General features: G+C 71.3%; 55 protein-coding genes, 2 tRNA genes, 1 rRNA gene and 1 other RNA gene (1 of these 59 cut by a window edge). 26 read left to right on the top strand and 33 right to left on the bottom strand.

The window, feature by feature from the left end; translation table 11 throughout:
- A protein-coding gene (locus AB0B57_RS26800; protein WP_357075403.1) for an aspartate kinase crosses the window boundary here: on the bottom strand, nt 1-448 show its beginning. It extends 818 nt beyond the left edge of the window; only the first 448 of its 1,266 coding nucleotides appear in the window; its start codon is at nt 446-448; the stop codon falls past the left edge of the window.
- Nucleotides 449-706: 258 nt separating this feature from the next.
- Between AB0B57_RS26800 and AB0B57_RS26795 the strand changes: the two genes are divergently transcribed.
- Nucleotides 707-1,495 (top strand): hypothetical protein, encoded by a 789-nt coding sequence (locus tag AB0B57_RS26795; protein WP_357075400.1) that lies wholly within the window; start codon nt 707-709, stop codon nt 1,493-1,495.
- 83 nt (nt 1,496-1,578) lie between these two features.
- Entirely contained in the window at nt 1,579-2,109 is a 531-nt protein-coding gene (locus AB0B57_RS26790) for a nitroreductase family protein (RefSeq protein ID WP_357075397.1), read from the top strand.
- A 12-nt stretch (nt 2,110-2,121) separates the two neighbouring features.
- Here AB0B57_RS26790 and AB0B57_RS26785 read toward each other — a convergent pair whose 3' ends face one another.
- Nucleotides 2,122-3,105 (bottom strand): ArsR family transcriptional regulator, encoded by a 984-nt coding sequence (locus AB0B57_RS26785; protein ID WP_357075394.1) that lies wholly within the window; start codon nt 3,103-3,105, stop codon nt 2,122-2,124.
- 78 nt (nt 3,106-3,183) lie between these two features.
- On the opposite strand from AB0B57_RS26785, the gene AB0B57_RS26780 reads away from it, so the two are divergent.
- Together AB0B57_RS26780 and leuA are read left to right on the top strand one after the other, a co-directional pair.
- On the top strand, nt 3,184-4,455 hold the full coding sequence (locus tag AB0B57_RS26780; protein ID WP_357075391.1) for an MFS transporter: 1,272 nt from the start codon (nt 3,184-3,186) through the stop codon (nt 4,453-4,455).
- A gap of 237 nt (nt 4,456-4,692) precedes the next feature.
- Complete coding sequence (gene leuA / locus AB0B57_RS26775; protein ID WP_357075388.1) at nt 4,693-6,444, top strand: 2-isopropylmalate synthase; 1,752 nt, start codon at nt 4,693-4,695, stop codon at nt 6,442-6,444.
- Nucleotides 6,445-6,475: 31 nt separating this feature from the next.
- On the opposite strand, the gene AB0B57_RS26770 is transcribed toward leuA, so the two are convergent.
- Nucleotides 6,476-7,975, bottom strand: a complete 1,500-nt coding sequence (locus tag AB0B57_RS26770; protein WP_357075385.1) for an MFS transporter — start codon at nt 7,973-7,975, stop codon at nt 6,476-6,478.
- A gap of 107 nt (nt 7,976-8,082) precedes the next feature.
- On the opposite strand from AB0B57_RS26770, the gene AB0B57_RS26765 reads away from it, so the two are divergent.
- Nucleotides 8,083-8,739 carry an HNH endonuclease family protein gene (locus tag AB0B57_RS26765; RefSeq protein ID WP_357075382.1) on the top strand — a complete coding sequence of 219 codons (657 nt, stop codon included), beginning with the start codon at nt 8,083-8,085 and terminating at the stop codon, nt 8,737-8,739.
- Entirely contained in the window at nt 8,715-9,104 is a 390-nt protein-coding gene (locus tag AB0B57_RS26760; protein WP_357075586.1) for a hypothetical protein, read from the top strand. Before AB0B57_RS26765 ends, AB0B57_RS26760 begins: the two co-directional genes overlap by 25 nt.
- A gap of 60 nt (nt 9,105-9,164) precedes the next feature.
- On the opposite strand, the gene AB0B57_RS26755 is transcribed toward AB0B57_RS26760, so the two are convergent.
- The 7 genes from AB0B57_RS26755 to AB0B57_RS26725 all read right to left on the bottom strand — a co-directional run bounded on the left by AB0B57_RS26755 (nt 9,165) and on the right by AB0B57_RS26725 (nt 16,271).
- Nucleotides 9,165-10,265, bottom strand: coding sequence for an oligopeptide/dipeptide ABC transporter ATP-binding protein (locus AB0B57_RS26755; protein ID WP_357075379.1), 1,101 nt, complete (start codon nt 10,263-10,265; stop codon nt 9,165-9,167).
- The gene (locus AB0B57_RS26750) at nt 10,262-11,248 is read right to left on the bottom strand and encodes an ABC transporter ATP-binding protein (protein ID WP_357075375.1); all 987 of its coding nucleotides are present in this window, start codon (nt 11,246-11,248) and stop codon (nt 10,262-10,264) included. Before AB0B57_RS26750 ends, AB0B57_RS26755 begins: the two co-directional genes overlap by 4 nt.
- A 55-nt stretch (nt 11,249-11,303) precedes the next feature.
- Nucleotides 11,304-12,263 carry an ABC transporter permease gene (locus tag AB0B57_RS26745; protein WP_357075583.1) on the bottom strand — a complete coding sequence of 320 codons (960 nt, stop codon included), beginning with the start codon at nt 12,261-12,263 and terminating at the stop codon, nt 11,304-11,306.
- Nucleotides 12,264-12,337: 74 nt separating this feature from the next.
- Complete coding sequence (locus AB0B57_RS26740; protein WP_357075372.1) at nt 12,338-13,345, bottom strand: ABC transporter permease; 1,008 nt, start codon at nt 13,343-13,345, stop codon at nt 12,338-12,340.
- A 97-nt stretch (nt 13,346-13,442) separates the two neighbouring features.
- Nucleotides 13,443-15,116, bottom strand: coding sequence for an ABC transporter substrate-binding protein (locus AB0B57_RS26735; protein WP_357075369.1), 1,674 nt, complete (start codon nt 15,114-15,116; stop codon nt 13,443-13,445).
- Between the two features lie 244 nt (nt 15,117-15,360).
- Entirely contained in the window at nt 15,361-15,954 is a 594-nt protein-coding gene (gene recR / locus AB0B57_RS26730) for a recombination mediator RecR (RefSeq protein ID WP_357075366.1), read from the bottom strand.
- A gap of 8 nt (nt 15,955-15,962) precedes the next feature.
- Nucleotides 15,963-16,271 carry a YbaB/EbfC family nucleoid-associated protein gene (locus AB0B57_RS26725; RefSeq protein ID WP_007466279.1) on the bottom strand — a complete coding sequence of 103 codons (309 nt, stop codon included), beginning with the start codon at nt 16,269-16,271 and terminating at the stop codon, nt 15,963-15,965.
- Nucleotides 16,272-16,472: 201 nt separating this feature from the next.
- Here AB0B57_RS26725 and AB0B57_RS26720 point away from each other — a divergent pair, with 201 nt between their 5' ends.
- Nucleotides 16,473-17,198 carry a DUF998 domain-containing protein gene (locus tag AB0B57_RS26720; protein ID WP_357075363.1) on the top strand — a complete coding sequence of 242 codons (726 nt, stop codon included), beginning with the start codon at nt 16,473-16,475 and terminating at the stop codon, nt 17,196-17,198.
- Nucleotides 17,199-17,260: 62 nt separating this feature from the next.
- Here the strand turns inward: AB0B57_RS26720 and AB0B57_RS26715 are convergent, their stop codons facing one another.
- Together AB0B57_RS26715 and ffs are read right to left on the bottom strand one after the other, a co-directional pair.
- Nucleotides 17,261-20,389: a DNA polymerase III subunit gamma and tau gene (locus AB0B57_RS26715; RefSeq protein ID WP_357075360.1), complete on the bottom strand. Its 3,129-nt coding sequence runs from the start codon at nt 20,387-20,389 to the stop codon at nt 17,261-17,263.
- Between the two features lie 223 nt (nt 20,390-20,612).
- Nucleotides 20,613-20,702: signal recognition particle sRNA small type (ffs, locus tag AB0B57_RS26710), an RNA gene on the bottom strand.
- An 82-nt stretch (nt 20,703-20,784) separates the two neighbouring features.
- Between ffs and AB0B57_RS26705 the strand changes: the two genes are divergently transcribed.
- Nucleotides 20,785-20,869, top strand: a tRNA-Ser gene (locus tag AB0B57_RS26705).
- A 122-nt stretch (nt 20,870-20,991) separates the two neighbouring features.
- Here the strand turns inward: AB0B57_RS26705 and AB0B57_RS26700 are convergent.
- Nucleotides 20,992-21,429: a YbaB/EbfC family nucleoid-associated protein gene (locus AB0B57_RS26700; protein WP_357075357.1), complete on the bottom strand. Its 438-nt coding sequence runs from the start codon at nt 21,427-21,429 to the stop codon at nt 20,992-20,994.
- Nucleotides 21,430-21,535: 106 nt separating this feature from the next.
- Between AB0B57_RS26700 and AB0B57_RS26695 the strand changes: the two genes are divergently transcribed.
- A complete protein-coding gene (locus tag AB0B57_RS26695) occupies nt 21,536-22,372 on the top strand; it encodes a class I SAM-dependent methyltransferase (protein WP_357075354.1) in 837 nt (278 codons plus the stop codon).
- Between the two features lie 87 nt (nt 22,373-22,459).
- On the opposite strand, the gene AB0B57_RS26690 is transcribed toward AB0B57_RS26695, so the two are convergent.
- A complete protein-coding gene (locus AB0B57_RS26690; RefSeq protein WP_357075351.1) occupies nt 22,460-22,702 on the bottom strand; it encodes a flavin reductase in 243 nt (80 codons plus the stop codon).
- A gap of 198 nt (nt 22,703-22,900) precedes the next feature.
- Between AB0B57_RS26690 and AB0B57_RS26685 the strand changes: the two genes are divergently transcribed.
- From AB0B57_RS26685 to AB0B57_RS26670, 4 genes are all read left to right on the top strand, one after another.
- Nucleotides 22,901-23,668, top strand: coding sequence for a helix-turn-helix transcriptional regulator (locus AB0B57_RS26685; protein ID WP_357075348.1), 768 nt, complete (start codon nt 22,901-22,903; stop codon nt 23,666-23,668).
- On the top strand, nt 23,659-23,850 hold the full coding sequence (locus AB0B57_RS26680; RefSeq protein ID WP_357075345.1) for a DUF397 domain-containing protein: 192 nt from the start codon (nt 23,659-23,661) through the stop codon (nt 23,848-23,850). The genes AB0B57_RS26685 and AB0B57_RS26680 overlap by 10 nt, the downstream gene beginning before the upstream one ends.
- 126 nt (nt 23,851-23,976) lie before the next feature.
- A complete protein-coding gene (locus tag AB0B57_RS26675) occupies nt 23,977-24,672 on the top strand; it encodes an alpha/beta hydrolase (protein WP_357075342.1) in 696 nt (231 codons plus the stop codon).
- A gap of 90 nt (nt 24,673-24,762) precedes the next feature.
- A complete protein-coding gene (locus tag AB0B57_RS26670; RefSeq protein ID WP_357075339.1) occupies nt 24,763-25,320 on the top strand; it encodes a hypothetical protein in 558 nt (185 codons plus the stop codon).
- On the opposite strand, the gene AB0B57_RS26665 is transcribed toward AB0B57_RS26670, so the two are convergent.
- Entirely contained in the window at nt 25,321-26,211 is an 891-nt protein-coding gene (locus tag AB0B57_RS26665; protein ID WP_357075336.1) for an SDR family NAD(P)-dependent oxidoreductase, read from the bottom strand.
- A gap of 90 nt (nt 26,212-26,301) precedes the next feature.
- Here AB0B57_RS26665 and AB0B57_RS26660 point away from each other — a divergent pair, with 90 nt between their 5' ends.
- Nucleotides 26,302-26,994: a TetR family transcriptional regulator gene (locus AB0B57_RS26660; protein WP_357075333.1), complete on the top strand. Its 693-nt coding sequence runs from the start codon at nt 26,302-26,304 to the stop codon at nt 26,992-26,994.
- Nucleotides 26,995-27,026: 32 nt separating this feature from the next.
- Nucleotides 27,027-27,521, top strand: a complete 495-nt coding sequence (locus AB0B57_RS26655) for a hypothetical protein (RefSeq protein ID WP_357075330.1) — start codon at nt 27,027-27,029, stop codon at nt 27,519-27,521.
- 13 nt (nt 27,522-27,534) lie between these two features.
- Here AB0B57_RS26655 and AB0B57_RS26650 read toward each other — a convergent pair whose 3' ends face one another.
- Together AB0B57_RS26650 and AB0B57_RS26645 are read right to left on the bottom strand one after the other, a co-directional pair.
- Nucleotides 27,535-29,079 (bottom strand): alpha/beta hydrolase, encoded by a 1,545-nt coding sequence (locus tag AB0B57_RS26650; RefSeq protein WP_357075327.1) that lies wholly within the window; start codon nt 29,077-29,079, stop codon nt 27,535-27,537.
- Between the two features lie 41 nt (nt 29,080-29,120).
- A complete protein-coding gene (locus AB0B57_RS26645) occupies nt 29,121-30,269 on the bottom strand; it encodes a serine hydrolase domain-containing protein (RefSeq protein WP_357075324.1) in 1,149 nt (382 codons plus the stop codon).
- A gap of 109 nt (nt 30,270-30,378) precedes the next feature.
- On the opposite strand from AB0B57_RS26645, the gene AB0B57_RS26640 reads away from it, so the two are divergent.
- Together AB0B57_RS26640 and AB0B57_RS26635 are read left to right on the top strand one after the other, a co-directional pair.
- Nucleotides 30,379-31,608 carry a sensor domain-containing protein gene (locus AB0B57_RS26640; RefSeq protein ID WP_357075321.1) on the top strand — a complete coding sequence of 410 codons (1,230 nt, stop codon included), beginning with the start codon at nt 30,379-30,381 and terminating at the stop codon, nt 31,606-31,608.
- Nucleotides 31,596-32,243, top strand: coding sequence for a response regulator transcription factor (locus AB0B57_RS26635; RefSeq protein WP_357075318.1), 648 nt, complete (start codon nt 31,596-31,598; stop codon nt 32,241-32,243). Before AB0B57_RS26640 ends, AB0B57_RS26635 begins: the two co-directional genes overlap by 13 nt.
- A gap of 137 nt (nt 32,244-32,380) precedes the next feature.
- Here AB0B57_RS26635 and AB0B57_RS26630 read toward each other — a convergent pair whose 3' ends face one another.
- Complete coding sequence (locus AB0B57_RS26630) at nt 32,381-34,018, bottom strand: carboxylesterase family protein (RefSeq protein WP_357075316.1); 1,638 nt, start codon at nt 34,016-34,018, stop codon at nt 32,381-32,383.
- 182 nt (nt 34,019-34,200) lie between these two features.
- Here AB0B57_RS26630 and AB0B57_RS26625 point away from each other — a divergent pair, with 182 nt between their 5' ends.
- Both AB0B57_RS26625 and AB0B57_RS26620 read left to right on the top strand, forming a co-directional pair.
- Nucleotides 34,201-35,136: a TetR/AcrR family transcriptional regulator C-terminal domain-containing protein gene (locus AB0B57_RS26625; RefSeq protein WP_357075313.1), complete on the top strand. Its 936-nt coding sequence runs from the start codon at nt 34,201-34,203 to the stop codon at nt 35,134-35,136.
- An 80-nt stretch (nt 35,137-35,216) separates the two neighbouring features.
- Nucleotides 35,217-36,398, top strand: a complete 1,182-nt coding sequence (locus AB0B57_RS26620) for an ice-binding family protein (protein WP_357075310.1) — start codon at nt 35,217-35,219, stop codon at nt 36,396-36,398.
- Nucleotides 36,399-36,487: 89 nt separating this feature from the next.
- Here the strand turns inward: AB0B57_RS26620 and AB0B57_RS26615 are convergent.
- Nucleotides 36,488-36,574: transfer RNA gene (locus tag AB0B57_RS26615), tRNA-Ser, on the bottom strand.
- A 75-nt stretch (nt 36,575-36,649) separates the two neighbouring features.
- Between AB0B57_RS26615 and deoD the strand changes: the two genes are divergently transcribed.
- A complete protein-coding gene (gene deoD, locus AB0B57_RS26610; RefSeq protein ID WP_030328147.1) occupies nt 36,650-37,357 on the top strand; it encodes a purine-nucleoside phosphorylase in 708 nt (235 codons plus the stop codon).
- 227 nt (nt 37,358-37,584) lie between these two features.
- On the opposite strand, the gene AB0B57_RS26605 is transcribed toward deoD, so the two are convergent.
- Genes AB0B57_RS26605 through AB0B57_RS26590 form a run of 4 tightly spaced genes read right to left on the bottom strand, consistent with a single transcriptional unit; the run spans nt 37,585 to nt 41,088 of the window.
- A complete protein-coding gene (locus AB0B57_RS26605) occupies nt 37,585-38,790 on the bottom strand; it encodes an ABC transporter permease (protein WP_357075307.1) in 1,206 nt (401 codons plus the stop codon).
- Nucleotides 38,790-39,485, bottom strand: coding sequence for an ABC transporter ATP-binding protein (locus AB0B57_RS26600; protein WP_357075304.1), 696 nt, complete (start codon nt 39,483-39,485; stop codon nt 38,790-38,792). Before AB0B57_RS26600 ends, AB0B57_RS26605 begins: the two co-directional genes overlap by 1 nt.
- Entirely contained in the window at nt 39,482-40,567 is a 1,086-nt protein-coding gene (locus tag AB0B57_RS26595) for a peptidoglycan-binding domain-containing protein (RefSeq protein ID WP_357075301.1), read from the bottom strand. Before AB0B57_RS26595 ends, AB0B57_RS26600 begins: the two co-directional genes overlap by 4 nt.
- Nucleotides 40,564-41,088, bottom strand: coding sequence for a hypothetical protein (locus AB0B57_RS26590; protein ID WP_357075298.1), 525 nt, complete (start codon nt 41,086-41,088; stop codon nt 40,564-40,566). Before AB0B57_RS26590 ends, AB0B57_RS26595 begins: the two co-directional genes overlap by 4 nt.
- Nucleotides 41,089-41,219: 131 nt before the next feature.
- Between AB0B57_RS26590 and AB0B57_RS26585 the strand changes: the two genes are divergently transcribed.
- The gene (locus AB0B57_RS26585; RefSeq protein ID WP_357075296.1) at nt 41,220-41,876 is read left to right on the top strand and encodes a response regulator transcription factor; all 657 of its coding nucleotides are present in this window, start codon (nt 41,220-41,222) and stop codon (nt 41,874-41,876) included.
- Entirely contained in the window at nt 41,873-43,030 is a 1,158-nt protein-coding gene (locus tag AB0B57_RS26580; protein ID WP_357075293.1) for a HAMP domain-containing sensor histidine kinase, read from the top strand. The genes AB0B57_RS26585 and AB0B57_RS26580 overlap by 4 nt, the downstream gene beginning before the upstream one ends.
- Before the next feature lie 9 nt (nt 43,031-43,039).
- Here AB0B57_RS26580 and AB0B57_RS26575 read toward each other — a convergent pair whose 3' ends face one another.
- The 4 genes from AB0B57_RS26575 to AB0B57_RS26560 all read right to left on the bottom strand — a co-directional run bounded on the left by AB0B57_RS26575 (nt 43,040) and on the right by AB0B57_RS26560 (nt 44,942).
- The gene (locus AB0B57_RS26575) at nt 43,040-43,486 is read right to left on the bottom strand and encodes a nucleoside deaminase (RefSeq protein ID WP_357075579.1); all 447 of its coding nucleotides are present in this window, start codon (nt 43,484-43,486) and stop codon (nt 43,040-43,042) included.
- Between the two features lie 145 nt (nt 43,487-43,631).
- Nucleotides 43,632-44,159 (bottom strand): tRNA adenosine deaminase-associated protein, encoded by a 528-nt coding sequence (locus AB0B57_RS26570; protein ID WP_357075290.1) that lies wholly within the window; start codon nt 44,157-44,159, stop codon nt 43,632-43,634.
- Nucleotides 44,160-44,276: 117 nt separating this feature from the next.
- Complete coding sequence (locus AB0B57_RS26565; RefSeq protein ID WP_357075287.1) at nt 44,277-44,444, bottom strand: hypothetical protein; 168 nt, start codon at nt 44,442-44,444, stop codon at nt 44,277-44,279.
- Nucleotides 44,445-44,555: 111 nt separating this feature from the next.
- Nucleotides 44,556-44,942, bottom strand: a complete 387-nt coding sequence (locus tag AB0B57_RS26560; protein WP_357075576.1) for a hypothetical protein — start codon at nt 44,940-44,942, stop codon at nt 44,556-44,558.
- Nucleotides 44,943-45,012: 70 nt separating this feature from the next.
- On the opposite strand from AB0B57_RS26560, the gene AB0B57_RS26555 reads away from it, so the two are divergent.
- Together AB0B57_RS26555 and AB0B57_RS26550 are read left to right on the top strand one after the other, a co-directional pair.
- The gene (locus AB0B57_RS26555) at nt 45,013-45,783 is read left to right on the top strand and encodes a peptidoglycan DD-metalloendopeptidase family protein (RefSeq protein ID WP_357075284.1); all 771 of its coding nucleotides are present in this window, start codon (nt 45,013-45,015) and stop codon (nt 45,781-45,783) included.
- Nucleotide 45,784: 1 nt separating this feature from the next.
- Nucleotides 45,785-46,858: a PHP domain-containing protein gene (locus tag AB0B57_RS26550; RefSeq protein WP_357075281.1), complete on the top strand. Its 1,074-nt coding sequence runs from the start codon at nt 45,785-45,787 to the stop codon at nt 46,856-46,858.
- A gap of 78 nt (nt 46,859-46,936) precedes the next feature.
- On the opposite strand, the gene AB0B57_RS26545 is transcribed toward AB0B57_RS26550, so the two are convergent.
- Entirely contained in the window at nt 46,937-47,932 is a 996-nt protein-coding gene (locus tag AB0B57_RS26545; RefSeq protein WP_357075278.1) for a DMT family transporter, read from the bottom strand.
- A gap of 131 nt (nt 47,933-48,063) precedes the next feature.
- On the opposite strand from AB0B57_RS26545, the gene AB0B57_RS26540 reads away from it, so the two are divergent.
- Nucleotides 48,064-49,734, top strand: coding sequence for a DUF885 domain-containing protein (locus tag AB0B57_RS26540; RefSeq protein ID WP_357075275.1), 1,671 nt, complete (start codon nt 48,064-48,066; stop codon nt 49,732-49,734).
- 59 nt (nt 49,735-49,793) lie between these two features.
- Here the strand turns inward: AB0B57_RS26540 and AB0B57_RS26535 are convergent, their stop codons facing one another.
- The 3 genes from AB0B57_RS26535 to nudC form a co-directional block, all read right to left on the bottom strand.
- On the bottom strand, nt 49,794-51,272 hold the full coding sequence (locus AB0B57_RS26535; RefSeq protein WP_357075272.1) for a DUF6114 domain-containing protein: 1,479 nt from the start codon (nt 51,270-51,272) through the stop codon (nt 49,794-49,796).
- Between the two features lie 77 nt (nt 51,273-51,349).
- The gene (locus tag AB0B57_RS26530; RefSeq protein ID WP_357075269.1) at nt 51,350-51,973 is read right to left on the bottom strand and encodes a DUF6230 family protein; all 624 of its coding nucleotides are present in this window, start codon (nt 51,971-51,973) and stop codon (nt 51,350-51,352) included.
- 327 nt (nt 51,974-52,300) lie between these two features.
- Complete coding sequence (gene nudC, locus AB0B57_RS26525; RefSeq protein WP_357075265.1) at nt 52,301-53,221, bottom strand: NAD(+) diphosphatase; 921 nt, start codon at nt 53,219-53,221, stop codon at nt 52,301-52,303.
- Nucleotides 53,222-53,427: 206 nt separating this feature from the next.
- Between nudC and AB0B57_RS26520 the strand changes: the two genes are divergently transcribed.
- On the top strand, nt 53,428-55,242 hold the full coding sequence (locus tag AB0B57_RS26520; protein ID WP_357075262.1) for a VanW family protein: 1,815 nt from the start codon (nt 53,428-53,430) through the stop codon (nt 55,240-55,242).
- An 8-nt stretch (nt 55,243-55,250) separates the two neighbouring features.
- Here AB0B57_RS26520 and AB0B57_RS26515 read toward each other — a convergent pair whose 3' ends face one another.
- Both AB0B57_RS26515 and rrf read right to left on the bottom strand, forming a co-directional pair.
- The gene (locus tag AB0B57_RS26515; RefSeq protein ID WP_357075259.1) at nt 55,251-55,502 is read right to left on the bottom strand and encodes a hypothetical protein; all 252 of its coding nucleotides are present in this window, start codon (nt 55,500-55,502) and stop codon (nt 55,251-55,253) included.
- A gap of 126 nt (nt 55,503-55,628) precedes the next feature.
- A 5S ribosomal RNA gene (rrf, locus tag AB0B57_RS26510) occupies nt 55,629-55,745 on the bottom strand.
- Between the last annotated feature and the right edge of the window lie 119 nt (nt 55,746-55,864).

The following is a 55,864-nucleotide window of genomic DNA, read 5'->3' as shown; positions in this document are numbered from 1 at the left end:
CCAGCGTGGTGACGTCCTTGGTGTCCTGCGAGACACCCTGGAAGCCGGCCACGATGACTACCGACCCCTCGTCGAGCGCGCCCTTGAGCCGCCCGGGGGTGACGTCGATGATCCGGGCGCGGCCGTGCACCGAGGTGGTGATCACGCCGGCCTGCGAGCCGGTGAACGAGCGGGCTTCGTACCCCAGGTTGTGGATGGCCATGGCGAGCAACGCCATGGAGATCCGCTCCCCGGCGGTGAGCAGCATGTCCAGCTCGCGGCCCGGCGGCAGCGGGCTGACCTGGTTGGCCAGGTCCAGCAGCTCGTCGGTGGTGTCCCCCATCGCGGAGACCACCACCACCACGTCGTCGCCGGCCTTGCGGGCGTCGACGATGCGCTCGGCCACCCGCTTGATCCGCTCGGCGTTGGCGACGGAGGACCCGCCGTACTTCTGCACCACGAGTGCCACGACTGTGCACTCCCTCCCAGCGACCCTGAGCGTGCCGACGCCGCCGGAACCGGGGCCGGCGGCGCGTGTCAGACCCCTTGAGGGTATCCGGCGGGTAACGACCCCGGGTCAGGTGATCCCACCATCCGGCCCGCGCGGGGCCGGCCGGGCCGGTCCCACCAGCTCCGGCGGTACGCCGAAACGGCCACGTCCGACACGCCGACACGAACCGGTACGCGCAGGTCGCACCCGACCGCCCGCACCCACCAGAATGGGCCGGTGCCCGTCCTCACCCGCTCGGCCGGCCGCGTGCTCGGGCCGCTCGTGTTCGCCCTGCCCGCCCTGCTGCTCGCCTGCACCGACGCGCAGCCGCCGACCCCGCCGCCCGCCGATCCGGGGCCGGTCGCGGTGGACGCCGCGCGCGACGAGCTGGCCACGCTTGCCGCAGCCGCCCAGGATCGCCACCTGGTGGCGCAGTACGTGTACGCCGAGACGGGCAAGCCGGCCCGCACCATCGCGTTCACCAGCGCGAACGACGGCAGTTGGCGGGTCGACGTGCCGGGCGGCGCGCTGGGTGGCACCGCCGACATCTCGATGGCCGCCACGAGCGACGGGCTGTTCCAGTGCGCCCTGCCCTCGGCCGGCCGACCGGAGCCGGCGAGCTGTGTACGCCTCGGTGAGCGCGACGACGCGATCCCGCGCCGGGCGGACCCCCGGATCCAGCACCTGCTCACCGACTGGCTGGACGTGCTCACCGACCGCCGCTCACCACTGGCGGTGGCGTCCGCCAACCCACCCGAGGGCCTCACCGGCACCTGCTACTCGGTGGACTCCACCTCGGCGTCGCTCAACGCCCCGCTGGACGTGGGCATCTACTGCTACGACCGGGACGGCACACCGACCGGTGTACGGACCGAGGCCGGGACGCTGAGACTTGCCGCACCGCCGGGTGCGGCACCGGCCACCGTGCAGTTGGCGGGGCCGGTGGTCGTCGACCGCGACCCGCTCGACATCGCGGCGCCCCCGAGCCCCGATCCGTCGGGCAGTCCTAGCGCGGGAACGCCCTGATCTTCATCCCGTTATGGGTGGTCTTGCCCACATTTGGCCGATGCGACCAAGGCGGCGAATCGCCCATCGGGAACACTTCACCCATGGCCGATCTCACGCCGCTGCTCGCCTTCCGCTGGAGCCCACGCGCCTTCGACCCGAGCGCCGAGTTGACCCCGGACGAGGCAGCCTCGCTGCTGGAGGCGGCACGCTGGGCGCCGTCGACCGACAACGAACAGCCCTGGCGGTTCGCCCTCGGCCACCGGGACGACGACACCTGGAAGCGGATCCTGATCAATCTTCCGGCCGGCGACCAGGGGTGGGCTCGACACGCCGCGACCCTGGTGGTCGGCGCGCACACCGGCGGCGACGCCGAACGGGCCGCGTACGACCTCGGTCAGGCGATGGCCCACCTGACCCTCCAGGCCACCGCGCTCGGCCTGCACGTGCGGCAACTGACCCGCTTCGACCAGACCGGCCTCGGCACCGAACTCGACCTGCCCGGGGGCGTGCGCCCGCTGGTGGTCGCCGCCGTCGGCCGCCTCGGCGACCCGTTCGCCCTGCCGGCCGATCTGCGCGCCAGGGAGACTGGCCTGCGGCACCGCCGCCCGGTCGCCGATCTGCTGCTGCGCTGACCGACAGCCGACTCACCCGCCGCTGGCCCGCAGCAGGACCCGCGCGGCGTCGGTGTTGCGGTAGAGGACGTGTCGGCCCTGTCGGGACCTGGTGACCAGGCCCGCGGCGTGCAGCGCGGCCAGGTGCTGGGAGACGTTTCCGGCGGACATCGCGGCGAGGCGGGCGAGGTCGGTGGTGGTCGTCGCCGTGTCGAGCAGGTGCAGCAGCGCGGCCCGGCCGGGGCCGATCACCCGGGCCAGCGGGTCGCCGGGCGGTGGCCCGGTCGCCTCCCAGAGCGTCCCGACCGCCCTCACCGGGTACACGCCGGCCGGCAGCGAGTCTTCCAGCAGGTTCCACAGCACCCGCCGGTCGGTGAACACGCCCGGATTCAGCGCCAACCCGCGACCACGGAGATCGAAGTCCCGTTCGAACGGGTCGTCGCTGACCACCCGGTCGCCGAGCCAGCGCAGGCTCGGGTGGAGCTGCTCGAACAGCCGGCCGGCGCCGCCCTCGGCGAGCTGCGCGGCCCGGTACGCCACGTCCGCGTCGAGCAACGCGCGCATCCGGGGCCAGTCCGGGGCGATCGCCTCGTCGTGCCAGACCCGCACCGCGTCGACGAGCTGCGGCAGCAACCCACCGGGGTCGGTGAGCAGCGCCCGCCCGAACGGACCCAGCGGCCCACGCGGAGTGGTCGCCAGCAGGTCCTGGACCACCACGGCCGGCGGCGTCGCGGCGATCTGGTCGAGCTGCTCGGCCAGCTGCGCGTTCGGCCGGGCCGCCGGGGTGAGGAAGTCGGGCAACCACCGACGGGGCAGGGTCAGCTCCACGAGCGGTCGGACCCGGGTGGCCACCTCCGGGCGACGCAGCGTCGCCCGGGCCCGGTCGATCCAGGGCAGGTGCACCGCGTAGCGGACCGGGTCGGCAAGCGCCCACATGCTCATGACCGTCTCGTTGGCCGGCGACACGGCGAGCCGCACTCCTGCCACGTCGGCCAGGCAGAACCGCAACTCGGACACGCGCACCCCCGGGAGCAGGATTCGGTTCAGCCTAAAAGAATCGACCGACCTCGTGGGGGCCCGGTTCACTCAGCGGCCATGGGGACCAGAGACACCATCCGCACCGCCGTCCGAAACGTCGTACCGCCGGCCGGGCTGACCCGCGCCCTGGCCGTACAGGCGATGATCAGCGCCGTCGGTAGTGGCCTGTTCCACGCCGGCAGCGCCGTCTTCTTCACCCGGGCGCTCGGGCTCAGCGCCGCACAGGTCGGGCTGGGGCTGTCCATCGCGGCGGGGGTGTCGCTGCTGGGGACCGTGCCGCTGGGCGGTCTCACCGACCGGTACGGACCGCAGCGGGTCTGGATGGTCGGGATGGTGCTGGACGCGGCGCTGTTCGCGAGCTACCCGCTGGTGGGCGGCTTCGCCAGCTTCCTCGCCGTGGTGGTGGCGCTGGCCGCCGTGGACGCCGCGACCGGCGTGGCCCGCCAGGTCTACTCGATCAACGCGCTGCCCCCGGCCGAACGGGTGACGGCGATGGCCTACCAGCGTTCGTCACTGAACGTCGGATTCGGGCTGGGCGCGGTGATCAGTGGCCTGGTGCTGGCGGTGGACACCATCGAGGCGTACCGGGGAATGGTCTGGTTCATCTCGGCGGTCTTCCTGGTCACGGCGCTCTTCGTGCGGCGACTGCCCCGGCTGCCGCAGGTGACCCGGCCGACGGAGCCGATGAGTCGACTCGCCGTGCTGCGCGACCGCCCGTTCCTGGCGGTGACCCTGCTGTCCGGGCTGCTCACCGCGCACCAGACGCTCTACCTGACGGTGCTGCCGCTGTGGATCCTCAGCCACACCGACGCCCCGAAGACGGTCATCGCCGGGCTGGTGCTGCTCAACACGGTCCTGATCGTGCTGCTCCAGGTGCGCGTCAGCCGGAGCGCCGACACCGCGCCGGGCGCGGCGCGGGCCTCCCGCCGGGGCGCCCTGCTGATCGCCCTGTTCTGTCTGGTCCTGCCGATCTCCGGGGTCACCCGGGGCCCGCTCACCGTGGTGGTGCTGGTGGCCGCCGCGACGTTGCTGATCCTGGCCGAGTTGATCGAGTCGGCGGGCTCCTGGGGGCTCACCGCCACCCTGCCGCCGGCCGCCCAGCGCGGCGCGTACGTGGGGGCGTTCCGGCTCGGCAAGCAGTTGCAGTACCTGGTCGCCCCGGCCGCGCTGACCGCGCTCGGGGTGAGCACCGGCGGGTGGGGCTGGTTACCGACAGCAGCGATCTTCGTGCTGATCGGAGTGGCTGTCGTACCCGTGGTGGCCTGGGCCGAGCGGACGCCGCGGCTGGGTGCCGAGGCCCCGGAGCCGACCAGGATCCGAGTCCCATAGTCCGGACCAGCCTTTCCACCCTCCGTTCCATCACGTAGGGTGACTTGGTCATGTGGCGGGCGCTTCTCCTCCTTAGCCGCCGCGACGAGGCCTGACCGGCCGGCACCTCGTCGCGGAGTCGCATCGCGCCGTCCAGCACATCCGATTTTCCTCTCGGCACCGCCGCGCATCGTCGCCCGGCAGCGCGCCGACACCTTCCGATCTGCTGACGCCACATGTTCCAGGGAGCACTCTGAGATGGCTCAACCTGCCACCGACGCCGAGACCGATCCGATCGCCCGGCAACGCCCGAGCCGGATGCCGTACCACCGCTACCAGCCGTACCGGGAGCAGTTCCGGGTCGAGCTGCCGGACCGCACCTGGCCCACCCGCACCGTCGACGCCGCCCCCCGCTGGTGCGCGGTGGATCTGCGCGACGGCAACCAGGCCCTGATCGACCCGATGTCGCCCGAGCGCAAGCGCCGGATGTTCCAGCTGCTCGTCCAGATGGGCTACAAGGAGATCGAGGTCGGCTTCCCGTCGGCCAGCCAGACCGACTTCGACTTCGTCCGGCAGCTCATCGAGCAGGACATGATCCCGGACGACGTGACCATCCAGGTGCTCACGCAGTGCCGGGAGCACCTGATCGAGCGGACGTTCGAGTCGCTGCGCGGTGCGAAGCGGGCCATCGTGCACTTCTACAACTCGACGTCCACCCTCCAGCGGCGGGTGGTCTTCGGGCTGGACCGCGACGGCATCGCCGACATCGCCACGACCGGCGCGCGGCTCTGCCAGAAGTACGCCGAGATCCACACCCCGGACACCGAGATCTTCTACGAGTACTCGCCGGAGTCGTACACGGGCACCGAGCTGGAGTACGCGCTGGAGGTCTGCTCCCGGGTGATCGACGTGATCGACCCGACCCCCGACCGGCCGCTGATCATCAACCTGCCGGCCACCGTCGAGATGGCCACGCCGAACGTGTACGCCGACTCGATCGAGTGGATGCACCGGCACCTGCCGCGCCGGGACAGCGTGGTGCTGAGCCTGCACCCGCACAACGACCGGGGCACCGGGGTGGCCGCCGCCGAGCTGGGCCTGCTCGCCGGCGCGGACCGCATCGAGGGCTGCCTGTTCGGCAACGGCGAGCGCACCGGCAACGTGGACCTGGTGACGCTGGGGCTCAACCTGTTCTCCCAGGGCATCGACCCGATGATCGACTTCTCGAAGATCGACGAGATCCGGCGAGCTGTCGAATACTGCAACCAACTGCCGGTGCACGAGCGCCACCCGTACGCGGGCGACCTGGTCTACACCGCCTTCTCCGGCTCCCACCAGGACGCCATCAAGAAGGGCTTCGACGCCCTCGCCGCCGATGCCGAGGCCGCCGGTGTGCCGATGGACGAGCACACCTGGGCCGTGCCGTACCTGCCGATCGACCCGAAGGACCTGGGCCGCACCTACGAGGCGGTCATCCGGGTCAACTCGCAGTCCGGCAAGGGCGGCATCGCGTACATCATGAAGAGCGAGCACCAACTGGACCTGCCGCGCCGGCTCCAGATCGAGTTCTCCGGGGTGGTGCAGCACGTCACCGACCACGACGGCGGCGAGGTCGACCCGGGCGCCATGTGGGAGATCTTCGCGACGCACTACCTGCTCGACCACCAGCCCGACCCGGCGGTCCGGTTGAGCGGCTACACGATCGGCACCACCGACGGCAAGGTCGAGATCGACGCCCAGGTCGTCGTGGGCGCCGAGCAGCACTCGCTCGCCGCGGTCGGCAACGGCCCGATCGACGCGTACGTGAACGCGCTGCAGTCGGTCGGGGTGGGCGTGCGGGTGCTCGACTACCACGAGCACGCGCTGTCCTCCGGTGGGGACGCGCAGGCCGCCGCGTACGTGGAGTGCGAGGTCGACGGTCGGACGGTCTGGGGTGTCGGCACCGACGCCAACATCGTCACCGCCTCGATCAAGGCGGTCACCAGCGCCGTCAACCGCGCCCGCGGCTGACCACCCCGCGCCGCGTCCCCGAGGTGGTTTCCTACCTCGACCTCGGGGGCGTGGCGGCGGGCAGCGAGTGGCAGGGCTGCGACGGTGGGGCCGCGCGGGGCGGCCGGTGCACGAGCACGAGGGCCAGCACCGCCCCGGCCAGCAACAACCCCGCGCACCAGACCATGGCACCCCGGAACGCGTCGGTCAGCTCGGCCTTCTGCGCGTAGCCGCTGCCGGACAGGCCGACGAGCAGCGGCAGCGCCGCCACCGCGAGCAGGCCGCCGGCCCGGGACGCGGCGTTGTTGAAGCCGCTTGCCACCCCGGAGAACCGGTCCTGCACGGCGGCCAGCACCGACGCGGTCAGCGGTGCCACCACCAGGGTCAGCCCGATGCCGAAGAGCAGCACCCCGGGCAGCACGTCGGTCCAGTACGACGCGCCCGGTCCCACCCGGCGCAGCAGCAACAGGCCGACCGCGGCGACCACCGGCCCGACGGTCAGCGGCAGCCGGGGGCCGATCCGCGCGGACAGCGCGCCCGCCCGGGCCGACCCGGCCAACAGCAGCAGGGTCATCGGCAGCAACGCGATGCCGGTCTGGAAGGCCGACCACTCGACCACGTTCTGTAGGTAGACGGCGAAGAAGAAGGTGAAACCGCCGAGCGCCGCGTAGACGACCACGGTGAAGATGTTCAGCACCGAGAAGAGCCGGCTGCCGAACAGCCCGGTGGGCAGCATCGCGGCGTCGCCGCGCCGCCGTTCCAGCAGCACGAAGGCCACCGCGGACAGCACCCCGACCAGCGCCGCGACCAGCACCGGGGCCGAGTCGAAGCCCCGCGCCGGGGCGTCGACCAGGGCGTACGTGACACCGGCGAGCGCGAGCGCGCCGAGCAGGGCTCCCCCGATGTCGAACCGCCGACGGGTCCGACCCGGCCCCGCTGTCCGGGAGGCGCTCTCGTCCCGGCTCTCCGGCACCCACCGCATCGTGGCCAGCACCACCAGCACGGCGATGGGCAGGTTAAGGAAGAAGATCCAGCGCCAGGACAGCGCGTCGATCAGCCAACCCCCGATGAACGGGCCCAACGCGGTGGAGACCCCGGACAGCCCGGCCCAGGCCCCGATCGCCCGGCCCCGGTCGTCCGGGTGGAAACTGGCCTGGAGCACCGACAGTGAGCCGGGTGTGAGCAGCGCGCCCCCGGCACCCTGGAGGAACCGGGCCGCGATCAGCCAACCGGTGCCCTGCGCCAGCCCGCACAGCACCGAGGCGGCGGTGAACCAGACCACCCCGATGAGGAAGACGCGTCGCCGACCGAAGCGGTCTCCGAGGGCGCCGCCGAGCAACACGAACGCCGCGAGCATCAGCAGGTAGCCATTGACGGTCCACTGCAGATCTGCCACGTTCGCGCCCAGGTCCTGCCCGAGCTTCGGCAGCGCCACGTTGACGACCGTACTGTCGAGGAAGACCATGCCGGAGGCGAGAACGGCGGCGAGCAGCGTCCCCCGGCCGGCGGGGGTGCCCATCCGGAGGGCGGACGCCGGTGCGGGTGCGCTCATGCAACCAATCTGCCTTGCATCATGTGGGAGACGCCACGAAACGCCGAAACCATCCCCGGGTACTGTGCGCAATCGCCGGGAGACCGCAAGCTGGAGAGGTGTCGTCTGTGCGTACCAGATCAGGACCGCGAGTGGCGGCGACCGCGCTCGCCGCGGCGCTGGCGCTCGGCGTGGCCGGTTGTGTCCCACCGGACGAGCCGGACGTCCCGCCGCCGAGCGACGGCGGCAACGCCGCGCAACAGCTCGGCCAGCTCACCGTCGCCACCGCAGGCTCGATGAAGGGCTACAGCCGGGACCACTTCCCGCACTGGCGGGACACGGGCAAGAACTGCGACGTGCGGGACAGCATCCTGCAGCGCGACGGCAAGGACGTGAAGCTCTCCGGCTGCAACGTGGTCGGTGGGCGCTGGGAGAGCGTGTACGACGGCCGCAGCGCCGCCGATCCCGCCGATGTGGACATCGACCACATGGTGCCGTTGGCCAACGCGTGGCGCTCGGGTGCCGACGAGTGGGACGACCAGAAGCGCGGCGACTTCGCCAACGACACGACACGTCCGCAGCTCATCGCGGTTTCCGCGTCCTCCAATCGGGCAAAGGGTGACCAGGACCCGTCCCAGTGGAAGCCGGCGAACCGGGAGTACTGGTGTAAGTACGCCGAGAGCTGGGTGACGGTCAAGCACTACTGGCGGCTCACGGTGACCAGCGCCGAGAAGGCCGCCCTGACCGACATGTTGGAGGGCTGCTCAGTGGGAGGCGATTCGTGACCGCCGCCGAGGCGGGCGGCCCGGCGGCCGCCGGCATGACCGCGGACGGCACCGCCGAGGCCCCCGCCGCCGTGCCGGGTGCCGGCATGGTCGCGGATTCCGGCGGCGCGGCCGGCCCGCAGAGCCGCACCAGCGACATCGTGCCCGGCCCCGGCGGCGTGATGACCGATGAGGTCGGCGTCGTCACCGGCGACCTGACGCTGCGCACCGAGTACGCGGACGGCAAGGTCACCCTGCGGGTGCAGTACAAGGACGCGGACGAGTGGTATGCGGTGACCGGCACGTCTGTCGCGCTTGCCGATCCGGCGGGGCTGGACGCGGTGCACGGCGTCGCGGTGGGCCTGCTGCACCGCCCCGAGGGCTGAGCCACCCGAATCACCGACCCGTCCCAGGGGCCGTCCGTTTCCGGACGGCCCCTGGCGGCGTCACGGGGTGGGGATCAGCTCACCCGGCGGGTCGACCGGGCCGGTGCCCTCGGTCGGGCGGACCAGTTCCACCTCGACCTCGTGCGGCCGGATCCGGCCGGCGGCGATGTCCTCGGCGAAGTGGCAGGCCACCCGGTGCCCACCGACCACGTCGCGCAGTTCCGGCCGCTCGTCGGCGCACCGGGTCGGCTGCGCCCACGGGCACCGGGTGTGGAACCGGCAGCCCGACGGCGGGTTGGTCGGCGACGGCAGGTCACCGGCGAGCAGGATCCGCTCCCGGCGGTCCTCCACCAGCGGGTCGGGCACCGGCACCGCGGACATCAGCGCCCGGGTGTACGGGTGCATCGGCTCGCGGTAGAGGTCGTCGCTGGACGCCTCCTCGACCAGCCCGCCGAGGTACATGACGCCCACCGTGTCGGCGATGTGCCGCACCACCGCCAGGTCGTGCGCGATGATCAGGTAGGTCAGGCCACGCTCGTTCTGCAGGTCCTCCAGCAGGTTGAGCACCTGGGCCTGGATCGACACGTCAAGCGCGGAGACCGGCTCGTCGGCGACGATCAGGTCCGGGTTGAGCACCAGTGCGCGGGCGATGCCGATCCGCTGGCGCTGGCCACCGGAGAACTCGTGCGGGTACTTGCTGAGGGCCGACGCGGGCAGGCCGACCGCCTCCAGCGTCTCGCGCAGCTTCCGGTTGGTCTCGACCTTGTCGCCGGCCAGCCCGTGCGCCTTGAGCCCCTCCACCAACAGCGACTCCACCGACTGTCGGGGGTCGAGGCTGGAGAGCGGATCCTGGAAGATCATCTGCATCCGGCGGCGGGCCTTGCGCATCGCCTCGCCCTTGAGCGCGCGGACGTCGGTGCCGTCGAAGACGATCTCGCCCTCGGTCGGCTCGACGAGCCGCAGCAGGCCGCGACCCAACGTCGACTTGCCGCAGCCCGACTCGCCGACCAGGCCGTACGTCTCGCCCTTGCGGATGCTCAGCGACACCCCGTCCACCGCGTAGACGTACCCGATGGTGCGGTCGAAGAGCAGGCCGCTCTTGATCGGGAAGTGGACCTTGACGTCGCGCAGCTCGATCAGGGGTTCGGTCTGTTCGGTCATCGGACCGCCACCTCCTCGGAGACGGGGTTGTTGCAGCGGAGGTCGCCGCCGGTGGCGGTGGGTTCGAGCGGCGGCGGCCCTTCCAGGCACGCGTCCACGACGTTGTCGCAGCGCGGCGCGAACGCGCACCCCTCGGCCCACGGGATGTTGTCGGCGACCGACCCGCGGATCGCGTGCAGTCGCTCACCGCGCGGTGAGTCCAGCCGGGGCACCGAGTTGAGCAGCCCGTGCGTGTACGGGTGCCGGGCGTGCCCGAACAGCTCGTGCCGCCGGTTGCGCTCGACCACCTTGCCGCCGTAGAGGACGTTGACGGTGTCGCAGAGCCCGGCCACCACGCCCAGATCGTGCGTGATCATGACCAGGGCGGTGCCGGTCTCGTCGACCAACTGCTTGAGCAGGGTGAGGATCTGCGCCTGGATGGTCACGTCGAGCGCGGTGGTCGGCTCGTCGGCGATCAGCAGCCGAGGCTTGCAGGCCAGGGCGATGGCGATCAGCGCACGCTGGCGCATGCCGCCGGAGATCTGGTGCGGGTACTCACTGAGCCGCCGCTGCGGGTCGGGGATGCCGACCGCGTCGAGCAGGTCCCGCGACTCGCGCAGCGCCTGCTTGCGGTCCCGGCCCTGGTGCCGTTCCAACACCTCGGCCACCTGGACCCCGATCGGGATGACGGGGTTCAGCGAGGAGAGCGGGTCCTGGAAGATCATGCTGATCTCCCGGCCGCGTCGGTCCCGCATGTCGTCGGGTCGCAGCTTCAGCAGGTCGGTGCCGTCGAAGAGCACCTCCCCGGTGACCCGGTTACCGCGCTTGGGCAGCAGGCCCATGATGGCCAGGCTGGTCACGCTCTTGCCGCAGCCGGACTCGCCGACCAGGCCGACCGTCTGCCCCGGCTCCACCGTGAAGCTGACCTTGTCCACGGCGGTGAAGGGCCGCTCGCCGCGCCGTTGGAACACGACGCTCAGGTCACGGACGTCGAGCAGGCTCATCGGGTCACTTCCTCTCGCCGGCTCACGCCGGCCGTGCTGATTGCGCGCACCGTGGTCACCGCCGGTTCTTCGGGTCGATCGCCTCGCGCATCGCCTCACCCAACAGGGTGAAACCGAGCGCCACCACGATGATCGCGAGCGCGGGATAGTACGCCAGCTCCGGACGGACCTCGAAGTAGCGCTGGCCGTCCACACCGAGCATCAGGCCCCACTCGGCCCGGTTGATGTCCGGGTCGCCGAGGCCCAGGAAGGAGAGCGCGGCGGCGTCCAGGATGGCCACCGCGAAGGTCAGGGTGGCCTGCACGATCACGGCGGTCAGCGAGTTGGGCAGCATGTGCCGCAGCACGATGTTGCGCTCCTTGACGCCGAGCGCGCGGGCGGCGAGCACGTGGTCGCTCTCCCGCTGGGCGAGCATGGAGCCGCGCAGCAGCCGGGCGAAGATCGGCACGCTCACGATGGCCACCGCGAAGATGACGGTCCACTGGCTCGACCGGCTGGCCATCGCGACCAGGGTGATCGCGAGCAGCAGGCTGGGCAGGGCCAGCATCACGTCGGTGAGCCGCATCAGGACCACGTCGACCCAGCCGCCGAAGGCACCGGCGATCGCGCCGATCAGCACCCCGAGGGCGAGACCGATGAGGGTCGCCAGGACGCCAACGAAGAGCGTCTGCCGGGCGCCGTAGATCATGCGGGACAGGAAGTCCCGGCCGAGTGGATCGGAGCCGAACGGGAACCCGCTGCTGGCCCCGGGGATGGTGTCCACGGTGAGGCCCTTGGTCAGCTCGTCGAAGCGCTGCACCGGGTCGTGCGGTGCGATGAGCGGGGCAAAGAGCGCCACCAGGACGAACAGCCCCACGATCACGGCACCCACGACGGCGACCGGGTTGCGCCGCAGCCGGCGCAGGGCGTCGCGGGCGAGGCTGATCCCGCCCCGGTCGGAGGCACTCGCCTGGGCCAACTCGTCGAGCCGGGCCTTCTTGCGGTCACCGAGCAGGCCGATGCTGCGCTCGCTCATGCCGGGACGGGGCTTGTCGTCCCCGGGGTTCCCGCTACGGGGAGCCGGCGTGCCGGCCTGGGTGGTCGGGTCACTCATCGCACACGCACCCTCGGGTCGATGAAGGCGTAGGAGAGGTCGACCAGCAGGTTGACCACCACGAAGACCAGCGCGGCGAGCAGGATGATCGCCTGGAGCACCGGGTAGTCCCGGCCGCCGCTGATGGAGTCGGTGATCAACGTGCCGATGCCGCCCCAGTTGTAGACCTTCTCGGTGAGCACCGCGCCGGAGAGCAGCGCACCGGTCTGCAAACCGATGGTCGTGACCACGGGCAGCAGCGCGTTGCGCAGGATGTGCCGCCCACGGATGGTGCGGTGACGCAGGCCCTTCGCCTCGGCGGTCCGTACGTAGTCCTCGTTCAGGACGTCGAGCACGCTGGCCCGGGTGATCCGCACGATCACCGCCAACGGGATGGTGGCGAGCGTGATCGCCGGCAGGATCAGGTGCCACAGGGCGTCCGCGCTCGCGTCGAACTCCCGGGTGAGCAGGCCGTCGAGCACGAAGAAGCCTGTGACGTTGGTGTTGTCCAGACCCGTGGTGAGCCGCCCGGACGGCGGGAACCAGTGGATGTTCTGGGTGAAGACATCCTTGAGCAGATAGCCCAGGAAGAAGATCGGGATGGAGATGCCGAGCAGGGTGCCGGCGATGGTGAGGTTGTCCGGCCAGCGTCCGCGCCAGCGGGCGGCCAGGTAGCCGAGCGGCACACCGAGGCCGATGGCGATGATCATCGCGGCGAGGCCCAGCTCGATGGTGGCCGGGAAGGCGCGGCTGATGACCTCGGTGACCGGGTCACCGGTCCGGATCGAGTTGCCGAAGTCGCCGGTGACGACCCGCTGCATGAACTTGCCGTACTGCACCAGGATCGGCTGGTCGTAGCCGAGCGCCTTGGTCAGCAGCACGCGGCTCTCGGGCGTGGCCCGCTCGCCGAGCAGTGCCTCGACCGGCCCTCCGGGCAGATTCCGCAGCCAGACGAAGATCAGCGCCGACAGCGCTATGAGGGTCACCACCAGCTGCAACAGGCGGCGGACTATGACTCGCAACATCTCTCACACACCAGACTCTCAAAGATCGCGGATCGGCCCGGGCCGGGAGGAACCCCGGACCCGGGCCGATCACGCCTACGGCCTCAGCCGAGGGACGTCACTTGCTGATGCTGACCGTGTTGAATCGCTCGTCGGTCAACGGGCTGGCCACCAGGCCCTTGACGTCCTTGGTGACGACGATGGCCGGCGGGGCGTGCCAGAGCGGGACGGCCGGCAGCCACTTGGCGGCGATGTCCCGGTTGACCTGCTCCCAGGCCGCCTTCTTGCCCGCGTCGTCGACGGTGCCGTCAGCCTTGGTGATGGCGTCGAACATCTCGGTCATCGACTGGTCGCCGAACTCGGCCTTGCCCCGGCCGAAGAACGTGCCGACGAAGTTGCCCGGGTCGTTGTAGTCACCCGTCCAGCCGAGGATGTGCAGGTCGTGCTTGCCGAACTGCTGCACGTCGTCCTTGAAGCCACCGTTCCACGGGCGAGGCACACCGTTGACCTTGATGCCGACGGCCTGCAGGTCGTTGGCGAGGACGGTGAAGATCTCCTGCGGGTTCGGCATGTACGGCCGGGTGACGTCCGGCGGGTAGTAGAAGTTGAGCGTCAGACCCTCGGCGCCAGCGTCCTTGAGGAGCTGCTTGGCCTTCTCCGGGTTGTAGTCGTACTTCTGCACGTCCGGCGCGTAGCCGAGGACGGTGTCCGGCAGGAACTCGTCGGCGACCTTCGCGCCACCCGGGCCCTTGGTCTGCACCAGCTGCTGGCGGTTGAGGGCGTAGGCGATCGCCTGACGCACCCGCAGGTCCTTCAGCTTCGGGTTCTTCTGGTTGAGGCCGAGGTAGAGGATGTTGAACGCCGGGCGGTTGACGACCTGGAAGCCCTCACCCTCGAGCGCCTTGCGGTCGGCCGGGGCCGGGAAGTCGATGCCCTGCACGGTGCCGGCACGGAGCTCCTGCTTGCGGGTGCTCTCGTCCTTGATGATCTTGATGATCATCTTGTCCACCTTGGCCTTGTCGCCAAAGTAGTCCGGGTTGCGGTTCAGGGTGATCTCGTTCTTGGCCTTGTCCCAGCCACCGAAGGTGAACGGGCCGGTGCCGACCGGGTTGGTGGTGGCGAAGGCGCTGTACTCGAACGAGTCGCCGTTCTGCTTCACCGTGTTGGCGTCGTACTTCTTCAACGCCTCCGGGCTCGCGATCGACAGCGAGGTCAGCGCGAAGGCCCCCGGGAAGGCGCCCTTGTACTGGTTCAGCGTGACGACCGCGGTGCCGTCGCCCTGCGCCTCACACTTGTTGTAGACCGGCTTGCCGGCGGACTCGCTCTCGTTCTTGGCGAAGCCCCCGAAGACGTCCATGTAGTAGATCATCTGGGACTGGGCGGCAGCGCCCTTCATGTTGTACCAGCGGTCGAAGTTGAAGCAGACCGCGGCGGCGTTGAACGGCGTACCGTCGTGGAACTTCACGCCCTGACGGAGCTTGAACGTCCAGACCTTGCCCTCCGGGTCGTGCTCCCAGCTCTCCGCCAGACCGCCCTGCAGCTCCGCGGTGCCCGGCTTGTGGCTCACCAGGGTGTCGAACATCTGCCGGACCGGCCGGAACGACTCACCGTCATCGTTGAAGATCGGATCGAAGTTCTTCGGGTCACCGGCACCCGCGAAGATGAAGGTGCCGCCAGTCTTGGCCTCGCCACTGTCGCCGTCGCGCTCGCTCTTCGCGCAGCCGGCCGCGCCGACCGCCAGAGCGGCAACGGCCGCGATGGCCACGGCCGTTTTAAGCCTTCTCGCCTGCATCTCTCACCTCTGTCATGCGCATGACCACGCCGAGCTGTGGCTCGGTCCGTGTGCGGGAGGCTATGACATGTCACACGCGAAGCGGAACGGGCGTTAGGCAATCGCTACCAAGCCGACACCTTGGGCCGGGGTCTGACAGTCGACGGCACGGCGAACACATGTGGCGACACATCGATCCGTGCCGGGCCGGACACCGAAACGGGGGCGGCACCGTCGGTGACGGCACCACCCCCACGGGTACGACTCAGACGGCCCGGCGCCCCTCGAAGGCCCGGCCGAGGGTGATCTCGTCGGCGTACTCCAGGTCGCCGCCGACCGGCAGCCCGCTGGCCAGCCGGGTCACCGAGATCCCCATCGGCTTCACCATCAGCGCCAGGTAGGTGGCCGTCGCCTCACCCTCGGTGTTCGGGTCGGTGGCCAGGATCAACTCCCGGACCCCGCCGCCACCGAGCCGGATCAGCAACTCCCGGATGCGCAGATTGTCCGGCCCGATCCCCTCCAGCGGATTGATCGCGCCGCCCAGCACGTGGTAGCGACCGCGGAACTCACCGGTCCGCTCGATGGCGACCACGTCCTTGGGCTCCTCCACCACGCACAGCACCTCGTCGGTGCGCCGTGTGTCGCGGCAGATCCGGCACTGCTCGGACTCGGCCACGTTGTAGCAGGTCGTGCAGAACCGCACCAGCTCCTTGACCTTGCGCAGCGCGCCGGCCAGCCGGTTGACGTCGGCCGGATCCGCCGACAGGACGTGGAACGCGATCCGCTGAGCGCTCTTCGGGCCCACGCCCGGCAGCCGGCCCAACTCGTCGATCAGGTCCTGGATGGCACCTTCGTACATCTGCCGGCTCAGAAACCGGGCAGGCCGAGGCCGCCCATGCCACCGGCGACCGGGCCCATCTTGCGCTCGGTCAGCTCTCGTGCGGCCTCGGCGGCGTTGTGCACGGCCGCGACGACCAGGTCCTCCAGCGTCTCCACGTCGTCCGGGTCGACGGCCTTCGGGTCGATCTTGATGGCCTTGAGCTCACCGGAGCCGGAGACGGTCGCGGTGACCAGCCCACCGCCGGCGGTGCCGGTCAGCTCGGCCTCGGCCAACTCGGCCTGGGCGGCGGCGATCTGCTGCTGCATCTTCTGCGCCTGCTTCAGCATCTGCTGCATGTTCGGCTGTCCACCTGGGCGCACGGATGGCTCCTTCTCGCACTCGTCTGCTCGGCCGCCGCCCAGCCTATCCGCTGGGACCGACCACACCCCGCCCGGTGCGCGCCCCACGCCGAGCCCTCCGGGTACGGCTGTCACTACCCCGAACCGGCCGGCTGCGCGTAGTGCGCCGAGACCCGCCGCACTGGTGTGCTCGACGGCATGAACCTCAACCGCACCGGCCGGGTCGGCGCGCTGTGCTGGGCCGCGGCCGCACCGATCTTCCTCGTCGCCAACCTGATCACCGGCCTGCGCTGGCGCGAGCCGACCTACAGCTGGGCCATCCACAACATCAGCGACCTCGGCAACGCCCACTGCGGCATCTGGGACACCACCAGACCCCGCTACGTCTGCTCACCGTGGCACCCGCTGATGAACGCCGCGACGCTGGTCACCGCCGTCCTGCTCGCCGCCGGGCTGCTGCTGACCTGGAGGCTCCTCGGTCGCGGCGTCGTCGTGCGCTCCGCGCAGGCGCTCCTGCTGCTGGCCACCGTCGGGTACGCCCTGGCGGCCCGCTATCCGGCCGACGTCGACGAGAACCTGCACATCCTCGGCGCATTCCTGATCATGGGACTGGGCAACGTGGGCCTCCTCGTCGCCGGCTTCGCACCACGCACCACCACGCTCGGCCGGTGGCGAGGTCTCACCGTCACCGCCGGGGTCGTCGCGCTGATCGGAACTGTGCTGTTCTTCAGCCAGCAGGCCGTCGGAATCGGCGTAGGCGGCATGGAACGCGTCGCCGTACTCCCCTTCCCCCTCTGGGCCTGCGCCCTAGGCGTCCTACAAGCCGAAACCCCCGCCCAGCCCCCGTCCGCCCCCGCCGCCCCCACCCCCGTCGACGCCCCCGCCGCCCCCGCCGTCGATCAAGGAGTTGTGGTGCCTGAATAGGCCAGCAATGGCTGGTTTGTCACCCACCACAACTCCATGATCGACGAGAGCGGGGGCCGGGCTTAGCGGGCGTCTACTTCGTTGATCTTTTCGGCGCCGAAGGTTTCCCGGAGCAGCCGTACCGCCTGCTCCTCGCTGGACTCCCGAGCGGTCTTCTCGTCGATGACCTCGTCCAACGGCTCGTCGCCCGGGTCGAACCCCTCGTAGACCGGGGCCGCCGGCGCCGCGCCACCCGGCCGACCACCGCGCACCGGGCCGTCGAAGTCCGGGTCGTAGGGCGGTTCGCCCGCCCACTCGGCGTCCGCGACGGGCCGCGCCACCGATCCGGTACGCGCACCGCGCCCCGCCGCCGCCGCGCGAGCCGCGGCGATGGCGCTGCTCACCGGTGCACCACCGGCTGTCGCCGGCTGCCGGGCCGCCGGTGTCGGGTTACCCCGCCCACCCGGGTTGCCGCCGCTCGCCGAACCGGGGCGACCTGAACCGCCCGCTCCGCCACCGCCCGGTCCGCCACCGCTGGTGCTACCGCCGTTGGTGCTACCGCCGTTCGGCCCGCCCCCGTTCGGGAAGCCGCCGTTCGGAGCGCCGCCGTTCGGGACGCCACCGTTCGCGCCGCCGCCGCCGCCGTTCGGGTGGGTCGGGGTGGGTGCCGAGCCGGGGCCGCCCGATGTGGCGGCAGAGCCTGGGTCATTCCCGGCCGACGCGCCGCCCGGACGGGCAGCCTCCGGCCAGTCCTCGTCATCTGTCGCCTCGGCGGCGGGAGCGCCACCTCCGGGGAGGGCCGCCTCCGGCCAGTCGTCCTCGTCGTCCGCCGACGCGACGGGCTGCGCCGCGCCCTGTCGGCCCGAACCGTAACCATCTGCCGACCCGGCAGGCTGCGTTACGCCCTGCCGACCCGAGCCGGGACCGCCTGCCGACGCGGCAGGCTGCGTTACGCCCTGCCGACCCGAACCGGGACCGCCGAAGCCTTCGCCGCTCTCATCGGCACGCGCACCCGGGCCTCCAGGCACGCCACCATGGGCACCCGGACCGGCAGCGCCGCTCGGGTTCGCCGCGGCGGCCGACCCACCCGGCAGACCAGCCGCGCCACTCGCACCCGCCGCGGCGGGCGGCCCACCCGGCAGACCAGCCGCGCCGCTCGGATTCGGTGCGGCGGGCGGTGCGCTCGTCGGGCCGGCGGCGGCGTTCTCGTGCGGGGCGGCAGTCGGAGTCGACGCGGGGGTGGCGGGTCGGGCCGGTGCGGCGGATTGCGAACGCTGCGAACCGGACAGCGACACGCCACCACGCTCACCGGCGACCTCGCAGCGGATCTGCCAGCGCCCGCCCAACTCCTCGTAGAGCGCGTCGGTGAGCACCGCCGCGTGATCGGCCATCATCTTGGCCAGCACCGTGGACTTCACCGTCAGCACCAGCATGTCGCCGTCGAGTTCGCGGACCACGGCGTCGCGCATCAGGGCGGCGATCCGCTTGTTGGTCCGGTTGACCTTGCCGACCACGTCGGGCCAGACGCGGCGGACCGCGACGGCGTCCAGTGCGGCGGGCGGCGCACCAGGTCGGGGCGGCTGCGGCGTGGCCGGGTCGGGGAGCACCGCCGATGGCGGTACCACGCGACGGGGGGCCGGGCCGGCGGGCGAGACGGGTGCGGACCCGGCGACGGCCGACGCGCCGGGTGAGGCCGGGATCGGCGAGTCGGCAGCCGAGACGTGCGAGGCCGGCACACCCGAGGCCGAAGCGTGCGAGGCCGGAGCGCCAGAGGTCGGTACACCCGAGGCCGGGGCACCAGAGGTCGGAGCCGGTGCGCCCGGGACCTGACCGGGCGAGGCAGGCGCTCCGGAGACCGCGGGAGCACCCGAGCCCGCGGCGCTCTGGGCGGGGGACGTTGCCGGGTCGACCGCCCACGGCGGGGCGGAGGTCGGGGCGTTGACGGGTGCGGGGCTTGCGGCAGCCGGGACCGGGGTGCCCGGCTGTGGGCGTACCCCTTGGTGGTTGGTTGGCGCGAAGCCGGCGGCGGCCGACGGCGCGTCGGTGCCGACCAGGGTGAGCCGGCGTTCCATCCGTTCGAGGCGTTGGAGGAGGGCGTTGGTGGAGTCGTCCACGCCGGGCAGCAGCATCCGGGCGCAGATCAGCTCCAGCAGCAGGCGGGGTGCGGTGGTGCCGCGCATCTCCACCAGGCCGTCGTGCACGATGTCGGCGCAGCGGGAGAGCGTGGCCGGGCCGAGTTGCGAAGCCTGGGCGGCCATCCGCTCGATCTGGTCGGCGGGGCCGTCGATGAGGCCCTTCGCGGCGGCGTCCGGCACCTGCTGGATGACGATGAGGTCGCGGAGCCGTTCGAGCAGATCCGAGGCGAACCGGCGCGGGTCGTGCCCGGCCTCGGCGACCCGGTCGACGGTGGCGTAGGCGGCGGCGCCGTCACCGGCGGCCAGCGCGTCGCACATCTCGTCGATCAGCGCGGCGTCGGTGACCCCGAGCAGCGCGGCGGCCCGCGCGTAGCTGACGCCCTCCGGGCCGGCGCCGGCCATGAGCTGGTCGAGCACCGAGAGGCTGTCCCGGGCGCTGCCGCCACCGGCGCGGACCACCAGCGGGAAGACCGCCGGCTCGACGGCGACGCCCTCGGCCTGGGTGAGTTGCTCCAGGTACGGGCGGAGGACCTTCGGCGGGATCAGCCGGAACGGGTAGTGGTGGGTGCGCGACCGGATGGTGCCGAGGACCTTCTCCGGTTCGGTGGTGGCGAAGATGAACTTGACGTACTCCGGAGGCTCCTCGACCAGCTTGAGCAGGGCGTTGAAGCCCTGGGTCGAGACCATGTGCGCCTCGTCGATGACGTAGATCTTGAAGCGGCTGCTGGCCGGCGCGAAGAACGCGCGCTCGCGCAGCTCGCGGGCGTCGTCGACACCGCCGTGGCTGGCCGCGTCGATCTCGATCACGTCGATGGAGCCGGCACCGTCGGTGGCCAGCGAGCGACAGGACCCACACTTGCCGCACGGTTCGGGGGTGGGGCCCTGCTCACAGTTGAGCGAGCGGGCCAGGATCCGCGCGCTGGAGGTCTTGCCGCAGCCGCGCGGGCCGGAGAAGAGGTAGGCGTGGTTGAGCCGCCCGCTGCGCAGCGCCTGCGACAGCGGCTCGGTCACGTGCTCCTGACCGATGACCTCAGCGAAGGTACGCGGCCGGTACTTGCGGTAGAGCGCCAGCGTCACTCGTCCCGCCTCCTCTCGACCGAGCCATTCTGCGCCGGTCAGGCGCGGGTGACCACCCACCACCCCGGGGCGTCTGGGCCTGCGGGCTCGACTTCCTGGCCGCCGGGCTCGACTTCCTGGTTGCCGGGCTTGATCGACTCGGCTTCCTGGAAACCGCGGTGTCCGCGTGGCCGGGACACCGCGACATCATGAATGTCGAGTGGATCAACCGGCCCACAGACAAAAAGGCCTCCCGTGCACCCGGCAGAGCTCGCTTATCCTTGCTGCCTTCCGGCCCTGGGGAGGTTCACGAGATACCGCCGCACGGGAGGTGCCGCCAAGCCTACCCGACCGCCGGTCGATCTTCAGGGGGTGGTGGGGTGGCCCGGCCGGCGGGGGCCTGTATCCTGGCTCGCGGAGGATTCGCCTAGAGGCCTAGGGCGCACGCTTGGAAAGCGTGTTGGGTTTACACCCTCACGAGTTCGAATCTCGTATCCTCCGCTCGCCTGAGCTGCACGAACGACAGGGCCGGCCCCGTTGGGGCCGGCCCTGAGTCGTCGGGGCGGCTCTAACGACGCGGCCCACGCTGCTCGGCGTCGACCTCGAACCCGCCGCTCAGCGGGTCACCACCGGCCGTGCTGCTCGCCTGGATCGTCCACCGCGGGGTTGGCGTCGCGCAGCTGCTGGCCGACGCGTTCGGCGATTGCCCGTGCGGCGGGCGAATCGGTCCCCAGGGTGTCGCCGATGATCTCCTGAGCGCGGTCGGCCAGTTGCCGCTTGGCCACACCGATCGTGTTCATGATCGTCCGGGCGACGACATCGGGCGCGACCCGTTGGGCCCGCTGGCCGAGCTGTAGATCGACGAGCGCCCCCGCCGAGTCGACGGTGACCTCCACCAGCCCGTTGCCGTCGGCGACCGTCACCCGTAGCTCCTGGATCCGGTCACTCATCGCGTCGGTGGCGCTCGCCAACTGGTCCAGGCGCCCCTTCCACTCTGCCAGCCGATCCATGGCGCCGTCCGGGTCCAGGAGCCCTCCCGCGTGTGGAACCTCGGCAGTCATGTGTCCCCTCGGTCGCTCAAAGTGATCATGGTGAGCGGAGGGAGATTAACATGAACCGGCGTTTATCTGAGGCGTCACAACCCGCCTTCGTGGTCTCATCGACGTCGTGACAGAGGCGACGTGGCAGTGGGACGAGACCTTGTACGCGGGCAGCGCCCGCCACTACAGCGTCGGACGGCTGCCCTATCCACCCGGTCTCGCCGAGGCCATCCGCGGCGCGCTCGACCTTGACGGCACCGGTCGGCTCCTCGACGTGGGCTGCGGGCCCGGATCGTTGACGCTGCTGCTCGCCCCCCTGTTCGAGACGGCGGTGGGCGTCGACGCCGACCAGGACATGCTCGCAGAGGGCCGACGCCGGGCCGACGGCCTCGGGGTAACAAATGTCGAGTGGCGACACCTACGCGCCGAGGCCCTGCGGGCCGACCTGGGTACGTTCCGGGTGGCCTCGTTCGCCCAGTCGTTCCACTGGATGGATCGCCTGCTGGTGGCTCGTCGCGTCCGCGACATGCTCACGCCCGACGGTGCCTGGGTCCACGTCGGCGCCAACACGCATCAGGGCGTGGCCGGCGACGACGTGCTGCCCTACCCCCGAGCGCCCTGGCCGCAGATCAACGACCTGGTGGCGAGCTACCTGGGGCCGGTCCGCCGGGCCGGGCAGGGGCTGTTGCCAGCGGGCACCGCCTCGGGCGAGGGCGAGGTCATGCGCGAGGCGGGCTTCACCGGCCCCACCCGAGTCACCGTCGAACAGGGGGTCGTCGTGGAACGCACCGTGGACGAGATCACCTCTGCGGTGTTCTCGCTGTCCAGCTCGGCACCACACCTGTTCGCCGACCGGCTCGCGGCCTTCGAGGCGGATCTGCGCCAGCTCTTGACGGCTGCCGCACGCGACGGCCGCTTCGCCGAGCGGCGAAGCGACATCGAGGTGGCGATCTGGCGCCCCTGACATCCAGTGCCGCCACGGGGAGCGTGCAGCACGCCCGGGCCCAGGCGAAGCAGCTCGGCCACGCGGCAGCTCGGCCCCGCACGGAGGTCAGGCACGGGCGCGGGCCCAGGAGAGGAAGCGTTCGCTCAGGCGGGCCGGATCGACGTCGGTGAGGTGTTCGCCGGCCTCGACCTGAAGTGTCGCCAGGTAGACGGTCAACGCCAGCCGATCGTGCCGGTACTCGCCGAGCAACCGCAGCTTCGCCGCCGAGCACGGCCAGGCGATGCCGCACGCCGCGCAGCGCCAGGTGGGACGGGTCGGCAGGTGATCCCGGTGGCGGCGGCGGGGCATGCGCGGGCCTCCTTCGGCCTGGAAGGGTGCCGCCCCGCTTCCCCGTCGGGGCGGCACCCGAGCTGACGCCGACCGCCGGGCTCCTGCGCCTCCACCGGCCACGCCGTCTTCTGCGAACCACCCTCGGGCGCGTCACCAGACAACTACACCGCGTATCGATATGGTTTCCAGATATCAGAGACATCCGATGGAGGAGCCGTGAACGACGCGTTGCGGGTGGCGCTCAGCGACACCGGGCACACCGCCGAATCCCTCGCCGAGACCGTTGGCGTCGACCCGAAGACCGTGGGGCGTTGGTTGGCCGAGGGGCGCATCCCGCATCCCCGACACCGCCTGGCAGCAGCGGAGGCCCTCCATAAGGACGTGTCGGACATTTGGCCAGACACTTCAAGACGTCGTGACCCCATTTGGTTCCGTTCGTGGCAGGAGATCGAGCGGGAGGCGGTGTCGCTGCGGTCGTACGAATCGACGGTTCTGCCGGGGTTGCTGCAAACCGCGGCGTACGCCCGCGCGGTGCTGACCGGCGCGGGCCTGATCCCTCGGGGCGAGATCGAGCGGCATCTCACGGTCCGCCTCGGCCGCCAGGGTGTGCTCAAGCGAGACGACCCGCCGCAGTTCACGGCGGTCATCGACGAGGCGGTCATCCGCCGTCCGGTCGGCGGCCGGTCGACCATGCGCGAGCAACTGCTGGCCGTGGCGGCGGCCTGCGCCGAGCCGCACATCCGGGTGCACGTGGTGCCCAGCGCTGTCGGTGCCTACGCCGGCCTGAACGGGCCGTTCGTGATCGCGCACAGCCATGACCACCGGGTCGCCGGCTACCTGGACAACCAACTCCAGGGACAAGTCGTTAGCGACCCGGACGAGATCGCGACCATAATGGCGGCATGGGAGAACGTGCGCGGGGAGGCGCTGTCCCACCGGCAGTCGGTCGATCTCATCACGGAAGTGGCGGAGTCATGGAGCTGAACGGCGCACGGTGGCGCAAGAGCAGCCGCAGCAGCGGCAACGGCGGCAACTGCGTGGAGGTCGCCGACAACCTGGCCGACGTGGTCGGCGTACGGGATTCCAAGGACCCGGCCGGCCCGGCGCTCGTCTTCGCGCCGACGGCGTGGCGTGCGTTCGTCAGTCAGCTCGCCCGGCGGGCCTGACTGGGTCCGACGACTCGGTAACCCGTCCGGCGGACGCGACCCAGCGAGACCGTGGACAGCCACCCCGAGGACCAACGTGGCCAGCACATGCCCCGGGGATGACTGTCGAAGCGTAGGGAGACGGCGATGAGAGTGGTCTTCGTGCACGGTGCCTGCGTCCGCGACGGGGAGTGGTGGTGGTCGCGGGTCGCGGACGCACTGGGAGCCGACGGGCTGGACAGCGTCGCGGTCCGGCTGCCGAGCTGCGGCGAGGTGGCGGGTGCCGCGTCCGACTTCGCGGCGGACGTCGCGGAGACTCGACGGGTGCTGCGCGAGGTCGGCCCGGCGGTGCTGGTGGGGCACTCCTACGGCGGGGTGGTCGCGACCGAGGCCGCCGACGCCGGCGAGGTCGCTCATCTGGTGTACGTCAGCTCTTTCCTGCCGGACGTCGGGCAGGCCCTTGCCCACCTCGGCCCGGCGGAGCCGGCCCCCCACCTGGAATTCTTTCCGGACGGCACATTTGGCGCGCGACGCGAGTCGGTGCGCGACCTGTTTCTCCAGGACTGCGACGAGCAGGCGGTCGAGGGCGCGGTCGCCCGCCTGACCCGGCAGGACGCTTCGGTGCTCACCGCCCCGGTCCGGTACGCGGGTTGGCGTCACCTGCCGTCGACGGCGATCGTCTGCGCCGAGGACCGGGCCACACCTCCCACTCTCCAACGGTCCCAGGCCGCCCGCGCGACCCGAACCGTCGAACTACCCGCCGGCCATCACCCGATGCTGTCCCATCCGCACCTGCTCGCCGACACGATGCGGGCCGTAGCGGTGCCGCCGGGGCGGGCCTGACCACCACACGGGTACGGTGCCAGGCACCGACGGACCACACCACCGTCGTACACATGTTCTATCCACAGGCTGTGGACGACGGAGAGATTGATGGGTTACCAGCTCAGCGCGGTGGTCGCGGACGCCGAGCTGCTCCGGGAGCAGACCGCCGAGCTGGATCACGCGGTCCTCGGCGAGTTACGCCAGGACTTCGCACTGCTGCCGGTCACCCCGCAGTTGATTGTCGAGCTGACCGGGTCACTGCCGGACTACGCGGCGGACAATCCCAGCGTCGCGCAGCCGTTCGGGCTGGTGCTGTCGCCGCCGCTTGTCGAGTTGCTGTCGGCGTGGTCCATGTCGGGGCCTGTGGCGTACCTGGAGGCGGAGTTCTTCGGCGGCGACGGCTACCAGTCGGCGGCGGTGTGGCTGGGCGGGACGCTGTCGTGGGGCCCACACTTCGACGATGTCCTCGACGCCCCGCGCGACAGATGGCCGATCAACTCGGCGTTGACGCGGCTCGGCGTGGAGCCGGGTGCGTGGATCGACCCGTTCGCCGAACTGGGGTTGCACCTGGAGCGCAACACCGACGGCTGGTTGGCGCACGGGCGGCGTCGGCTCAGCGCCGACTACTGGGACGAGTTGGTCGAGCAGTGGGAGGAAGACCGCTGACTACGCCACCGGCTCGGCCTGGCCGGCGAGCTTCCCGCAGAGCGCCCAGATGCTGTCGCGGTTGTGCTTGTCGAGGACCGCGGCGGGCCATGGGGTGCGCTGGGACCGGCTGTTGACGTAGGTCCGGTGCATTCCCTGCACCTGCGGGCTGGAGGCGAGGTAGATGCTGGACTTCGACGCCTTGACCACCGCCCGGTGTCCGTAGAGGACCGGCAACGCCAGACGGAGCAGCGGCACGACGGGCCGCGCCAGCGTCGGGTAGGTGTTGCTGGTCAGGCCCTGGTTCATCGACGTGTACGCGTGGCCGGGGTAGGCCACGTTGAGTGTCACGCCGGTCCCGGTCAGGCGTTCGGCGAACGTGTAGCTCATCGCCATCAGCGCCAGCTTGGTCTGGTTGTAGAACGACAGCCCGACGTAGGACTTCTCGCCCTGCAGGTTGCCGAGGTCGATTCGTCCTCGCGGAATGCCGCCGGTGATGTTGATGACCCGGGCCGCCGGGACGCGTTTCAGCGCCGGCAGCAGCAGGTGGGTCAGCAGATACGGGGCGATGACGTTGGCGGCGAAGGCGGTCTCGATGCCGTCCTCGGTCAGTTCGCGTCGTTCCCTGGTCACGCCGACGTTGTTGATCAGCACGTCCACGCTGCCGTACCGCGCGGTCACCTGGTCGGCCAGTCGGTGCAGGTCGCGCCGCCGGGTCAGATCGGCGGTGAGCGTGTCGACGGTGCCGTTGCCGGTGTCGCGCTGGAGCTCCACTGCCGCAGCGGCTGCCCGACCAGGATCGCGCCCGACGAGCACGACACGGGCGCCGAGCCGAGCCAGGCCGCGGGCGGTCTCCTTGCCGATGCCGCCCGTGCCGCCGGTCACCAGGACGGTTTTGCCGTTCAGCGTCATCGCCGTCGCCTCCCTCTGCTCAGGTCGACATCAATATACGACACCGAGTGACAGGTTCGACATTCGATGCCGCGAAGTAGACTTCGGTGCGTGGCTGATGGACTACGGGACCGCACGCGGCGCGCGGTTCGCGCAGAGCTCGCCCGAGTGGCGCTGGACCTGTTCGCGGCACGCGGGTTCGACGAGACGACTGTCGACGAGATCGCCCAGGCCGCCGGGCTGACCAAACGCAGCTTCTTCCGCTACTTCCCGGCGAAGGAAGACGCCGTGTTCGGCGGGGTGGACGTCACCGGCGAACAGGTCGTCGAGGACATCCGCGCACGGCCCGCCGACGAGGACCCGTGGGAGTCCCTGCATCAGGTGCTGAGCCAGTGGGAACGGCAGATCCACACGTCCGAGCAGACGCTGGCCAGCCTCCGCCTGATCGAGTCGACCCCGTCGCTGCGTGCCCGCCTGCATCAGAAGCGGGCACAGTGGCGCCGACACGTCAGCGACGCCCTGCGCGATCGACCGGGCGTGCGGCTCGACCCGTTCGACGCGGAGCTCCTCACCAACGCCGCGGCCACGATCCTGGACACGGTGTCGCAGGAATGGCTGCGTTCCGACGGCACTGCCGACCGAGCCGCACTCCTCGACCGAGCCTTCACATTCCTGCACCCGGTAGCCACTATCCGTGGACACCGCGACGGTCCTTTCGCGACGCCCCCGCAGGCAGCGCAGAAATACGGAGACCGGCAGCAACCTGAGCGCTCCCGTCCCGTTGGGGACTGGGGGATTCCATGAAATTGCGACAATTTGCGTTTATTGCCATGCTGATGACGGCTGCCTTGATCGCTGGCAGCGGAGTGCCGCCGACCGGGCCGATCCCGGACGGCCAACCCGCCAGCAGCGTGGAGATCATCGACCTGAACGGCCTGCGCAACATCGAGTTCGGTGCCAGCGAGGAAGAGCTGACCCGACGCGGCATCCTGCTGACCACCATGGATGCGTGCGGGCCGATGCTCGCCGGCCACGACACGGTCAGCCCGGTCTTCATGGACGACAGGCTGGTGCTGCTCTGGGTCGGTGCGCCGATGCGGACACCGGAGGGCATCACCGCCGGGTCGCCCATCGACCAGGTCTGGGCCCGCTATCCGCTCGTCACCCGACTGCGCGCTCCGCACGGCACGCACCGCCTGGACGGGCTACTCGCCCGCAGCGGCGACCGCGCGTACCTCTTTCTACACAACGGACGCACGGTCCAGAAAACCATCGCCGGGTACGCGGACTGGGCCCGCCGCCTCTTCGAGGAGGGTGCGGGCCCATGCTGACCGACGTAGATGATCAGGGTGCCGTGGTGCCAACGCAGTCGAGGTCGTTGGCCGGCAACGTGCCGTCGGCGAGATAGTCGATGACCACCCCATCCACGCACGCGTTGCCGTAGTTGCCGAAGACTCCGTGGATCCGCGCATCGCGCAGGGTGAGCAGCCGGGAGCCGGTCAGCGCCCGGTGCATCGCCTGGCCGTGCGGGTAGATCGTCCGGGTGTCTCCGGTCGACTGCACGATCAGGGCGGGCACGGCGTTCCGCACGACTGTCGGCCGCTCCCGTGGCTGCTGCGGCCAGAATGCGCACGGAGTGATCGCCCTGGTCAACTCCCCGAATCGGGGTTCGCTGGCACGATGCGCACGGATGTCGCGCCAGTAGTCCTCCGGATCGCGGGACACCGGCACGTCGCCACAGAGAATCGCGGCCTGCACGCTGCCCGTTGCCGACTCGGCACCGGTCAGCAGGAACGACAGCGTGTCCGCCAACGACGCGGTGGGTGTCGCCGAGCCCGTCGCCGTGGCCTGCCGAAGCACCTGGACTGTCTGGGCGAGGTCGGCGTGGGTCTCGTCCCGGTCGTCGCTGAGCCGGTTGAGCAGCAGGTACGGCAACGACTGTCGGTCGACCTGGTAATCGCCCACCCGCAGCGGACGACGGGTCGCGGCGGCCCAGATCCCGTCCACGACGGCCAACACCTGCTGGCCGGTGCCGCCCAGGCCGTACCGGTCATCGTGGCGGGCCACCCAGTCGGCCCAGTCGCGTAGTGCGACCTCGTTGGCCGGCCCGGCCTCGCGCAGCACCCGCGCGCCGTAGCTCTCCGGGTCGACCGCGCTGTCCAGGACGACCCGATCCACGCGCCGGGGGAACATCTGCGTGTAGACCGCGCCGAGGTACGTGCCGTAGGAGTAGCCGAGGTAGGACAGCTTCGACTCGCCGAGCACGGCCCGCAGGAGATCCATGTCGCGGGCCGTGTTTCGCGTGGTGGCGTGTGGGAGCAGGGCGCCGCTACGACGAGCGCACCGGGCAGCGAGATCCCGTTCGAAGCTGGTCAACCGGTCGAAGGACGCGCGGCCCGGCGCGGCCGAGCGGGTGAAGGTGCCGGTCGGCCAGCCGCAGTCCAGTGGGGTACTGCGACCGACGAACCGGGGATCCAACCCGACCAGGTCGAACCTCGCCCCGACGTCACCCGTCCACTGTCGAATCGGCAGGACATCCGACATCCCCGGCGCACCGGGTCCACCGGTGTTCAGCAGCAGGACGCCGACGCGGCGCTCGGTGTCGGTCGCCGCGAGCCGGGACAGCGCCAGGGTGATGGTGCTGCCGCCCGGGCGGGCGTAGTCCAGTGGAACCGTCAGCTCGGTGCAGGTCGCGCCGGCCTGATCCAGCTCCGCACCTGCCTGGTCCGCCGAGCCCCGCTGACAGGCGTGCCAGGAGAGGCGTTGTCGCTCGTAGCCGCTCAGATCGTCGGCGCGTGCCCGCACCGGGCCGACCGCCGCGCTCACGGTGACGGCGACCAGCACCGCCATCGTCCTGGTCGCGCTGGTGAGCACACCATTCCAGGTCATTCTCGTCTCCTCTGTTGTCGGGAAGTGCGCCCGGCGAGGGCTCACCGGGCCTCGCACAGGGCGGTGTGCAGGGTCTCGGACAGCGCCTGCCAGCTCTCGTACGACGCTGGCTCGTCGTTGACGACGAGCTGCGCCCGTCGACCGTCGGCGGTGACGCCGCCCAGGGTGCGGAAGCCCGGCGTGGTCCCGCCGTGCCCCCAGTAGCGGGTTCCGCCACAGTCGGCCAGCGGCGTCGAGATGATCCCGAGCCCGTACCGGGCGGCGGGCCACAGCCGATCCGGATCAGCCGGCACGGTCTGGGTCATCTCGGCGAGGCGGACGGAGTCCAGCAGTCGACCGCCGAGCAGTGCGGCGAAGAAGCGGTTCTGGTCGGCGAGGGTCGAGACCAGCGCCCCACCAGCCCCGCCGTACGACATGTTGAACTCGGTGACGTCTCGCCGTTGCTCAGCTCCGGCCAACGCGTAGCCGCGCGGATGTGGCCCCCGGATCCGCAGGGAGTCGCCGGGCCAGTAGGTGTCGCGCAGGCCCAACGGCCGGATGATCCGCCGGGTGATCTCCACGCCGATGTCGCGGCCGGTGACCCGCTCGACGATCAGGCCGGCGAGGACGTAGTTGGTGGTCGAGTAGTGCCAGCCCGCACCGGGTGCCGGCTGGGCCAGCGCCATCGCGACCAGCTCCGCCGACGAGTAATGCCGATAGCGCCAGCGATCCACCCAGTCCCAGTCCAGCGCGTCGACGTGGTCGGGCAGGCCGCTGGTGTGCCACAGCAGATCGCGAACGGTGATCCGCCGACCGTCGTGCCCGTCGCCCCGGACCAGGCCCGGCAGGTGGGTCTCGATGGGCGCGTCCAGCAGCAGACGGCCCTCGGCGACGAGTTGCAGCACCACCGTCGCGGTGAACGTCTTGGTGGAGCTGCCGATCCTGATCCGCTCGTCGACCCGCATCGGCCGGCCGGTGCGCAGGTCGGCCCGGCCGCTGGCGTCGGACCACCGGCCACAGCTTGGCCCGTACGCCTCGATGGCCGCGCCCGCCAGCCGGTGGGTGGCGGTCAGCTCGTGTAACGCGGCAGTCGTCGCCGCCAGATCGGCGCACCCCTGGCCTGGTCGGCGCGCTGCGGCCGGTGCGCCAGCGGCACTGAGAGCGAGCAGGACGACCCCGACGAGCACACCGAGACGTTGCGGTTTTCTCATGTCGTCGACGCTAGGGACCACCGGGCGCACCGGCGAGGGAGCAGAGTCCCGAACCGATGGTGTAGCTGGCTACACTGCCTGGCCTCCGTTGTGGACGGAGAATGTGACGATGCGGCGGGCATGGTTCGCAACGACGTACCTGGTGACCGGCGGGGCCACCGCGATCGCGGCGGCGGTCTCGATCGGCGCCCTTGCCGGGGCGCTCGGTCTGAGCCTCGTCCTGGTCGGCGTCGCACTGGTGCTCCCAGCCGTGCGCCTTCTCCGGTCGCTCGCCCTCCTGGAGCAGCAGCGTGCGGCCCGACTGCTGATCGCGCTGGCCATCACTGAGCCCTGGCCGGCAGGGGAATCCCCGGCCGGCCCTCTGCGTGCCGCCGCGGCCGCCTCGGGTGCTGCGCCCACCCGCCGGAGTGCGGCCTGGCTGACCGTGCACGCCATCGCCGGCGTGCCACTCATGGCCGGCGTCCTGCTGCTCTGGGTGTTCGCGCTGGGCGGGGTGATCGTCCCGCTCACGTGGTGGGTCGCGCCGGACGAGGCACCACTCACCTTCGTCGTGCCGATCACGAGCTGGGGCGACGCACTGCTGGTGCCACCGCTGCTCGCGCTCGCCGCGTTGACGCTCCTGCGGTCGGCCGTTCCGGCCTTCGGCGTGGCGTACGCCCGGGCTGCCCGGACGGCGCTCGCGCCGTCGTCGCGGAGCCGGTTGGAGCGCCGGGTCACGGAACTGACCGCCACCCGGTCCGGCGCGCTCGACGCGCACGCGGCGGAGCTACGACGGATCGAGCGCGACCTGCACGACGGCACCCAGGCCCGGCTGGTGGCGATCGCCATCCACCTCGGCGTCGCGCAGGGTCAACGAGCCGCCGACCCGGCCCTGGCGGACCAGTTGGTCGACCGTGCCCGGGCAAACGTCGAGGCGGCGCTCACCGAGCTGCGGGCCGTGGTGCGGGGCATCTATCCGCCGATTCTCGCCGACCGAGGGTTGCCCGGCGCGGTGCACGCGCTCGCCGCCGACTGTCCGGTGTCGCTCACGGTCCGGGTCACCCCGCTGCAACGACTACCGGCGGCGTTGGAGAGCGCCGCCTACTTCGTCGTCGCGGAGGCGCTGACCAACATCGCCCGACACAGCAGGGCGACCGGCGGCGACCTGCGTGTCGAACATCGGGCGGGCCAGCTCGTGGTCAAGGTGACAGATGACGGTGTCGGCGGCGCGCGGACATCGGCCGGCACCGGCCTGACCGGCATCCGCCGCCGGGTCGCGGCCCTGGACGGCCGGGTCGAGCTGAGCAGCCCGATCGGTGGGCCGACGGTGCTGCGGGTGGAGCTGCCGTGCGCGTCCTGATCGCCGAAGACAACATCCTGCTCCAGGAGGGGCTCAATCTGCTGCTCAGCACCGCCGGCTTCGAGGTGACGGCAGCGGTGGACGCACCGGCCGACATCATCGCGGCGATCGACCGGCAGCGGCCCGACGTCGCGATCATGGACATCCGACTCCCGCCCACGTTCCGCGACGAAGGGCTCCGGGCCGCGTTGACCGTGCGCCGGCACCACCCGGGGTTGCCGGTGCTGCTGTTGTCGCAGTACGTGGAGCGGGCCTACGCGACCGAGCTGCTCGCCGACGGGCAGGGCGCCGTCGGTTACCTGCTCAAGGACCGGGTGTCCCGCGTCGACGAGTTCCTCGACGCCCTGCGTCGGGTCGCCGCCGGCGGCACCGTGCTGGACCCGCAGGTCGTGGCCCAGCTCGTCGCCGCCCGGCGTAGCCCGCTCGCCGACCTCACTCCACGCGAACGCCAGGTGCTCGCGCTGATGGCAGGAGGCAGCACCAACACCGGCATCGCCACCCAGCTCGTGATCACCGAGCGCGCGGTGAGCAAACACATCGGCAACATCTTCCTCAAACTCGATCTGCCGCCCGACACCGACGTGCACCGCCGGGTCGCCGCGGTGCTCACCTTCCTCAACGACCCAGGCCGATGAGCAGCGATCCGAGGCCGGTCAGCAACGGCCCTCGCCGCGAGCAACGACCCGGGCCGGTGAGCAGCGACCCGAGGCCGGCGGGCGGGCCGGTCCACCAGGGACCGGGCCGCCCGTCGCAACCGACCGACCGGGCGACATCAGCGCAACGACCGCCAGAAGTCGTACGAGTGGGCTGCGGCGAAGCCCGTGGTGCCCGATTCCCCACCACCGGCGAACACCCGCACGTACGGGGTGCCACCGCGCAGTCGGGGCCAACTGGCCCGACCCGTCCGGGCGAAGTCGCTCCAGACCCGGACCATCTCGTCGGAGAGCCGCTGCTGGGCAGGCGTGAACGCCTCGGCGTAGTCGACAGTGAACAGGTACGGCAGTTCGGCGCAGTGGTACGCCCCGGTGGGGAAGGTCGGCTCGGGCCCCTTGGTGAAGAACGGCGCGTCGTCGTCAGCGAACTCGTACAGGTACGTCGGCACCCGTCGAGCGAACGCCAACGCGGCGGAGTAGATCGGCTCGGCGTAGTCGTGGTCGGTCAACACGGCGCCCAGCGTCTCGCTGGCGACCTGCTTGTCACTACGGGGATAGCGGGCCAGCACCTCCTCCGCCCGGTCGCCGAACATTCCGCGTACCTGGTCCCGGTACTGGTCGTCGGTGAGTGGGCACGACTCGGCCTCATCCCCCGGCTGCGGCTGCGGCTGCGGCTGCGGCTGCGGCTGCGGCTGCGGGCAGTTCAGCCCGCTGTGCTCGATGCCCCACACCACGAGGCGGGACTCGTCGCGGTTCATTCCGGTCAGCACCGGCACCTGATGCAGTTTCCCGGTGGCCAGCGCGTGGGCCGGGTCCACCGGCAACGTACGGCCGTCGACGACCGGGCCGAGGTCCACACCCGCACCGGGATAGCCGGCCGTTTCGACCAACCGGGCGGGGTCACGCCCGCGCAGGCAGGCGGCGACCGTACCCGGGTCGGCGCAGCCGATGTTCCTTGCGAACTCCTCGGCCGCCCGGGCCGCCTCAACCCGGGTCTGCACCGGGTTGGCGCACGAGTTGCTCTGCAGGATCGCGCGGTGGAACAGGCCGGCGGAGCCCGGCGCGGCGAGGTGCGCGCAGACGCTTGTCGCCCCGGCGGACTGGCCGAACAGGGTGACGTTGCCCGGGTCGCCCCCGAAGGCCGCCGCGTTGTGCCGCACCCAGCGCAGCGCGGCCTGCTGATCCTGCAACCCGAAGTTGCCGGTGACCCCACCCGGGCCGGCCAGCGCCGGATGCGCCAGGAACCCCAGGGCGCCGAGTCGGTAGTTCACCGTGACGACGACGACATCGCCGTTGGCCGCCAGTCGCTGCCCGTCGTACACGTCTCCCCTGCCGAACCGGAAGTCACCGCCGTGCAGCCACACCATGACCGGCCGGGGTGTCCGTGCGGCGGTACGCGGTGTCGTGACGTTCAGGTGCAGGCAGTCCTCGGAGTCCGCGGCATGGTCCATCGGGAGCCCCTGCAGTTGGGCGCAGGCGGCACCCGGCTTCGTCGCGTCTCGGACACCGGCCCAGACCGGGCCCGGCTGCGGTGGCGCCCAGCGCAGGGCGCCCAGCGGCGGGCGGGCGTACGGAATGCCCTGGAACGACAGGTGATCCGCCGAGACGCTGCCGCGTACCGTGCCCTGGTCGATGCGGACGACGGCCGCGCCGCGGCGGTCGTCCGTCGCCGCGGCCGGGCCGACGGCGATCGGCGGCGCGAGGAGCGCGACGGCGCCCAGCACGACGGCCCAGCGGGGGTACGGAATCCTGGTCATGACTCTCCTCATTCGGCAAAGCCGGTACGGCGTACGCACCGCGTTGTGGTGAGCATGCCGATCCGTCAATCGTTCGCCCAGAGAGCTCTAGTACGCCGAGCCCTGCGACCGGCGACCATCGACGGGGCGACCGTCGGCGCTCTAGTGCGCTACGGTCATTTCCGACCGCCGGGAGGGGCACCGTGACCGAGATCGACGACTCCACTCCTCCCTATCTGCGCATCGTCGGGGAGTTGCGGCGGCGCATCGCGGTGGGCGAGCTGGGCCCCGGCGACCGGGTGCCGTCCACCCGCCAGATCGTTCGGGAGTGGGGGGTCGCCATGGCGACCGCGAGCCGGGCGCTCACCCTGCTCCGCCAGGAGGAACTGGTCCGGGCGGTGCCCGGCGTGGGCATGGTGGTGACCGGCCCCGAGTCGACGCCGGCCGGTCGGTCCGCGCGGGGCGACGCACGTCAACGGCCGGCCCGCGGGGTGACCCGCGACCAGGTGGTGTGCACCGCCACCGAGATCGCCGACGCCGAGGGGTTGGCCGGGCTGAGCATGCGGCGCATCGCCACCGAGCTGGACGTGCCGACCATGTCGTTGTATCGGCAGGTCCGAGGCAAGGAGCAGCTTCTGCTGCTGATGGCGGACGCCGCCTTCGCGGCCCAGCGTCTGCCCCGCACGTTCCCGGCCGGGTGGCGAGCCCAGTTGGAGTTGCTCTGCCGGCTCCAGTGGTCGATCTACCGCCGGCATCCCTGGCTGGCCCAGGTGATCTCGGTGACCCGTCCGCTGCTGGCGCCGCACGCCGTCGCGCACACCGAATGGGCTCTGCGCGCCGTCGCCGGGCACGGCCTGGACCACCACACCCAGCTCCATCTGGTGGCGACTCTCGCCAACCACGTACGCGGCACGGCGGTGAACCTACAACAGGGGGCCGAGGCGGAACAGGACACCGGTCTGACCGATGACGAGTGGATGGTGACCCAGGCCGAGGTGTTGGCCGGCCTGTTCACCGCCGGTGAGTTCCCGCACCTGGCGCGGCTGTCCCGATCGGAGATCGATCTCAACGTCGACAGCCTCTTCGAGTTCGGCCTGCAACGCCTGCTCGCCGGAGTGGCGGAGCTTCTGGAACATTGACGGATCAAGTCCGTTTTGTGGTCTGCTATGCCAACATGAGGCTTTAAGAGGCTTTTAATCATCACGCGTCCCGAGGAAACATGGCGATCTTCAGCAGCACGGACACGTCCCGCCGGATCACCGGGATGTCCCGGGTGGCGTCTGCCCTGACCCTGGTGGGCGCGATCACTGCCTTGGCCGTGCTGGCCATGCCACGGGGCGCGAGTGCGGCCGAGCTGCCGGTGCCGCTGGGTGCCGCCGCCAACTTCGCGGTCCTCGCCGGCACGACGGTCACCAGCACTGGGCTCAGCACGGTCAACGGCGACATCGGCGTGAGCCCGGGCACGGCGGTGACCGGCTTTCCTCCGGGCCAGCTGAACGGATCACTGCACTCCAACGACGCCGCCGCCGTCGCCGGCCAGAGCGATCTGGCCATCGCCTACAACGACGCCGTCGGGCGGACGACCACCGAGGTCGTCTCGGACCAGCTCGGTGGGACCACCAAGACCACCGGGGTGTACGAATCCGTGGCGGGCACCTTCAACATCACCGGCGATCTGACCCTCGACGCGGAGGGCGACCCGAACGCGGTCTTCATCTTCAAGACCACCAGCACGCTCATCACGGGCGCGTCGAGCACGGTGAACCTGGCCAACGGCGCCCAGGCGTGCAACGTCTTCTGGCAGGTCGGCAGCTCCGCCACGCTCGGCGCCAACTCCACGCTGCGCGGCAACCTGTTGGCCTTCACCTCGATCACCGTGGGCGCGGCGCTCGAGGTGGACGGCCGCACCCTCGCCATCAACGGCGCGGTCACCATGGACACCGCCACGATCACCCAATCGACCTGCGCCGTACCCGGGGAGCTGTCGATCAGCGCACCGACGACAGCCGACCTGGGCAGCGCCAATCTCGGCGGAGTCGTGTCGGGCAACCTGGGCCCGGTCACGGTGACGGACGAGCGCCTGCTGTCCGCGCCGACCTGGACCGCCACCGTCGTCGCGACGGACTTCGTCACCAGCGGCATCCCGGTGCACACGATCTCCAACACCAACGTCTCCTGCTGGTCGGGGCCCGCCACCGCCACCAGCGGTATCGGCACCTTCACCTCGGGCCAGCCCACCGCCAACGACGCGGAGATCATCAACGTCGAACGGACGGCGTTCACCCTCACCAACGGCATCGGCAACAACTCGGCGACCTGGGACCCCGTCGTCTCGGTCCAGATCCCGCTGACCGCCGTCGCGGGCGCCTACTCCGGCACCGTCACCTTCTCGGTCGCCTGACAGCGCCGCAGCCGGGGAACGCCACCGGCACCTACCGAGAACGCCCGGCCGATCCTCGCGGATCTGCCGGGCGTTCTGGCACTTCAGAGCGGTGGCGGAGGGATTTGAACCCTCGGAGGGCGTTAACCCTCACACGCTTTCGAGGCGTGCTCCTTAGGCCGCTCGGACACGCCACCGCCGACGAGGGTACAGGACCACCGGTTCCGACGCCGAACCGGTATCGCCCATGCCGGCCTGGCAGGATCTTTGCCATGAGTACGCACATCGGCGCGAAGCCGGGCGAGATCGCCGAGCGGGTCCTGATGCCGGGCGACCCCCTGCGGGCCAAGTGGATCGCGGAGACCTACCTCGAGGGCGCTACCTGCTACTCGACGGTCCGGGGCATGCTGGGCTTCACCGGCCGCTGGAACGGTGTCGAGGTTTCCGTCCAGGGCTCCGGCATGGGCATGCCGTCCGCCTCCATCTACGCCCACGAGTTGATCAACGAGTACGGCGTGAAGACGCTGATCCGGGTCGGCTCCTGCGGCGCCCTCAGCACCGACCTGCAACTGCGGGACGTGGTGGCCGCGATCGGGTCGTCCACCGACTCGAACATGAACCGGATGCGCTTCGACGGGTTGATCGACTACGCCCCGGTGGCCGACTTCGGGCTGCTGCGTACCTCGGTGGAGGTGGCCGAGCGGCGCGGCATCAGCATGCACGTCGGACCGATCCTGGCGGCGGACGCCTTCTACACCGACCGGCCGGACCTCTACGACACCCTCGCCGACTACGGCGTGCTGGCGGTGGAGATGGAGTCGGCGGCGCTCTACACGATCGCCGCCCGGTTCAAGGCCCGCGCGCTGACCGTGTTGACCGTCAGCGACCACATCAAGACCGGCGAGAAGACCACCTCCGAGGAGCGGGAGCAGACCTTCAGCCAGATGGTCGAGATCGCCCTCGACACGATCATCGCCTGACCCGTCGGACACCTGTCACCGCGAAGAGCGTGATGACTGTGCGGCATATTGATGCCCCACAGTCATCACGCTCTTCCGCATGTAGCCAGCCCGCGCCGGCCAGCCGCTACGACAACCCAACCCGCGCCGCGCCACGCGGGCACGACCGCCACGCGGGCACGACCGGCACGCGGGCACGACCGGCACCACGCCGGCCCGACCGGCACGCTGGCCGGGTGGCAGACCAGTCAGACGGCGGCCAGCGCCTCCGTCGGCGCGAGGCGGGCGGCGCGCACCGCCGGGTAGAGGCCCGCGAAACCGCCGATGACCAGGGTCGCGCCCACCCCGCCGAGCATCGCCCAGGCCGGCACCACTGTCGGCCAGTCCTGGGAGAACGCGTACCCCGAGGTGACCAGGACACCCAGCAGCACCCCGCCGATCCCGCCCAGCGCGGAGAGCAGCAGCGACTCGGCGAGGAACTGGGTCCGCACCTGACCGCGGGTGGCGCCGAGCGAGCGACGCAGGCCGATCTCGGCCCGCCGCTCCAACACCGAGATCACCATGGTGTTCGCCACGCCGACCCCACCGACCAGCAGCGCGACCGCGCCCAGGCCCAGCAACAGCCCGGTGAACGCGTCGTCGGTCGCCTCGGCGGCGGCCAGCGCGTCCGAGGGACGGGACACCTCGACCTCGTTCGGCGCCGCCGGGTTGGCGGTCGCGCCGAGCACCGACCGGACCGCCTCGACCTGCGACTCACGAGCCCGGGTGTAGACGGTGGTCGGGTGCCCGTCGAAGCCCAGGTAGTCGCCCGCCGCCGGCCAGCCGACCAACGCCGAGGTGTCCAACTCCGGGGCGAGTGGTGCGGCGGCGAGGATGCCGACCACGGTGAACGCCCGTCCACCCAGCCACACCTGCACCTGCGGGTCGGCCACGGTGATCCCGAGCCGTTGCGCGGCGGTGGCACCGAGCACCACCGCCGGGTAGTGGGCGGTCGCCTCGTTGAGCCAGGTACCACTGGTCAGCTCGGCCCCGACGGTGCCCAGCAGGTCCAGCCGGGCGGCGCGGGTGGCGATGCCGCCGGTCTCCGCGGCCGGGATCCGATCCGAACGGTAGACCTTGGCGTCGGGGACCTGCCCGGTCGCGGACACCTCGGTCACCGGGCCGATCCGCCCGATCATCGCGATCGACTCCTCGGGCAGTTGGGCGTCCGCCCCGAACAGGGTGCTGCCCGGCTCGACGGTGAGCAGGTTGGTGCCGAGCGCGTCGAGCGCCCGGTCCAGTTCCGCGCGGGACGACGACGAGATCCCGACGACCGCGATCATCGCGGCGATACCGATGGCGATGCCCAACGCGGAGAGGAACGCCCGCAGTGGACGGGTGCGCAGCCCCACCCCACCGACCCGCAGGACGTCACCCGGCCCCATCCGGGCCGGAGTGAGAGTCGACGTCGCCATCAGCCGACCCCACCGGGCGTGCGGGCCGAGTCGTGCCGCACCGCGCCGTCGCGCATCCGCACCTGCCGGGGCAGGCCCGCCGCGATCTCCCGGTCGTGGGTGATCACCACGACGGTGGTACCGGCCCGGTGCAGCTCGTGCAGCAACTCCAGCACCCCGGCACCGGACGCGGAGTCCAGGTTGCCGGTCGGCTCGTCGGCCAGCAGCACCGCCGGCTCGCCGACCACCGCCCGCGCCACGGCCACCCGCTGCCGTTCCCCGCCGGACAGCTCGTGCGGCCGGTGCCCGAGCCGGTGGCCCAGGCCAACCCGGACCAGCGCGGCCTGGGCGCGTTCGCGCCGCCTCCGCAGGGGTACGCCGGAGTAGAGCAGGCCGTCGGCCACGTTGTCCACGATCGGGACGCCGGGGGCCAGGTGGAACTGCTGGAAGACGAAGCCGATCCGGCTGGCCCGCAGGGCCGACAGCTCCCGGTCGGTCAACTTCGCCGCGTCGTACCCGTCGACGAGCACGCTGCCCGACGACGGCCGGTCCAGGGTGCCGATCAGGTGCAGCATCGTCGACTTGCCCGACCCGGACGGGCCGACGATCGCCACCAGCTCGCCGTAGCCGATCCGCAGCGACACGTCGTCCAACGCGACGACGTCGCCGGCGTACCGTTTGCTGACCCGGTCGAGCACTATCACCTCGCCGGTCATGTCGGCACCACCACGGTCGTACCCTCGGTGATGTCCGCGCCGGTGACCTCCACCCGGCCGTCGGCGAACAGCCCCGTGGTCACGGCGACGACCCGGCTCGCCTCCCCCTCGGCGACCTGGACGCCGTAACCGCCCTCGGCGAGCGCGAGAAGCGCCGACACCGGCACGGTGAGCACATCCCGGCGCTCCGCGGCGGTGAACACGACGTCGACGCTGGCCTGGTCGAAGCCGGTGAGGGCCTTCGGATCGGCGACCGCGACTGTCACCTCGATCTTCGTCTCGGCGTCGCCGGACTGGCCGTTGGCTTCGGCGGCACCGGCCTGGATGACTGTCTCGATCGTGCTGACCGTGCCCGCCACGGCCCGGCCGTCCGGCAGCTTGACGCTGACCTTCGCGTCGCGCTTGGCCAGCCGCTGGTCGTCCACGTCCAACTCGACGGTGACCAGGCGGCTGGTGCCGGTGTAGGCGAGCACCGCCTGGCCCGGTTTCGTGAGATCACCGACGTCCGCCTGGTGGCTCTCCACCCGGACCTCCCGGTCGGCGTAGACGATCCGCCCCGGCTCGACCCGTCCGGTCTCGGCCAGGCCGAGGTCCTCCTGCCAGTCCCGCACGGCGTCGGCGGTGGAACCGGTGTACTCGTCGTCGACGGTGAACCCGCTGTAGCCCAGCGCCCTGAGGTTCCGTTCGAACTGCGCGACGTCGGCACCCTCCACCCCTGGGGCGAGGGTCCGGTACGCGGGCAGCCCGCCGTAGAGGAGCACCACCTCCTCGTTGTCGACCGAGTAGAGCGCCTGGCCTCGGCGCACCGTCGACCCGGTCGCCGGCAACGCGGTGATGGTGCCGCTGAGCTTCGCCGAGGCGGTACGCGTCGGGCCGTACCCCAGCTCACCGTCGGCGGTCTCCGAGTCGGCGAGGGTCTGCCGGGTGACTGTCGCGGTGGCCGGCGCCGCGTTGCCGGCCTCGGCGCGGTCTGCGCCGCCACCGAAGCCCACCGCGGCGGTCACGCCCACGGCGGCGACCAGCAGGACGACGCCGCCGATGACGGCGGCGCGCAGCCGTGCGCGTCGGATGGCGCCGGTCACCGGCCGCCCCCGAACTGTGGTGCGTGCTGCCGGCACTTCTCCATCGCGGCCTTCATGGCCGGGTCGCCGATGTCGATCGCGTTGCCGCCCGCCCCGATCCGGACTCGCCCGTCGGCGTCCGGGTCCGGGAAGTCCGGCACCCCGTTCTCCCGCATGCACTTGGCCAGCGTGCGCATCTGCTCGGCCTGTTCGGGGTTGAGCTGCGGTCCCTGCCCGCCGTTGGGCAGCTTGTCCTGGCACTTCTCCATGGCCGCCTGGACCTTCTGCCGGTCCACGTTCGCGCCGAACCGGAAGCCGGGACGGCCGCCGGCCTCCGGGTCGGGCATGTCCACCCCGTTCTCCCGCATGCACCGGGCGAAGGCGAGCTGCCGGTCCGAATCGCTGACCGGCGCGCCGCTGGCCGTGGCGCTTGTCGTCGCCCCACCGGCGGTCGCGACACCGCCGTCGTCGTCGCCTCCCGCGCCGCACCCGCCCAGCGCCAGGGCGAGCAGGACAGGTATCGCGAGGATCCGTCGTCGCATGGTGTCCACCTCCGCTGTGGGTCCGACGTGACTCGTCGAACGTCGGCACCCAGTGCACGGCAGCGGGCGTATCCCCGGCGTTACCGTCGGCGGTTATGCCGCCGTTACCGCACCCCGAGGACGATGGAGGGGTGAGAGTGCTGGTGGTCGAGGACGAGATCGTGTTGGCGGACGCCATCGCGGAGTGGCTGCGTCGGGAGTCGTTCGCGGTCGACGTGGCGTACGACGGTGACGCCGCGTTGGAGCGGTTCGCTGTCAACGAGTACGCCGTGGTGGTCCTGGACCGGGACCTGCCGGTGGTGCACGGCGACGACGTGTGCCGGGCGATCGTGGACGCGGGCGGGGAGACCCGGGTCCTGATGCTGACCGCGGCGGCGGCGGTGCGGGAGCGGGTGGCGGGGTTGGCGCTCGGTGCCGACGACTACCTGACCAAGCCGTTCGCCCTGGTCGAGCTGTCGGCGCGGGTGCACGCGCTGACCCGGCGTGCCCGCCCGGCGGCACCGCCGACGCTGCGCCGCGCCGGCATCCAGCTCGACCCGGCCCGCCACGAGGTACGCCGCGACGACCGGCACGTGGCGCTGTCCCGCAAGGAGTTCGCGGTGCTTGCCGAGCTGATGCGGGCCGACGGCGCGGTGGTCTCCGCCGAGGAGCTGCTGGAACGTGCCTGGGACGAGCACATCGACCCGTTCACCAACGTCGTCCGGGTCACCGTGATGAAGCTGCGCCGCAAGCTCGGCGACCCGCCGGTGATCGAGACGGTGCCCGGAACGGGGTACCAGATCCGATGAAGCGCCTGACCATCCGTGCCCGTCTCACCCTCATCTACGGTGGGCTCTTCCTGCTGGCCGGCGTGGTCCTGCTGGCCGTCACGTACGTGCTCGTGGATCAGCGGATGCCGCAGCCGTTCGGGGTGAGCCTGCGGGACCTGCCGAAGACCAGCCCCACGACGCCCAGCGGGCAGAACGTCGACAACCTGCGCAACCTGATCCAGCAGGCGCAGGACGAGGCCAAGCGCAACGCCCTGGAGTCGCTGCTCACCCAGGGCGGCATCGCGTTGATCGTGGTGTCGGCGGTGGCGATCGCCTTCGGCTGGCTGCTCGCCGGCCGGGCGTTGCAGCCGCTGCACCAGGTCACCGACACGGCTCGGCGGATCGCCGGCGCGGACACCGCCGGCCGGGGCCTGCACGAGCGGATCGCGCTCACCGGCCCCCGCGACGAGGTACGCGAACTCGCCGACACGTTCGACGAGATGCTGGAACGGTTGGACCGCTCCTTCGACGGACAGCGCCGGTTCGTGGCGAACGCCTCGCACGAGCTGCGTACCCCGCTGGCGCTCAACCGGGCCCTGGTGGAGTTGGCGGTCACCCGCCCGGAGGCGTCGGCGGAGACGCGTCGACTGGGCGAGTCGCTGCTGGCGATCAACGAGCGGCACGAGCGGCTGATCGACGGCCTGCTGACCCTGGCCGACTCGGAGAACGAGCTGACCGAGCGTACGCCGATCGACCTGGCCGAGGTCTGCGCGCACGTCATCGACCAGGCCGGGAGGCAGACGCTGGACGTCCCGGTACGTCGGTCGCTCGCACCGGCCCCGGTCAGCGGCGACCCGGTGCTCGTGGAACGGCTCACCGTCAACCTGGTGGAGAACGCGGTGCGGCACAACCTGCCCGCCGACGGCTGGGTCGAGGTGCGCACCGGCCTGTCCGACGACGGCCGGGCCACCCTGACGGTGACCAACACCGGCCCGGCGATCGCCGGCTACGACATCGAGACGATGTTCCAGCCGTTCCGCCGGCTGTCGCGGGAGCGGGTTGCGGGGGCACGGGGCTTCGGGCTGGGCCTGTCGATCGTCCGCGCGGTGGCCCGCGCACATGGTGGCACCGTCGACGCCCAGCCCCGCCCGGCGGGCGGCCTGATCGTCACGGTCAGCCTGCCGGTGGCCTGACCGGCGACCTCAGCGGAAGAAGGCGCGCAGGACGGCGGCGGTCTCGGCCTCCAGGACGCCGCCGTAGACCTCGGGTCGATGGTTGAGCCGGCGGTCGCGGAGCACGTCCCAGAGCGATCCGGCCGCGCCGGTCTTGGGCTCCCACGCGCCGAAGACGACTGTGGAGACCCGGGCCAGCACCAGCGCCCCCGCGCACATGGTGCACGGTTCCAGGGTGACCACCAGGGTGCAGCCGTCCAGCCGCCACCGGCCGGCCCGCTCGGCACCCCGGCGCAGGGCCAGCACCTCGGCGTGGGCGGTGGGGTCGCCGGTCAGCTCCCGTTCGTTGCGCCCATTGGCCAACTCGGTCCCGTCCGGCCCGTAGAGCACCGCACCCACCGGCACGTCGTCCACGTCGGTAGCGCCCGCCGCGGCGTCGTCAGCCCCGGTGACGGCGACCTCCAGGGCACGGCGCATCCACAGCTCGTGGCGTTGCCGACGGCCGACCGCACCCGGGTCGGCCAGGCCCTCGGAGGCGCCCGGTCCGGCACGCCCCACCGCACCGGGAGTCGGCTGCCCCGGTCGGATCGTCTCCAGAGCCGGGTCGGTCGCGTCGGCCGGCTCAGACCTCACGCAACTCCTCGACCTCGTCGGCACAGCCGAGCACCTGGCAGATCTCGGCGGTGACGTCCGCCGGCAGCATCCCCTCGTGCGTGCACAGGGTCAGCAGCTTCTGCGCGGAGATGCCCAGATTGGCCAGCAGGTCGGCCTCACCCACCGGATCGGCCTCCGGATCGACGACGGGCTGCTCGCTCTCCTCGTCACCGGTGGTCAACGGGCGCGGCTCGTCGTCGCCGTCGAGCCCGGTGACCGAGGTCTTCAGGTCACCGACCAGCAGCGCGCCCAGCGGCGACTCCTCGGCGTACGCGGAGTCCGAACCGAACACCCGCAGATCCTCGCCCTCGTCGAGACGCAGGATCACCAGGTACGCGTCATCGGCCTCGACGAAGAGCAGCGACACGTCGGCCTCCTGGTCGACGTCACGCAGCCGCTCGGCAACCTCGTCGATGTCGGTGGCGCCACGCAGGCTGACCTCGGCGGCGGTCCAGCCACTGTCGTCACGCACCACGGCCGCAGCGAAGTACGACACGGTCCCCCCAATAGCCCTCGACACAGCGTCGACTCGTTACGCGTGCACGTTAGCCGGTCGGGTCGGCAGGCGACTCGTCAACGCCCCGAAGGGTCGGTCATTCCTGACAAAGTCGGATCAGCCGGCGACGCGACGGCGGGTAGCGATGAGCTGGCGCAGACGCTCGGTGCGCTGCCGCTGTGGTCGGCTGCGCTGTCGGACCGCGCGGGCACCCGCCAACTCGGCCAGCAACTGCAGGCGGCGGCGACTGCGATCCGGTTCCTGTCGCGGGGTGGTCCAGGCCATGGTGCCGAGCGTGCCGAGTCTCGGCGGCCACGTCAAGACGGCGTTCGCTACGCAGCCAACCGGGCACGCGCCGCAGTCGTCCACCGCCGCCCGATCACCACCACGGCTCGATCACCACAGCGGCCAGTCACCGCTGGTGGCCCAGCGGACCGTCACCACGGCGGCGGCGATGCTCCAGCCACCCGCCGTGACGATGGCGACCCCGGTGGCGACCCCGCGGTCGCCGTAGCGGATCAGCACCAACGCGGTCAGCCACGCCAGCAGGCCCGCCAGCACCGTCCACCACGCGTAACTTGTCACATCGGTGCCGAGCAGGCCGAACAGCAGCAGCCAGGCGGTCGCCGCGGCCCCGCCGGCGGCGACGCCGCCACCGGTCACCGGGTGCGGCTCGCGGTAGGTCGGGCGGGACGGTGGCCCGGCGGGGAAGAGCCCCGAGGGGGTACGCGCCACCTGCTGTGCGACGACAGCCGGATCCGGGCCAGGATCGGGTCGGGCGATGGTCACCGTCGCTGCCCTCCCTCACGCGTGCCGCTCGTGCTCACGGTACCGGCTCTGCCAGGATGACTGGATGCCCTCGCCGACGATCAGCCGCCGCGCGCGTCCGGCGTACCCGATCCTGCTGCTTCTCGCCCCGGTGCTGGCCGCCGGCTGCGCGACCACCCGGCCGGGGGTGCCGACCGGCGACGCCCCGCCGACGCCGTCCGCGGTTTGGGCGACCGGCGATCAGCCGGTGTCGCCGTCGGCAACGCCGACGCCGACGGCGACCGGTCCGGCCCGCCCGGCGCCGTCGTCGGCCAGGCCGTCGGCGACGACACCTCGCAGCGGCCTGAAGCATGTCTTTCCGGTACGCGCCGACAACGTGGACTACCACCCGACGCACGGGGCGTACCCCGCCACGGACCTGTTCGCCGACTGCGGTGAGTCGTTCGTCGCGGTGACCGACGGGAAGGTGCTGGAGGTGAGTCGGGTCGACAGGTACTCCAAAGGTGGGCCGCAGGGCCCGGACAACGGCGGCCTGTCGGTGTCCCTGCTCGGCGACGACGGGGTGCGTTACTACGGCTCGCACCTGAGCGTCGTGTCCAGCGGCGTCGACGCCGGTGTGCGGGTCCGCGCCGGGCAACAGCTCGGCAAGGTGGGGCGCACCGGCAACGCCAACAACGTCTGCCACGTGCACTTCGGCATCTCGCCGCCGTGCACCGGCAAGGACGGCTGGTGGATCCGGCGCGGTGTGCTCTGGCCGGCGCGGTACCTGGATTCGTGGCGGCGTGGCGACAATCGGGACCCGGCCGCCGAGGTCGTCGCCTGGCAGCGCGACCACGGCTGCCCGAAGGCGCCCTGACATGGCTGGCGCCAGGGATCCCATCGCCGACCTGCGTCGCATCGCGTTCCTGCTCGAACGCGCGAACGAGGCCACGTACCGGGTACGGGCGTTCCGGTCGGCGGCGAAGGCGTTGGCGGGTCTGCCGGCGACCGAGGTTGCCGCCCGGGCCGACAACGGCACGCTCACCGAGTTGACAGGTGTCGGCGACGTGACGGCCCGCTGCGTGGCGGAGTCGCTGGCCGGCGAGGAACCGGTCTACCTGCGCCGGCTGGTGGCGACCGAGGGCAGCGACCTGGATGCCGAGGCCACGGCGCTGCGCGCCGCCCTGAAGGGCGACTGCCACACCCACTCGGACTGGTCCGACGGCGGCTCGCCCATCGAGGAGATGGCGCTGGCCGCGGTGGAGTTGGGCCACGAGTACCTGGTGTTGACCGACCACTCGCCCCGACTGACGGTGGCCCGGGGGCTGACCGCGGAGCGCCTGCGTCGGCAGCTCGACCACGTGGCGCAGGTCAACGCCGCACTGCCGGAGGGGTTCCGGATCCTCACCGGCATCGAGGTGGACATCCTCGCCGACGGCTCCCTCGACCAGGACGACGAGTTGCTGGCCCGGTTGGACGTGGTGGTCGGCTCGGTGCACAGCGGCCTGAAGGACGAGCGGTCGAAGATGACCCGCCGCATGCTGGCCGCGGTCGCCAACCCGCACCTGGACATCCTCGGTCACGTCACCGGCCGGATGGTGTCGTCCCGCCCGGCCGGGGTGACCGGTCCGGGCGACCGGGGGCACCGCGCCCGCACCAGGGCGGAGAGCGACTTCGACGCGGACGCCGTCTTCGCCGCCTGCGCCGAGCACGACACCGCCGTCGAGATCAACTCTCGGCCGGAGCGGCAGGATCCGCCGAAGCGCCTGATCCGTCGCGCACTGGAGGCCGGCTGCCGCTTCGCCATCAACACCGACGCGCACGCGCCCGGCCAGCTCGACTGGCAGCGGTTCGGCTGTGAGCGGGCCGCCCTCTGCGGCGTCCCCGCCGATTCGGTGATCAACACCTGGCCGGCGGAACAGTTGGTCGCCTGGACGCGCAAACGGCCCTGACCAGCGCTCCCGACCAGCGGCCCCGACCACCACGACGTCTCAGGCACGGTTCGGCCTTGATCGACTCGGCAGCGACCCTCAGCGGCGGGCGGGCTCGGCGAACTCGGGGGCGGCCGCGGGCTCGGCGGGAGCGTTGACGCCGACCACCGGGCGTGGCTTCCGGCGGCCGAGCACGCCCTGCGCGACCGCGACCCCCAGCAGCACGATGAGCGCGCCGACCGGTTGGTGCCAGTTGAGCCGCTCGCCGAGCGCCACGGCTCCGATCAGCACCGCGAAGATCGGGATCAGGTACGTGACCGTGGATGCGGTGCTCGCGCCGGCCACCCGGATGTTGCGCATGTTGATGACGAAGGCGAGCCCCGTGCCGAGCGCACCCAGGGTCAGCACGCTGGCGACCACTCCCGCCGACAGTTCGGTGGGCAGCGGCGGCAGCCCGGCGACGAACGGGGTGACGATTGCCAGTTGCCCGGCCGCGAGCAGCAACTGCGCGGCAGACAACGACAGGCCGGAGTAGGAGCTGCCGGCGACGAACCGCTTCTGGTACGGGATGGCGACGCCGTAGCAGGCGGCCGCGCCGAAGCACATCAACTGCCCGGTGAAGTGCGCCCCGCCGATGCCCTCCCAGACTCCCAGCACCACCAGCACCCCGAGGAAGCCGAGCCCGAGCCCGATCGCGCGGCGCACGGTCAGCCGCTCGGTGCGGAAGACCAGCACCGCCAGCGGCAGCACGATCAGGGGCGTGGTCGCGTTCCAGATGCCGGCCAGCATCGACTCGACCCGTTGCTCGCCGTAGCCGAACAGGGTGAACGGCACGGCCACGCCGAACGCGGCGACGACTGTGAGATGCCCCCAGACCCGGGGCTCGCGGGGCAGCCGGTCGCGCAGCACGGCGAGGACGATCAGCAGGGTTACCGCGCCAGCGACGACCCGGTAGAGGGTGAGCTGGACCGGGTGCAACTCGGCCACCCCGACCTTGATGAACAGGAAGCTGGAACCCCAGATCGCGGCGAGGGCGACGAAGCCCGGCAGCCAGGTGCGAACCGGTGCCTTGTCAGGAGTGATATCGGCAGTCACCCCTGACACTCTGCCGGAACCCACCGACAAAGTCGCGCGCCTTTCGGACGTTGCGCCGCTCGTCACTTCAGTGGCCTGAACACGACAAACGTCATCGACACGGGGGTGGGTTGGTCACGTAGGGTCGCAGCGTGGGACGAATCGATGAAATCGCCAACCGTTACGTGGCCGAGTGGGCGCCGTTGAGCCCCACCGGCGCGACCTTCGTCGGCATCGCCGGCCATGATGACCAGCTCGACGACCTCTCGCCGGAGGGTTACCGGGCGCGCGCGGACCTCACCCGCCGGACGCTCAGCGAGCTTGAGGTGACCGAGCCGCAGACCGAGTCCGAGCGGATCGCCAAGGAGGCCATGCAGGAACGACTCGGCCTGGACCTGGCCCGGTACGACGCGGGCCAGACGACGAGCGAAATCAGCGTGATCGAGAGCGGGCTGCACGAGATCCGCATGGTGTTCGACCTGATGCCGACCGCGACCAGCGACGAGCAGGCCAACGTCGCCGCCCGACTCAACGGCTTCGCCGGCGCACTGGACAACTACAAGGTCACTCTCCGTGCGGCCCTCGCCGCCGGTCAGGTCAGCTCGAAGGTGCAGTTGGTCGAGGTCGCCAAGCAGTGCGACATCTGGGTCGACCCGACCCAGGACAACTTCTTCCACGGGCTGGTCGAGCGGCTGGGCGCTGAGGGCTCGCTCGGCGCGGAGCTGCGTCGGGGCGCGGCGGCGGCGACCGCGGCGACCGCCGAGTTCGGCCAGTTCCTGCGTACCGAGTTGGCCCCGCACGGGCGGGACAAGCAGGCCGCCGGCCGGGAGCGCTACGAGCTCGCCTCGCAGTACTTCCTCGGCGCCAAGGTCGACCTGGACGAGACGTACGCCTGGGGCTTCGCGGAGCTGGCCCGCCTGGAGGCGGAGATGCGCGTCGTCGCGGGGCGCATCGCCGGCTCCGGTGCCACGGTCGACGAGGCCGTGGCCAAGCTGGACGCCGACCCGGCCCGGACCATCCAGGGCAAGGAGGCGTTCCGGGACTGGATGCAGGCGCTGGCCGACAAGGCGATCGCCGAGTTGCACGGCACCCACTTCGACATTCCGGAGCAGGTCCGCCGCATCGAGTGCTGCCTCGCCCCGACCAGCGACGGTGCCATCTACTACACCGGCCCGAGTGAGGACTTCTCCCGTCCGGGCCGGATGTGGTGGGCGGTGCCGCAGGGCATCACCGACTTCTCCACCTGGCGAGAGGTGACCACGGTCTACCACGAGGGCGTGCCGGGTCACCATCTCCAGGTGGGGCAGACCGCTGTCCGTGCCGACCTGCTCAACCGCTGGCAGCGACTGCTCTGCTGGGTGTCCGGGCACGGCGAGGGCTGGGCGCTCTACTCGGAGCGGCTGATGGACGAGCTGGGCTACCTGGAGGACCCGGGCGACAAACTGGGCATGCTCGACGGCCAGGCGATGCGCGCAGCGCGGGTGATCGTCGACATCGGCATGCACCTGGAGCTGGAGATCCCGAAGGACAACCCCTTCGGGTTCCACCCGGGCGAGCGGTGGACGCCCGAGCTGGGCTGGGAGTTCATGCGGGCGCACTGCCGGGTTCCGGACGAGAACCTGCGCTTCGAGCTGAACCGCTACCTGGGCTGGCCGGGGCAGGCGCCGTCGTACAAGGTGGGTGAGCGGATCTGGCTGCAGGCCCGCGAGGACGCCAAGGCCCGCAAGGGCGCCGACTTCGACCTGCGGGAGTTCCACCGGCAGGCGTTGGACCTGGGCGCGCTGGGTCTCGACCCGCTGCGCCGGGCGCTGGCCCGGCTTTAGGCTCTAGGCTCCAAGCGCCGGCGGTACGACGTACCGCCGGCGCTTCCCGCCGTGCCCGTTCAGCCGAGGGTCAGCGCCAACGCCGGTCGGGCGGTCAGCGTGTCACTCGTGACGTACGCCAGGTCGATGACCGGATCGGTGAACGTGATCGGGATGGGCGAGGTGATCGGGACGCCGTCCGGCAGTGGCAGATCCGGCGTCAGTGTGATCTTGATACCGAGTAGCCGGCCAACGAACCGGGTGGCGTAGAAGGCCACGTTTCCGCTGACGGTCAGCCGGTCGGTCGCGTACCGCTGGTTGCGCCCCTGCGGGCCGTCGGCGCGGAGCAGGAAGTCGGCGGTGACCGCCTCACGCATGCTGAACTTCAGCACCTTGAGGTCGCCTTTCACGGTGTGCAGGTCGGTGACTCCATCGAATCGCAGCCCGGTCATCCGGACCGACGTGCCGGTGAGCTTGGACGGCGTCTGCGCCACCGTCGGCAGGGCTGGATCGGCGGCGATGCGCGGCAGCGGCTTACCCGGCTCCACCACACCCGGCTTGTCCGGCGCGCCCGGCCCGTCGGAGGCCGGCGTGCCCGGCGTGCCCGGCTTGGCGGGCGTGTCCGGCCCGCCCGGGGCCGGCGGCGGGCAGGTGCCGGGCCGGTCGGCCGGCGTGCCGGTTGGTTGCGCGGCGGGCGTGGCGGCCGGGCTGGTCGACGCCGACGGGGTCTCCCCACGGCGTCCGCCACCGAGCAGATCGCCGACTCCGTCCAGGATGTCGGTGAGCACGTTGCCATCCCGGTCCGGGCTCGGAGTCGGCGTGGCCGGGCTGGCGCTGGGCGACGGGCTGGCATCCCGGGACGGGGTCGGACAGAGGATCGTCGCCGGCCGACTCGGGGCCGCCCGCACCGCTCGCGGTTGGACGGCCAGCCCACCGGCGGCCAGGCCGAGCACCACGAGGGTGATGCCAAAGGCCTGCCGAGAGTCAGTGGAACGTCCCGGCCACTCGGGCGGCGGGCCCTCGTCGGACCCCGGCGCCGCCGTCGGGCGATCAGACCGCGCAGTGCCGGCCCGCGCCGCGTCGGGCTGCCCCGCGTCGGCCTGCTCGACGTCGGCCTGCTCGACGTCGGCCTGCTCGACGTCGGGCTGTGGGGCGGTGAGCGGTGCTGGACTGGTCGGCGTCCAGGCGAAGGCGAGGGCGCTGCCGACGATGCCGAGCAGCAGACCGACGAAGAAGCCGCCGAGGTTGAGCCCGATCAGCGAGTAGACCGCGGTGACCGCCGCGACGATCGAGTAGAACAGGCGCTGCGCCGGGGTGAACCAGAGCAGCAGACCGCAGGTCACCAGGATGACCGGGATCAGCAGCGAGAGCAGGCCGCTCGCCCCGCTGTGGAAGCTGAGGCCGTTGAGGGTCATCCGGGTGGACGCAAACATCTCCAGCCCGGCCAGGGCGGTGAGCAGGCCGCCGGTGAACGGTCGGCTGCGCCGCCAGCGGCGGAAGTGCCGCCACGCCTGAGCCGGACCGCCGGGCCGGGCGTGCGACGGGTTCGCGGTTGTCACGTACTCCTCCTGGCCGCGCGGGAACGGGGACACCGGCCGGACCCGCGGCGGTGGCGCGCCGCGGGCCTCGGCTCACCTCAGAAGCACTCCTTGCCCTTGGCGTCTTCGCCCACGTTGACCTTCAGCCGAAGCCCGACCAGGTTGAACGTCGCCGCCGTGGTGTAGCGGGACACCTGTTGCAGGTTGGTGATGGTGACGTGGTCGGAGTTCTGGCCGAACGAGCCGGCCTGCGCCGTCGGGTTCAGGTCGGTGGCGTCCCGACCGATCTTGATGTTGGTGAAGGTGGCGTTGCCGTTCAACGAGTCCATCGCGATCAGCAGGTCCTTGGCCCGGGCGGGCTCCTTGCCCTCGCCGGCGTTGATGGTGAGCACCACCGGCAGGCCCGGCAGGTCGGCGCGGACGGACTGGCACAGGCTGTACAGCTCGGCGCTGCTGATCTCGGAGAGCGCGATCGGGTGGACCTGGCCGGCCTTCCCGTCCTTGCCCTTCTCGCGGACGATGCCGCCGTACTGCTTGAAGCCGTCGCCCTCCAGGCGCTCGGCGCCGATCTTGAAGGTCTGGCCGGAGACCGTGATGTCGGACGCGATCGCGCCTGTCGACATTCCGAACAGGATGGCGCCCGCGGCGGCCGTGGCGGGCACCGCCATGGCGGCGAAGCGCCGCCACCGGGTACGACCCTGATTGTCCAACCGATCCTGCACGGGTTCCTCCTCGAGGTGGATGCGCACGGCTCGCCGGTGACGAACTGGCGGCTCTGCGTGGGGCCCGTCATCTGTTACCGGCGGGTAATGACCGGGCTTGATGGTGCACCTCTGAGGCGTAGCTCACAACCCCCCGGCTACTCGGCGGTAACAGGCGACCCATCCAGCAGCAGCACTGCGTTACGGCGGGGGCGACGCGGTCGCGGACGGAAGCCGGCAAAAGGCCACGAAAGCTGGCACGGCCAACGGGGTTGGCTGCGGAAAGTGATGGGACATTGACCGATTACAATAATGTAACGAATGTAAAGCAGCGGTCAGCCCCGCAGGTCAGGACCCCGCGGCCAACCAGTCCTCGAGAAGGCGGTGGTCGATCGCGTCCACCCGCCCGAGGGTACGGCCGGAAGCCACCCGCTCCCGCAGCTCCGCCCGGGTGAACCAGCGCGCCTCCAGCAACTCCTCGCCGTCGACGCGTACCTCGTCGGAACCGGCGGTGGCCCGGAAGCCCACCATCAGGCCGGCGGGGAACGGCCACGCCTGCGACCCCTGGTAGGTCACATCGGTGACTGTCACGCCCGCCTCCTCGGCCATCTCCCGACGGACCGCGTCCTCCAGGCTCTCGCCAACCTCGACGAACCCGGCCAGCGTCGAGAACGCGTCCTCGGCCGCACCCGCGTGCCGGGCCAGCAGGCAGCGCCCCGGCCGGCCGGGTGCCTCGACCAGCACGATGATCGCCGGCTCGATCCGGGGGAAGAAAAGACGCCCGCACTCCTCACCCGTGCAGGTGCGCATGTGCCCGCCGCCATCGGCGACGGCCGGCGCACCGCACGTCCCGCAGAATCGCTGCTGCCGGTGCCAGTGCAACAAACCCCTGGCGTACGCCTGGACGGCCGCGTCGCCCGGGTCGAGCCGCCCGACCAGTGCCCGTACGTCGACGGTCCGCGCCGCACCGGCCATCTCGGTGGCGGCACGTTCGGGGAGTGCGGACAGGTCCACGGCGAACACGGCAACGTCCCCGTCGAGCCCCAGGAACACCGTCTCACTCGCGGCGGACCGGACGAGGGACGCCCGCTCCGCGGTGAGCCGGACCGGCCCGTCCGCGTCGACGAGACAGCGGTCCCGCCACAACGCCAGCACCACGGTTGTCGGCTCGCCGAGCAACGCGCTCAACCGGGTCGGATCGGTGCGCAAGGGGCCCGCCCGGTCCAGCCAACCGCCGCCGTACGCCAACACCCGCTCCGCAGTGTCCACCCGGCCACCGTGCCACGTCCGCGGTCCGCCGCCGGCACCACCCCCGTACCTCCGTGGGTGGTCCGTCCCCGTGCTCCGCCGACACACCGGACGACACGCGGTAGCGGTGTCCGGCCGGTGCAGCCGAAGGACGGCCGGGTATTCGTTACCGTAGGTGCCTGCGGGAGGGCGTTACCTGCCGCGGCACCCTGGCGATCGAGGTTGCAGTGACGCTCTACGGCGAAAAGAGTCCGCCCGCCGACGACCGGCCCACCGTGCAGGTCACCGCTGTCACCTGGCCGGACGACGGACCGGTGACGGTGTCCGCCCCCGGTGAACCGGAGGGCCGCCCGAGTCGCCCCCGCCGGGTGCGGATGCTGCTCGCCGCCGGCGTCGGCGGCGGCGTCCTCGCCGCCGTGGCGGGTGCCGGAGCCTGGGCCTACGCCGGTGACGTTCCGCGCGGCACCAGCGTGCTCGGCACCGAACTGGGCGGCCGGAGCCGCGCCGAGGCCGATCGGGAGTTGCGGGCGGAGCTCGACCGGCGGGCGGCGGCCCTCGCCGGTCCGTTGCGGGTCACCGTCGACGGGCGGACCGCCGATATCAACCCGACCGACGTGGGGTTGGCCGTCGACGTGCCGGCGACCGTCGCGGCAGCGGCCGCAGCCGACGCGCACCCGGTCAGCCGCCTGGTCGGCTCCCGCACGGTCGACCCGGTGGTCACCGTCGACGCCGACCGGTTGGACGACGCGCTACGTAGGGTGCTCGGCAACCAGGCCCAGGGGATGACGATGCCGGCAATCACCTACCAGGGCGTCACGCCGAAGGTCGTGCAGCCCAAGCCGGGGCTGGCCCTGGAGCCCCAACGCTCGGCCGAGGTGGTCCGCGCCGGCTGGCTGGCCGGCACCCCGGTCACCGTGCCACTTGTGGAGCGCCACCCGGCGACCACACCGGAGGAGTTGGACCGGCTGGTCACCGAGCTGGCCAAGCCGGCGGTCGCCGCACCGGTCACCCTGCGTACCGAAAAAGGTTCGGTGCGGATCTCACCCGCCGCCATCGCGAGAAGCCTGCGGTTCACCGCCGACAAGACCGGCAAGCTGACCCCGTCGGTGGACGCGAAGCGGCTGCGTGCGGCGCTCGGCGACGACCTGGCGGCCATCGAGGTGCCGCCGAAGAACGCCACGATGACCATCTCCGGTGGTCGGCCCACCACCACCGACGGGCGGCCCGGTCAGCAACTGGACATGACGAACCTGGCTCAGGGCCTGCTGGCGGTACTGCCGAAGTCGGACGGCCGCGAGGTGACCGGCGAGCTGAAGCCGACGCCACCGGAGCTGACCGCGGAGAAGCTGACCGGCCTGGGCATCAAGGAACGAGTGTCCACCTTCACCACCCGTTTCACCGGCGGAATGGCCTCGTCGCGCAGCCGGAACATCGCGACCATCGCGAGGCAGGTGGACGGCACCGTCGTCCTGCCGGGGAAGACGTTCTCGTTGAACGGTCACACCGGCGAACGCGGTTACGCCCAGGGCTACCTGGACGCGCCGGTGATCCTCGACGGCAAGTTGGTGCCGGGCGTCGGCGGCGGCATCTCACAGTTCACCACCACGCTGTTCAACGCGACGTACTACGCCGGCCTGGAGGACGTCCAGCACAAGCCGCACTCGTACTGGTTCGACAGGTACCCGGCCGTCATCGAGTCGACGATCATCTGGCCGCACCTGGACTTCAAATTCCGAAACAACACCGAGTACGGGGTACTCATCGACACCTCGTACACGTCCAGCACGATCACCGTGTCGATCTGGAGCACGAAGATCTACGACAGCGTGAAGACGGAGTACGGGCCCCGCCGCAACATCACCACGCCGAAGCTGATCCACCTCGAGCCCGGCCCCTCGTGCATCGCGACCAACGGCATCAATGGGTTCGCCCAGGACGCCTACCGAGTCATCAAGAAGGGCGGCAAGGTGGTCAAGCGGGAGAAGTTCAGCTGGCGCTACGACGCGGAACCCCGCTACGTCTGCGGGCCGAAGCCCTCCTGACGTCGCGGTCAGCCCGCGGCGCCACCACTGCCCTGTCCACTGGGCCGGCCGCCCTGGGGAGGCGTTGGCAACATGCGCGCCTCCTGCACGCGAATCTCGGTCCGGAACCGATGCGCCGCCGGATGCCATATCTCCTCGAACGGCCCCATGACCTCGGCGCCGACACCGCGCCGACGCACACGGGCTCCCAGCCACCAGAGGATCCCCAGGATCGCCGCCACGCAGCCGGCGAACACCAGCAGTATCAGAACGTCAGCCACACCCCGAACCTAGCCCGGGGTGTCCCGCGCTCGTGGATACCCCAATTTCAAGAAAGTCGAGTCGATTCAGGGTGCGGATATGCAGATAGGGCCACCCCGTATCGGGGTGGCCCTATCTGGAAGATTGTCCGGCGGCGTCCTACTCTCCCACACCCTCACGAGTGCAGTACCATCGGCGCTGGAGGGCTTAGCTTCCGGGTTCGGAATGTAACCGGGCGTTTCCCCTCCGCCATGACCGCCGTAACTCTATGAACATATCAAACAACACCGGACACATTTCACGGGTGTTCGCTCGTTCAGAGTTGCACAGTGGACGCGTAGCAGCTTAGTAGTCAAGTCCTCGGCCTATTAGTACCGGTCAA

This window comes from Micromonospora sp. NPDC049101, assembly GCF_040648675.1.
GTDB lineage: Bacteria > Actinomycetota > Actinomycetes > Mycobacteriales > Micromonosporaceae > Micromonospora.
The sequence above is the reverse complement of the archived record's forward strand: the minus strand, read 5'-3'. Positions and strand labels throughout refer to the sequence as shown.

Bases quoted from the DNA above. Each gene is read 5' to 3' on its own strand.
- AB0B57_RS26605 (WP_357075307.1), bottom strand. From the start codon at position 38,790: ATGGCGACGTCGACTCTCACTCCGGCCCGGATGGGGCCGGGTGACGTC.
- AB0B57_RS26550 (WP_357075281.1), top strand. From the start codon at position 45,785: ATGGCTGGCGCCAGGGATCCCATCGCCGACCTGCGTCGCATCGCGTTC.
- AB0B57_RS26645 (WP_357075324.1), bottom strand. From the start codon at position 30,269: ATGAGAAAACCGCAACGTCTCGGTGTGCTCGTCGGGGTCGTCCTGCTC.
- AB0B57_RS26580 (WP_357075293.1), top strand. From the start codon at position 41,873: ATGAAGCGCCTGACCATCCGTGCCCGTCTCACCCTCATCTACGGTGGG.
- deoD (WP_030328147.1), top strand. From the start codon at position 36,650: ATGAGTACGCACATCGGCGCGAAGCCGGGCGAGATCGCCGAGCGGGTC.
- leuA (WP_357075388.1), top strand. From the start codon at position 4,693: ATGGCTCAACCTGCCACCGACGCCGAGACCGATCCGATCGCCCGGCAA.
- AB0B57_RS26665 (WP_357075336.1), bottom strand. From the start codon at position 26,211: ATGACGCTGAACGGCAAAACCGTCCTGGTGACCGGCGGCACGGGCGGC.
- AB0B57_RS26720 (WP_357075363.1), top strand. From the start codon at position 16,473: ATGAACCTCAACCGCACCGGCCGGGTCGGCGCGCTGTGCTGGGCCGCG.
- AB0B57_RS26575 (WP_357075579.1), bottom strand. From the start codon at position 43,486: ATGCGCCGTGCCCTGGAGGTCGCCGTCACCGGGGCTGACGACGCCGCG.
- AB0B57_RS26755 (WP_357075379.1), bottom strand. From the start codon at position 10,265: ATGACCGAACAGACCGAACCCCTGATCGAGCTGCGCGACGTCAAGGTC.
- AB0B57_RS26630 (WP_357075316.1), bottom strand. From the start codon at position 34,018: ATGACCAGGATTCCGTACCCCCGCTGGGCCGTCGTGCTGGGCGCCGTC.
- AB0B57_RS26725 (WP_007466279.1), bottom strand. From the start codon at position 16,271: ATGCAGCAGATGCTGAAGCAGGCGCAGAAGATGCAGCAGCAGATCGCC.
- AB0B57_RS26680 (WP_357075345.1), top strand. From the start codon at position 23,659: ATGGAGCTGAACGGCGCACGGTGGCGCAAGAGCAGCCGCAGCAGCGGC.
- AB0B57_RS26670 (WP_357075339.1), top strand. From the start codon at position 24,763: ATGGGTTACCAGCTCAGCGCGGTGGTCGCGGACGCCGAGCTGCTCCGG.
- AB0B57_RS26780 (WP_357075391.1), top strand. From the start codon at position 3,184: ATGGGGACCAGAGACACCATCCGCACCGCCGTCCGAAACGTCGTACCG.
- AB0B57_RS26690 (WP_357075351.1), bottom strand. From the start codon at position 22,702: ATGCCCCGCCGCCGCCACCGGGATCACCTGCCGACCCGTCCCACCTGG.
- AB0B57_RS26745 (WP_357075583.1), bottom strand. From the start codon at position 12,263: ATGAGCGAGCGCAGCATCGGCCTGCTCGGTGACCGCAAGAAGGCCCGG.
- AB0B57_RS26675 (WP_357075342.1), top strand. From the start codon at position 23,977: ATGAGAGTGGTCTTCGTGCACGGTGCCTGCGTCCGCGACGGGGAGTGG.
- AB0B57_RS26790 (WP_357075397.1), top strand. From the start codon at position 1,579: ATGGCCGATCTCACGCCGCTGCTCGCCTTCCGCTGGAGCCCACGCGCC.
- AB0B57_RS26590 (WP_357075298.1), bottom strand. From the start codon at position 41,088: ATGCGACGACGGATCCTCGCGATACCTGTCCTGCTCGCCCTGGCGCTG.
- AB0B57_RS26770 (WP_357075385.1), bottom strand. From the start codon at position 7,975: ATGAGCGCACCCGCACCGGCGTCCGCCCTCCGGATGGGCACCCCCGCC.
- AB0B57_RS26655 (WP_357075330.1), top strand. From the start codon at position 27,027: ATGACGGCTGCCTTGATCGCTGGCAGCGGAGTGCCGCCGACCGGGCCG.
- AB0B57_RS26740 (WP_357075372.1), bottom strand. From the start codon at position 13,345: ATGTTGCGAGTCATAGTCCGCCGCCTGTTGCAGCTGGTGGTGACCCTC.
- AB0B57_RS26700 (WP_357075357.1), bottom strand. From the start codon at position 21,429: ATGACTGCCGAGGTTCCACACGCGGGAGGGCTCCTGGACCCGGACGGC.
- AB0B57_RS26620 (WP_357075310.1), top strand. From the start codon at position 35,217: ATGGCGATCTTCAGCAGCACGGACACGTCCCGCCGGATCACCGGGATG.
- AB0B57_RS26600 (WP_357075304.1), bottom strand. From the start codon at position 39,485: ATGACCGGCGAGGTGATAGTGCTCGACCGGGTCAGCAAACGGTACGCC.
- recR (WP_357075366.1), bottom strand. From the start codon at position 15,954: ATGTACGAAGGTGCCATCCAGGACCTGATCGACGAGTTGGGCCGGCTG.
- AB0B57_RS26555 (WP_357075284.1), top strand. From the start codon at position 45,013: ATGCCCTCGCCGACGATCAGCCGCCGCGCGCGTCCGGCGTACCCGATC.
- AB0B57_RS26650 (WP_357075327.1), bottom strand. From the start codon at position 29,079: ATGACCTGGAATGGTGTGCTCACCAGCGCGACCAGGACGATGGCGGTG.
- AB0B57_RS26750 (WP_357075375.1), bottom strand. From the start codon at position 11,248: ATGAGCCTGCTCGACGTCCGTGACCTGAGCGTCGTGTTCCAACGGCGC.
- AB0B57_RS26565 (WP_357075287.1), bottom strand. From the start codon at position 44,444: ATGGCCTGGACCACCCCGCGACAGGAACCGGATCGCAGTCGCCGCCGC.
- AB0B57_RS26735 (WP_357075369.1), bottom strand. From the start codon at position 15,116: ATGCAGGCGAGAAGGCTTAAAACGGCCGTGGCCATCGCGGCCGTTGCC.
- AB0B57_RS26640 (WP_357075321.1), top strand. From the start codon at position 30,379: ATGCGGCGGGCATGGTTCGCAACGACGTACCTGGTGACCGGCGGGGCC.